The 51036-nt window shown below is 71.9% G+C and carries 53 protein-coding genes, 2 pseudogenes and 1 riboswitch; of the genes and pseudogenes, 28 read left to right on the top strand and 27 right to left on the bottom strand.

Annotated features, from left to right (window positions below):
• Positions 1-232: 232 nt before the first annotated feature.
• Both ACWD01_RS32560 and ACWD01_RS32555 read right to left on the bottom strand, forming a co-directional pair.
• Positions 233-856 (bottom strand): response regulator, encoded by a 624-nt coding sequence (locus tag ACWD01_RS32560; RefSeq protein ID WP_451166907.1) that lies wholly within the window; start codon positions 854-856, stop codon positions 233-235.
• Positions 853-2010: a sensor histidine kinase gene (locus tag ACWD01_RS32555; protein WP_451166919.1), complete on the bottom strand. Its 1158-nt coding sequence runs from the start codon at positions 2008-2010 to the stop codon at positions 853-855. Before ACWD01_RS32555 ends, ACWD01_RS32560 begins: the two co-directional genes overlap by 4 nt.
• Before the next feature lie 319 nt (positions 2011-2329).
• Between ACWD01_RS32555 and ACWD01_RS32550 the strand changes: the two genes are divergently transcribed.
• On the top strand, positions 2330-2869 hold the full coding sequence (locus ACWD01_RS32550) for a GlcG/HbpS family heme-binding protein (RefSeq protein ID WP_451166906.1): 540 nt from the start codon (positions 2330-2332) through the stop codon (positions 2867-2869).
• A 199-nt stretch (positions 2870-3068) separates the two neighbouring features.
• Here the strand turns inward: ACWD01_RS32550 and ACWD01_RS32545 are convergent, their stop codons facing one another.
• Positions 3069-3644: a TerD family protein gene (locus ACWD01_RS32545; RefSeq protein ID WP_451166904.1), complete on the bottom strand. Its 576-nt coding sequence runs from the start codon at positions 3642-3644 to the stop codon at positions 3069-3071.
• 139 nt (positions 3645-3783) lie between these two features.
• Here ACWD01_RS32545 and arfB point away from each other — a divergent pair, with 139 nt between their 5' ends.
• Positions 3784-4218, top strand: coding sequence for an alternative ribosome rescue aminoacyl-tRNA hydrolase ArfB (arfB, locus tag ACWD01_RS32540; RefSeq protein ID WP_451166917.1), 435 nt, complete (start codon positions 3784-3786; stop codon positions 4216-4218).
• Positions 4219-4301: 83 nt separating this feature from the next.
• On the opposite strand, the gene ACWD01_RS32535 is transcribed toward arfB, so the two are convergent.
• A complete protein-coding gene (locus ACWD01_RS32535; protein WP_451166902.1) occupies positions 4302-4802 on the bottom strand; it encodes a flavin reductase family protein in 501 nt (166 codons plus the stop codon).
• Positions 4803-5185: 383 nt separating this feature from the next.
• Here ACWD01_RS32535 and cdgB point away from each other — a divergent pair, with 383 nt between their 5' ends.
• Both cdgB and ACWD01_RS32525 read left to right on the top strand, forming a co-directional pair.
• Positions 5186-6823 (top strand): diguanylate cyclase CdgB, encoded by a 1638-nt coding sequence (gene cdgB / locus ACWD01_RS32530; protein WP_451166900.1) that lies wholly within the window; start codon positions 5186-5188, stop codon positions 6821-6823.
• Between the two features lie 164 nt (positions 6824-6987).
• On the top strand, positions 6988-7962 hold the full coding sequence (locus tag ACWD01_RS32525; RefSeq protein WP_451166899.1) for a carbohydrate-binding protein: 975 nt from the start codon (positions 6988-6990) through the stop codon (positions 7960-7962).
• Positions 7963-8061: 99 nt separating this feature from the next.
• On the opposite strand, the gene ACWD01_RS32520 is transcribed toward ACWD01_RS32525, so the two are convergent.
• The 4 genes from ACWD01_RS32520 to ACWD01_RS32505 form a co-directional block, all read right to left on the bottom strand.
• Positions 8062-8997 carry a 1-phosphofructokinase family hexose kinase gene (locus tag ACWD01_RS32520; protein WP_451166898.1) on the bottom strand — a complete coding sequence of 312 codons (936 nt, stop codon included), beginning with the start codon at positions 8995-8997 and terminating at the stop codon, positions 8062-8064.
• Positions 8998-9115: 118 nt separating this feature from the next.
• Positions 9116-10315, bottom strand: coding sequence for an N-acetylglucosamine-6-phosphate deacetylase (gene nagA / locus ACWD01_RS32515; RefSeq protein WP_451166897.1), 1200 nt, complete (start codon positions 10313-10315; stop codon positions 9116-9118).
• Positions 10315-11247 carry an ROK family protein gene (locus ACWD01_RS32510; RefSeq protein ID WP_451166895.1) on the bottom strand — a complete coding sequence of 311 codons (933 nt, stop codon included), beginning with the start codon at positions 11245-11247 and terminating at the stop codon, positions 10315-10317. Before ACWD01_RS32510 ends, nagA begins: the two co-directional genes overlap by 1 nt.
• A 145-nt stretch (positions 11248-11392) precedes the next feature.
• Positions 11393-12286, bottom strand: a complete 894-nt coding sequence (locus tag ACWD01_RS32505; RefSeq protein WP_451166893.1) for an SIS domain-containing protein — start codon at positions 12284-12286, stop codon at positions 11393-11395.
• A 242-nt stretch (positions 12287-12528) separates the two neighbouring features.
• Here ACWD01_RS32505 and ACWD01_RS32500 point away from each other — a divergent pair, with 242 nt between their 5' ends.
• The 3 genes from ACWD01_RS32500 (at position 12529) to otsB (ending at position 15014) form a co-directional block, all read left to right on the top strand.
• On the top strand, positions 12529-13803 hold the full coding sequence (locus tag ACWD01_RS32500) for an ABC transporter substrate-binding protein (protein ID WP_451166891.1): 1275 nt from the start codon (positions 12529-12531) through the stop codon (positions 13801-13803).
• Positions 13804-13864: 61 nt separating this feature from the next.
• Positions 13865-14146 carry a DUF3263 domain-containing protein gene (locus ACWD01_RS32495; RefSeq protein ID WP_451166889.1) on the top strand — a complete coding sequence of 94 codons (282 nt, stop codon included), beginning with the start codon at positions 13865-13867 and terminating at the stop codon, positions 14144-14146.
• Positions 14147-14156: 10 nt separating this feature from the next.
• The gene (gene otsB / locus ACWD01_RS32490) at positions 14157-15014 is read left to right on the top strand and encodes a trehalose-phosphatase (RefSeq protein ID WP_451166888.1); all 858 of its coding nucleotides are present in this window, start codon (positions 14157-14159) and stop codon (positions 15012-15014) included.
• Between the two features lie 520 nt (positions 15015-15534).
• Here the strand turns inward: otsB and ACWD01_RS32485 are convergent.
• The 3 genes from ACWD01_RS32485 to ACWD01_RS32475 all read right to left on the bottom strand — a co-directional run bounded on the left by ACWD01_RS32485 (position 15535) and on the right by ACWD01_RS32475 (position 18386).
• Positions 15535-16992, bottom strand: coding sequence for an alpha,alpha-trehalose-phosphate synthase (UDP-forming) (locus tag ACWD01_RS32485; RefSeq protein ID WP_451166886.1), 1458 nt, complete (start codon positions 16990-16992; stop codon positions 15535-15537).
• Between the two features lie 108 nt (positions 16993-17100).
• Entirely contained in the window at positions 17101-17379 is a 279-nt protein-coding gene (locus ACWD01_RS32480) for a hypothetical protein (protein ID WP_451166884.1), read from the bottom strand.
• Between the two features lie 38 nt (positions 17380-17417).
• Complete coding sequence (locus ACWD01_RS32475) at positions 17418-18386, bottom strand: glucosyl-3-phosphoglycerate synthase (RefSeq protein WP_451166882.1); 969 nt, start codon at positions 18384-18386, stop codon at positions 17418-17420.
• A 182-nt stretch (positions 18387-18568) separates the two neighbouring features.
• Positions 18569-18697, top strand: a riboswitch (SAM riboswitch).
• Positions 18698-18714: 17 nt separating this feature from the next.
• Between ACWD01_RS32475 and thrC the strand changes: the two genes are divergently transcribed.
• From thrC to ACWD01_RS32430, 9 genes are all read left to right on the top strand, one after another.
• Entirely contained in the window at positions 18715-20019 is a 1305-nt protein-coding gene (gene thrC / locus ACWD01_RS32470; RefSeq protein ID WP_451166881.1) for a threonine synthase, read from the top strand.
• A gap of 32 nt (positions 20020-20051) precedes the next feature.
• Positions 20052-20327, top strand: a complete 276-nt coding sequence (locus ACWD01_RS32465) for a MoaD/ThiS family protein (RefSeq protein ID WP_046258800.1) — start codon at positions 20052-20054, stop codon at positions 20325-20327.
• A 409-nt stretch (positions 20328-20736) separates the two neighbouring features.
• Entirely contained in the window at positions 20737-20940 is a 204-nt protein-coding gene (locus ACWD01_RS32460; protein ID WP_005315736.1) for a cold-shock protein, read from the top strand.
• Positions 20941-21342: 402 nt separating this feature from the next.
• Positions 21343-22965, top strand: coding sequence for a chaperonin GroEL (gene groL / locus ACWD01_RS32455; protein ID WP_356898910.1), 1623 nt, complete (start codon positions 21343-21345; stop codon positions 22963-22965).
• Between the two features lie 288 nt (positions 22966-23253).
• Positions 23254-24711: an alanine/glycine:cation symporter family protein gene (locus ACWD01_RS32450; protein WP_451166879.1), complete on the top strand. Its 1458-nt coding sequence runs from the start codon at positions 23254-23256 to the stop codon at positions 24709-24711.
• Positions 24712-25011: 300 nt separating this feature from the next.
• Positions 25012-25125 carry a keywimysin-related RiPP gene (locus tag ACWD01_RS32445; RefSeq protein ID WP_451166877.1) on the top strand — a complete coding sequence of 38 codons (114 nt, stop codon included), beginning with the start codon at positions 25012-25014 and terminating at the stop codon, positions 25123-25125.
• 19 nt (positions 25126-25144) lie between these two features.
• On the top strand, positions 25145-26959 hold the full coding sequence (locus ACWD01_RS32440) for an asparagine synthase-related protein (RefSeq protein ID WP_451166876.1): 1815 nt from the start codon (positions 25145-25147) through the stop codon (positions 26957-26959).
• Positions 26960-26986: 27 nt separating this feature from the next.
• The gene (locus ACWD01_RS32435; RefSeq protein WP_451166874.1) at positions 26987-27244 is read left to right on the top strand and encodes a lasso peptide biosynthesis PqqD family chaperone; all 258 of its coding nucleotides are present in this window, start codon (positions 26987-26989) and stop codon (positions 27242-27244) included.
• Entirely contained in the window at positions 27241-27675 is a 435-nt protein-coding gene (locus tag ACWD01_RS32430; RefSeq protein WP_451166872.1) for a lasso peptide biosynthesis B2 protein, read from the top strand. Before ACWD01_RS32435 ends, ACWD01_RS32430 begins: the two co-directional genes overlap by 4 nt.
• An 18-nt stretch (positions 27676-27693) precedes the next feature.
• Here the strand turns inward: ACWD01_RS32430 and ACWD01_RS32425 are convergent, their stop codons facing one another.
• From ACWD01_RS32425 to ACWD01_RS32410, 4 genes and pseudogenes are all read right to left on the bottom strand, one after another.
• Entirely contained in the window at positions 27694-28935 is a 1242-nt protein-coding gene (locus ACWD01_RS32425) for an MFS transporter (RefSeq protein WP_451166870.1), read from the bottom strand.
• A 218-nt stretch (positions 28936-29153) separates the two neighbouring features.
• Positions 29154-29431, bottom strand: a pseudogene (locus ACWD01_RS32420) (hypothetical protein); the annotation flags it as partial.
• 235 nt (positions 29432-29666) lie between these two features.
• On the bottom strand, positions 29667-29933 hold the full coding sequence (locus tag ACWD01_RS32415; protein WP_451166868.1) for a DUF397 domain-containing protein: 267 nt from the start codon (positions 29931-29933) through the stop codon (positions 29667-29669).
• The gene (locus ACWD01_RS32410) at positions 29917-30756 is read right to left on the bottom strand and encodes a helix-turn-helix domain-containing protein (protein ID WP_451166866.1); all 840 of its coding nucleotides are present in this window, start codon (positions 30754-30756) and stop codon (positions 29917-29919) included. Before ACWD01_RS32410 ends, ACWD01_RS32415 begins: the two co-directional genes overlap by 17 nt.
• A gap of 117 nt (positions 30757-30873) precedes the next feature.
• Between ACWD01_RS32410 and ACWD01_RS32405 the strand changes: the two genes are divergently transcribed.
• From ACWD01_RS32405 to ACWD01_RS32395, 3 genes are all read left to right on the top strand, one after another.
• Entirely contained in the window at positions 30874-31092 is a 219-nt protein-coding gene (locus ACWD01_RS32405; protein WP_451166865.1) for a hypothetical protein, read from the top strand.
• A 2-nt stretch (positions 31093-31094) separates the two neighbouring features.
• Positions 31095-31301: a hypothetical protein gene (locus tag ACWD01_RS32400; RefSeq protein WP_451166915.1), complete on the top strand. Its 207-nt coding sequence runs from the start codon at positions 31095-31097 to the stop codon at positions 31299-31301.
• A gap of 216 nt (positions 31302-31517) precedes the next feature.
• Positions 31518-32393, top strand: coding sequence for a hypothetical protein (locus tag ACWD01_RS32395; protein WP_451166863.1), 876 nt, complete (start codon positions 31518-31520; stop codon positions 32391-32393).
• A 186-nt stretch (positions 32394-32579) separates the two neighbouring features.
• Here the strand turns inward: ACWD01_RS32395 and ACWD01_RS32390 are convergent, their stop codons facing one another.
• Both ACWD01_RS32390 and ACWD01_RS32385 read right to left on the bottom strand, forming a co-directional pair.
• Entirely contained in the window at positions 32580-33020 is a 441-nt protein-coding gene (locus ACWD01_RS32390; RefSeq protein ID WP_451166861.1) for an SRPBCC family protein, read from the bottom strand.
• 171 nt (positions 33021-33191) lie between these two features.
• A pseudogene (locus tag ACWD01_RS32385) lies at positions 33192-33529 on the bottom strand (transposase); the annotation flags it as partial.
• Between the two features lie 90 nt (positions 33530-33619).
• On the opposite strand from ACWD01_RS32385, the gene ACWD01_RS32380 reads away from it, so the two are divergent.
• Complete coding sequence (locus tag ACWD01_RS32380) at positions 33620-33769, top strand: hypothetical protein (RefSeq protein ID WP_451166860.1); 150 nt, start codon at positions 33620-33622, stop codon at positions 33767-33769.
• Positions 33770-33817: 48 nt separating this feature from the next.
• On the opposite strand, the gene ACWD01_RS32375 is transcribed toward ACWD01_RS32380, so the two are convergent.
• The 5 genes from ACWD01_RS32375 to ACWD01_RS32355 all read right to left on the bottom strand — a co-directional run bounded on the left by ACWD01_RS32375 (position 33818) and on the right by ACWD01_RS32355 (position 39544).
• The gene (locus ACWD01_RS32375) at positions 33818-35404 is read right to left on the bottom strand and encodes a serine hydrolase (protein ID WP_451166859.1); all 1587 of its coding nucleotides are present in this window, start codon (positions 35402-35404) and stop codon (positions 33818-33820) included.
• Positions 35405-35412: 8 nt separating this feature from the next.
• Positions 35413-36705, bottom strand: coding sequence for an MFS transporter (locus ACWD01_RS32370; protein WP_451166913.1), 1293 nt, complete (start codon positions 36703-36705; stop codon positions 35413-35415).
• 71 nt (positions 36706-36776) lie between these two features.
• Entirely contained in the window at positions 36777-37394 is a 618-nt protein-coding gene (locus tag ACWD01_RS32365; protein ID WP_451166857.1) for a helix-turn-helix domain-containing protein, read from the bottom strand.
• Between the two features lie 192 nt (positions 37395-37586).
• Positions 37587-38570: an N-acetylmuramic acid 6-phosphate etherase gene (gene murQ, locus ACWD01_RS32360; protein ID WP_451166855.1), complete on the bottom strand. Its 984-nt coding sequence runs from the start codon at positions 38568-38570 to the stop codon at positions 37587-37589.
• Between the two features lie 59 nt (positions 38571-38629).
• Positions 38630-39544 (bottom strand): MurR/RpiR family transcriptional regulator, encoded by a 915-nt coding sequence (locus ACWD01_RS32355; RefSeq protein ID WP_356898927.1) that lies wholly within the window; start codon positions 39542-39544, stop codon positions 38630-38632.
• A gap of 56 nt (positions 39545-39600) precedes the next feature.
• Between ACWD01_RS32355 and ACWD01_RS32350 the strand changes: the two genes are divergently transcribed.
• The 5 genes from ACWD01_RS32350 to ACWD01_RS32330 all read left to right on the top strand — a co-directional run bounded on the left by ACWD01_RS32350 (position 39601) and on the right by ACWD01_RS32330 (position 45073).
• Positions 39601-39957 (top strand): hypothetical protein, encoded by a 357-nt coding sequence (locus ACWD01_RS32350; protein ID WP_451166853.1) that lies wholly within the window; start codon positions 39601-39603, stop codon positions 39955-39957.
• Positions 39954-40220: a DUF4031 domain-containing protein gene (locus ACWD01_RS32345; RefSeq protein WP_451166851.1), complete on the top strand. Its 267-nt coding sequence runs from the start codon at positions 39954-39956 to the stop codon at positions 40218-40220. The genes ACWD01_RS32350 and ACWD01_RS32345 overlap by 4 nt, the downstream gene beginning before the upstream one ends.
• 428 nt (positions 40221-40648) lie before the next feature.
• Positions 40649-41722 (top strand): hypothetical protein, encoded by a 1074-nt coding sequence (locus ACWD01_RS32340; protein WP_451166849.1) that lies wholly within the window; start codon positions 40649-40651, stop codon positions 41720-41722.
• Positions 41723-42294: 572 nt separating this feature from the next.
• Positions 42295-43308 (top strand): hypothetical protein, encoded by a 1014-nt coding sequence (locus ACWD01_RS32335; protein WP_451166847.1) that lies wholly within the window; start codon positions 42295-42297, stop codon positions 43306-43308.
• Between the two features lies 1 nt (position 43309).
• Complete coding sequence (locus ACWD01_RS32330) at positions 43310-45073, top strand: prolyl oligopeptidase family serine peptidase (protein WP_451166846.1); 1764 nt, start codon at positions 43310-43312, stop codon at positions 45071-45073.
• Between the two features lie 116 nt (positions 45074-45189).
• Here the strand turns inward: ACWD01_RS32330 and ACWD01_RS32325 are convergent, their stop codons facing one another.
• From ACWD01_RS32325 to ACWD01_RS32315, 3 genes are read right to left on the bottom strand one after another with little or no spacing between them, the layout of a single operon-like run.
• Entirely contained in the window at positions 45190-45873 is a 684-nt protein-coding gene (locus ACWD01_RS32325; protein ID WP_451166844.1) for an RraA family protein, read from the bottom strand.
• Between the two features lie 14 nt (positions 45874-45887).
• Complete coding sequence (locus ACWD01_RS32320) at positions 45888-46199, bottom strand: AzlD domain-containing protein (RefSeq protein WP_451166842.1); 312 nt, start codon at positions 46197-46199, stop codon at positions 45888-45890.
• Positions 46199-46822, bottom strand: coding sequence for an AzlC family ABC transporter permease (locus ACWD01_RS32315; protein WP_451166841.1), 624 nt, complete (start codon positions 46820-46822; stop codon positions 46199-46201). The genes ACWD01_RS32320 and ACWD01_RS32315 overlap by 1 nt, the downstream gene beginning before the upstream one ends.
• 143 nt (positions 46823-46965) lie before the next feature.
• On the opposite strand from ACWD01_RS32315, the gene ACWD01_RS32310 reads away from it, so the two are divergent.
• Positions 46966-47529 (top strand): CGNR zinc finger domain-containing protein, encoded by a 564-nt coding sequence (locus tag ACWD01_RS32310; protein ID WP_451166839.1) that lies wholly within the window; start codon positions 46966-46968, stop codon positions 47527-47529.
• Between the two features lie 17 nt (positions 47530-47546).
• Here the strand turns inward: ACWD01_RS32310 and ACWD01_RS32305 are convergent, their stop codons facing one another.
• Positions 47547-48755: a Cmx/CmrA family chloramphenicol efflux MFS transporter gene (locus ACWD01_RS32305; protein WP_451166911.1), complete on the bottom strand. Its 1209-nt coding sequence runs from the start codon at positions 48753-48755 to the stop codon at positions 47547-47549.
• Positions 48756-48853: 98 nt separating this feature from the next.
• Positions 48854-49546 carry an HD domain-containing protein gene (locus ACWD01_RS32300; RefSeq protein ID WP_451166909.1) on the bottom strand — a complete coding sequence of 231 codons (693 nt, stop codon included), beginning with the start codon at positions 49544-49546 and terminating at the stop codon, positions 48854-48856.
• 123 nt (positions 49547-49669) lie between these two features.
• Here ACWD01_RS32300 and ACWD01_RS32295 point away from each other — a divergent pair, with 123 nt between their 5' ends.
• Both ACWD01_RS32295 and ACWD01_RS32290 read left to right on the top strand, forming a co-directional pair.
• On the top strand, positions 49670-50371 hold the full coding sequence (locus tag ACWD01_RS32295) for a copper homeostasis protein CutC (protein WP_451166837.1): 702 nt from the start codon (positions 49670-49672) through the stop codon (positions 50369-50371).
• Between the two features lie 200 nt (positions 50372-50571).
• Complete coding sequence (locus ACWD01_RS32290; RefSeq protein ID WP_451166835.1) at positions 50572-50898, top strand: GYD domain-containing protein; 327 nt, start codon at positions 50572-50574, stop codon at positions 50896-50898.
• Positions 50899-51036: the final 138 nt, after the last annotated feature.

The raw sequence follows: 51036 nt of genomic DNA, 5'->3' as shown, positions 1-51036 counted from the left end.
CCTTGTTTTTTGGGGTTTTCTGGAGTTCTGAGGTGTGCGCTCCGCACCGCCCCCAACCCGCGGGGCGGCCCCCCCCCCCCCCCCGCGCCGGCGATTGAGGCCACCGCGCGGAGCGCGGTACCGGACCCGCCCTGGGCCCGCCCACCCGGCGGCACGGGCCCAGGGCGGGTCCGCCCGGGGCGTACGCCAGGACGGCGGCGAACCGGGACACCCCGCCGCCCCCGCCGCCGCGTCACGGCAGCAGTCGCTGCTCCTTCGCGACGGCGACCGCGCCCGCTCGGGTGTCGACGCCGAGTTTGGCGTAGATACGGCCGAGGTGCGTCTTCACGGTCGCCTCGCTGATGAACAGGGCGCGGGCGATCTCGCGGTTGCCGAGGCCGTGGGCGAGCTGGCCGAGGATGTCGCGTTCCCGGTCGGTCAGCGACGGGCCGGCCGCTCCGCGCATCCGGTCCATGACGCGGCTCGCGACGGGCGCGGAGAGCGCGGTCCGGCCCTGCGCGGCCGCCCGGATCGCGGCGAACAGTTCCTCCGGCCGCTCGGCCTTGAGGAGGTAGCCGGTCGCCCCCGCCTCGATGGCGCGGGTGACGTCGGCGTCGGTGTCGTACGTGGTCAGCACCAGCACGTGGACGTCGGGCGAGGCGATACGGCGGGTGGCCTCGACGCCGTCGATGCCCGCGCCGAGCTGGAGGTCCATCAGGACGACGTCCGGCTTCAGCTTGGCGGCCATGGCGACGGCCTCCTCGCCGCTGCCGGCCTCGCCGACGACCTCGATGTCGGCCTCGCTGCCGATCAGGGCGAGCAGCCCGGCGCGTACGACGGCGTGGTCGTCGCAGAGCAGGATGCGTACGGCGGTCATGGGCGGACCTCCAACGGAATCGCGGCGGACAGCACGGTGCCTTCGCCGGGTGCGGACTCGATGGTGAGGGTGCCGCCGAGCTGGTCCGTACGGGCCCGGATCGCGGGCAGGCCGTGTCCGCGCTGGCCGTTGGGCGGTGCCGCGCCGGGCCGGGCGCCGGGGCGGGCGGCCGCCGGGTCGAAGCCGCGGCCGTCGTCCGCGACGTCGAGGACGACCTGGTCGTCGAGGACGGTGAGCGTGAGCGTCGCGGTGCTCGCGTCCGCGTGCTCCCGCACGTTCGCCAGTGCGCCCTGCGCGATCCGCAGCAGCGCCGACTGGGCGGGCTGGGGTAGCGGCACGTCGGGTCCGTCGAGGTGGAAACAGACCGTGAGGGTGCCGGTCGTCTCCCGCGCCGCCAGGGTGCGCAGCGCCTGCGGCAGGCTCCCGCCCTCCGCGAGGTCCGCCGGGGCGAGGTCGTGGACGAACCGGCGGGCCTCGGCGAGGCTGCGCTCGGCGATCGACTCGGCGGTGCGGACATGGCCGCGCGCGTTGGACGGGTCGGTGTCCCAGGTGCGGTCGGCGGCCTGGAGCAGCATCTGCTGGCTGGACAGGCTCTGCGCCAGGGTGTCGTGGATCTCCATGGACAGCCGCTGCCGTTCCGCGAGGGTGCCCTCCCGCCGTTCGGTGGCGGCGAGTTCGCGGCGGGTGCGGACCAGGTCGTCGATGAGCGCCCGCCGGCGTTCCGCGAGCCGTTCGGCGTGGATGAAGACGGCTGTCGCCACGGCGGCGACGGAGGGCGGGGCGAGGATCAGGTTCGGGTCGAGGCCGCCGTCCGCGAGCCGCAGTTGTGCGGCGACGACGAACAGCGTGAGCAGGGCGACCAGGGCGATGGCCGCGCGGGTCGGCAGGGCGCGCAGCCCGGTGTAGAGGAGGGGGACGGCGCACCAGGCGAAGCTCGGCGCGAGCACCACGAGGACGACCCAGACGGCCACGACGGTGAACAGCCACAGCAGCCGGCGGGGTGTGGCGCGCGGGCCGAACACCGGGCCGACCGTGTAGAGGACCGCGAGGGCCACCGAGAGGCCGATGATCCACGGGGAGCGGAACTCCCAGGGGTGGCGCAGCAGATAGCGGGCGAGGGAGGCGCCGAGCAGCAGGAAGAACGCCGTGTGCATCACCCGGGCCAGCCAGCGGGCGTCGGGGTCCCGCTCGTCGGCGCCCCGATCGTCGGGGTTCCGCTCGTCGGCGTCCTGATCGTCCCGGACGTGCTCCCGCCGCACCACCGTCTCCTCGCTCGTCCTGCCTGGCCCGTCCGTTCATCGTGGCCCGGCGGGACCAGGCGGGCATCAACCGATCGGCCGACCCCTGTGTCGTCCATCATGCGCGGCAGCGGCAGCCGGAGCGTGGACCGGGCGGGGCGCCGCGCGGCCGGAGGATTGATGGCGGAACGACCACCGCGGCGGATCAGCCGCCCTCGTGAAGGAGCCACCCCAGATGAAGAAGACCATGATCGGTGCCGTCACCGCCGCCGTCGTCGCCGCCGGTACGTTCGGCGCGGTGTCCGCGAACGCCTCCGCCCCGGCCGCCGAGTCCAGGGCCGCCGTCACCGCCGACCTCTCGGACCGCAGCCTCCAGCAGTCCACGCATCTGACGATCGACGCCGCGACCAGGGCCGCGCAGGCCGCCCTCGACGCCGCGGAGAAGGAGAACCAGCGCGTCACCGTCGCCGTCGTCGACCGCAACGGCAACACGATCGTCACCCTGCGCGGCGACGGCGCGGGCCCGCAGTCGTACGAGTCGGCGGAGAAGAAGGCGTACACGGCCGTGTCGTGGAACGCGCCCACCTCCGAGCTGACGAAGCGTCTGGAGCAGGCCCCGAACCTGAAGGACATCCCGGGCACGCTGTTCCTCGGCGGCGGCGCGCCGGTGCAGGTCAAGGGCGCGCCGGTCGCGGGCATCGGGGTGGCGGGCGCGCCGAGCGGCGACCTGGACGAGAAGTTCGCGCGGGCGGGCGTGGCGGCACTCGGCCGCTGAGCCGGCGCGGCGCGCTGAGGGCCGGGTCGTGGGGGCCGGGTCGTGAGGGCGCCCGGGGGCCGCGTCCCGGGCCGGCCCCGGCCACGGCACCGGGAACGAGGCTGGCCCGCCTCCCGGGCCGGGCCCCCGGGAACGCGGCCGTCCCCCGGAACGCGGCAGGGCCCCGGCCGGAGCCGGGGCCCTGCTGGGTGAGGCTGCGTCAGAGGTTGACGCCGAAGTCGCGGGCGATGCCCTCGAGTCCGGAGGCGTAGCCCTGGCCCACCGCGCGGAACTTCCACTCCGCGCCGTTGCGGTAGAGCTCGCCGAAGACCATGGCGGTCTCGGTGGCGGCGTCCTCGCTGAGGTCGTAGCGGGCGAGCTCGGTGCCGCCGGCCTGGTTGACGATGCGGATGTAGGCGTTCCGCACCTGGCCGAAGTTCTGGCTGCGGGTGACGGCGTCGTAGATCGAGACCGGGAAGACGATCTTGTCGACGTCGGCCGGCAGACCCGCCAGGTTGACGTTGATCTGCTCGTCGTCGCCGCCGCCCTCGCCGGTGCGGTTGTCACCGGTGTGGACGATGGTCTGGTCCGGCGTCGCCTTGTTGTTGAAGAAGACGAAGTGGGCGTCGGAGGCGACCTGGCCCGCCGGGTTCACACCGATCGCGGACGCGTCGAGGTCGAAGTCCGTGCCGGTGGTGGTGCGGACGTCCCAGCCGAGGCCGACCGTGACGGCGGTCAGGCCCGGTGCCTCCTTGGTGAGCGAGACGTTGCCGCCCTTGGACAGGCTTACTGCCATTGGGAAGTCCCCTTCAATTCGATTCTGCGGGCTTACGGGTCCTCCCGAAGCTACCGTCACAGGTCATAACGCGGGGAGGGGACCGTCAGGTTCCTTCCGGACCCAAAAGAGGATGACGTACCGCGCCGCACACGGGACCATGGACGTCATGTCCGGGCCCTACATCATCCGCGGTTCCGTCTCCCTGCCGGAGGCGGAGCTCATCTGGCGTTTCTCCCGGTCGTCGGGGCCCGGCGGACAGCACGTCAACACCAGCGACTCCCAGGTGGAGCTCCGCTTCGACCTGGCGAAGACCGAGGCGCTGCCGCCGGTCTGGAAGGAACGCGCGCTGGAGCGGCTCGCGGGCCGGCTGGTGGGTGGCGTGATCGCCGTACGCGCCTCGGAGCACCGCTCTCAGTGGCGCAACCGGGAGACCGCGGCGGTTCGTCTGGCCTCGCTGCTGGCCGAGGCGACCGCCCCGCCGCCGCGCCCCCGCCGGCCGACGAAGATCCCGCGGGGCATCAACGAGCGCCGGCTGCGGGAGAAGAAGCACCGCGCGGAGCGGAAGCGCGGCCGCTCGGGCCGCGACTGGTAGCGCGCCCCGCGACCGAGGCCGCCGAACCCGGCCGCCCCACCCACGCCCCGTAGACGCCCCACCAGCGGACCCCCGAGCGCCCCTCACCCCAACTGCCGGTACCGCCCCCGGAAGTAGGTGAGCGGTCCCGCCACCTGGTCGGCCAGGCCCGCCTTCAGGACATGGCCGATCACCAGCGTGTGGTCCCCCGCCTCCACCCGCTGCTCCGTACGGCACTCCAGCGTCGCCAGCGCGCCCACCACCAGCGGCGCCCCGCACACCTCGCCCCGCTCGTGGGCCAGGTCGTCGAAGAGCAGTCGGTCGCTGAACCGCCCCTTCATCGCGAAGCGCCCGGCGATCTGCCGCTGGTTCTCCGAGAGCACGGACACGCCCCACAGCGGCTGCTCGGCGAGCAGGTCGTCCATCCGAGAGCCGTTGCGCAGGCTGACGAGCACCAGCGGCGGGTCGAGTGAGACGGACATGAAGGCCGTGGCCGTCATCCCCACGTCCTCACCGCGCGGCCCGTGGTCGGCGTCGTGCGCGGTCACCAGCACCACGCCGGCGGCCAGTCGGGACATGGCGGCACGGAATTCCTCGTTGCTCACCCCCTCAGGATGGGGGATGGCGGACGCGGTCGGTGCGGAGGTCGTGTGCAACACACAACGAACGCTACTGGCGGCCGCTTCGCCGCCGCATCGGCCCCTGGGACCAGCCGGGTCCTAGGTCTGCGGCCCCACGAGCACGCGTAACCATGGGTACGGACCAATGGTTTTGTGTTCAATAATTGACGCCGGGGTAGCAGGCTGCCAGGTGCCCGACCTTATCTGACCGTTCATCACCTGATGTGACTTGAGTCACAGAGGACAGTATTTGTTGACCCTGTGTACCGAGCGGGCTGCTCGCTGTGATTCAGTGGCCGGGATACCGCTACAAGTACGCCAATCAGACGCCCTGGAGTTTGCTGTCGAGGTCTCGGGGAGAGCGAGCGATGGAGACCGAGTCGGAGCCCTATGTCCGTCTTGCGACCCTGCGGCAGCTGCACCGGGTCGTCGCGGAGCTCAACACGGCCCGCAGCCTGGCCGACACCCTGCAGACCGTCGCCGACGGAATCGTCGTCGGCCTGGGTTACGAACTCGCCTGCGTCAACCTCGTCCGCCCCGACGGTGACCTCGTCGTCGCCGCATTCGCCGGCAGCGCCGCCGCGGAGGCGCTGATCACCGGGCGGGTCGGCTCCCGCCCCTCCTGGGACCGCCGCCTGTCCATGGGCGAGGCGTGGGGCGACCTGCGCTTCATCCCGCACACCGAGGGCTGGGTGCTCATCGAGGACGACGTGCCCCAGTGGCACACCGACGGCCCCGAGCCCCGCTTCGAGGACGAGTGGCACCCGCAGGACCGTCTCTACGCCCCTATGTACGCCTCCGGCGGCGGGCGCGAACTGCTCGGCGTGATATCCGTCGACCGCCCGCGCAACGGCCGCCGCCCCGGCCCCTGGGGCCAGGAGGCGCTGCAGATGTACGCCTCGCAGGCCGCGATCGCCATCAGCAACGCACGACTTCGCGCCAATATGCAGCGCGCCCTCGTCCGCCTCGAGCGCGAGCAGCAGGCGCTGCGGGCCAGCGAGGAGTCCTTCCGCCAGGCGTTCGAGTACGCGCCCAGCGGCATGGCCATCGCCGAGATGGGCGGCGACCAGCACGGCCGGCTGCTGCGCACCAACGACGCGCTCTGCCGGCTGCTCGGCCGCCCCGCCTCCGCGATGCGCCGCTACTCCTTCGCCGACCTCGTCCACCCCGAGGACGTGGGCACGCTGCTGCGCACCTCCGCCGAGGGCGGGCGCGCGGAGATCAGACTCGGCCGCAGGGACGGCTCCTACGTCTGGGTGTCGCTGCGGAACTCGGTCGTCGCCGACACGGCCGACGGACCCCGCTTCCTGCTCACCCACGTCGAGGACATCGAGGACCGCAAGCGCCACGAGCTCCAGCTCGCGCACCGCGCCTCGCACGACGCCCTCACCGGCCTGCCCAACAGCGCCGAGCTGCGCGCCCGGCTCAGCTCCCGGCTGTGCGATCGCCCGCACGCGGCGTACGCGACCGACATCGAGGCGCTCGACGCCGCGTACGACACCGACCACGCCTTCCACAGCGACGGCTTCGACTTCGACGCGGTCGGGGCCCGGCCGTACGACCACCATGTGCACACCGTGGCGCCGGACGACGAGATCGACGACGGCGCCAAGGGGCTCGCGGTCCTCTTCTGCGACCTGGACGGCTTCAAGTCGATCAACGACCGGTTCGGTCACCAGACCGGGGACGCCGTCCTCGTCGAGGTCGCGCGCCGGCTCGCCACCGGGGTGCGGGACGGTGACACGGTCGCCAGGCTCGGCGGCGACGAGTTCGTGGTTCTGGCGGACGGCCTCGGCGCGGCGGACGCCGCGGACCTGGCCGTACGGCTGCGGAACGCGATCATCCTGCCGATCAGGGTCGGCGGCCGCGGGGTCCGGGTGGGCGCCAGCTTCGGCATCGGGTGGGCGAGCTGCGGGATGTCCGTCGAGGAGGTCCTGCAGTCGGCGGACCAGCGGATGTACATCGAGAAGCGGTCCCGCTCGAAGGTCCACCGCCGGGCGGGATGACCGTCCCGTTCTGTGGTGATGTATCACACCTCGGCCGTGCCCGGCCTGGTGACCGGGCGGTCGTCGGACCCGATGAGGCCCATGCCACCCAACGGGGTGTATGGAACCGGGTAGGCTCGCCACGCGTCAGCGTTGTGCTGGCGAGATGGTGAGGAGTGACTGGGATGACGGCCGCGAACAACGGCGCGAGCACGCCCGAGGACGAAGACCCGTTCGGTTACCTGTACGCCGACGGGCAGCAGGCGGGCGCCACGCCTCCCCGCCAGGGTGGCTACGGCTACCCGGGTCCGGCCGCGCAGCCCGGGGTTCCCCGCACCTCGTACAACCAGGTCCGCACGGTCGGCGAGCGCCAGTACGGCCAGAACGTCCCGCAGCAGCAGGCGTACGGCCAGCAGTCGACGGCCGCGTACGCCGCGCCCGAGACCTACCCGGGCGCCGCCGCCCAGACACGTCAGGTGCCGGTGCCGCCCCCGGGCGGCCACGGTCACGGTGGCCACGGCGGTGGCCGGGGCGGCGGCCCCAACACCAAGGGCCTGCTGATCGGCGCGATCGCGGTCGTCGCGGTCGTCGTGATCGGCATCGCCGCGGCGCTGATGTCCGGCGGCGACGAGAAGGAAAAGGCCGGCGGCACCGGCGCGGACGGCACCAATCCGCCGGTGGCGGAGTCGGTCAAGCCCAGCGACGACGCCTCGGACAAGCCGGAGGAGCCCGTCGAGCTGCCCAAGCAGGACGCGGCGACGCTGCGGCTGGAGGGGGCTGCGGCCGCGGCCGACGCCGTGCCGGGCGCCAAGGGCACCAACGGCGCCTATGTGATGTTCCAGGGCGTCGGCGGCTCCGCCTCCTGGTCGGTGGACGTGCCGAAGGCCGGTGCGTACACGATGTACATCACGTACAGCGTGCCCGGCAAGGACGCCAAGACCAGCCTGACGATCAACGGCGGGGAGCCCCGCGAGATCAACATGGCGAACTTCGCGAAGGCGGAGGAGGGCGACTGGGAGAAGGGCTGGACCAACACCTACGCCTACGTGAACCTCGAGAAGGGCAAGAACGACCTCAAGATCTCCTGCGAGCAGGGGAACCAGTGCGAGGCGTATCTCGACCAGGTCTGGCTCGAGGCCGGCCAGAACAAGAAGAGCTGAGGCCCACCGGCCCCTGAACGACCCCTCATCTGAAACCCGTCCCCGTCCCGGCCGCGCCCCGCGGCCGGGACGCGGCGTTTCACCGGGACTTCGGGCGGGTCACTTCCCCGGCGCCGGCGCCGGGTGCTCGACCACCGTGACCCGCGGCAGCAGTTCCTCGTAGGCCGCCGCGTCGAACTCGCCCGCCGCCGGGGCCAGGACCGTCGCCGCCGAGAGGGCCACCGCCCGGGCCAGCCGCTCGGGCCAGGGGAGGCCCGCGACGAGTCCGGAGAGCAGGCCGGCGACCGCCGAGTCGCCCGCGCCCGTCGGGTTGCCCTTGACCTGCTCGGGCGGGGTGGCCTGCCAGGTGCCGTCCGGGGTGGCGGCGAGCAGCCCGTCGGGGCCGAGGGAGGCGGCGACGGTGTGGGCGCCGCGGCGGCGGGCGTCGCGGGTGGCGCGCAGTGGCTCGCGGGAGCCGGTGAGCCGGGCGAGTTCGTCGGCGTTCGGCTTGATCAGGTCGGGGCGGGCGGCGACGCCGCGGCGCAGCGGTTCGCCGCTGGTGTCGAGGAGGACCGGGACCTCGGCGGCACGCGCCCGGCGCACGAGCTCGGCGTACGCGCCGACGTGGATGCCGGGCGGCAGGCTGCCGCACAGCGCGACGGCCTCCGCGTCCCGCAGGAGCGCGTCGTACGAGGAGAGGAAGGCGGCCCACTCGGCGGGGGTGACGGTGGGGCCCGGTTCGTTGAGCTGGGTGGTGTCGCCGGCCGCGTCGTCCGCGACGGCGAGGGTGCGGCGGGTGTTGCCGGCGACCTCGACGAGTGCGTCGTGCGGCGCCAGCGGGGCGAGCATCCGGCGCAGTACGGCCCCGGTGGGCCCGCCCGCGAATCCGGTGACGACGCTCTCGTGGCCGAGCGCGGCGAGCACGCGGGCGACGTTGACGCCCTTGCCGCCGGGGCGCTCCGTGACCTCGCGGACGCGGTGGACGGCGTGCGGGGTGAGGGCGGCGACCTGGTACGTGATGTCGAGCGCGGCGTTGAGCGTGACCGTGAGGATCACCCCTGCACACCCCCGAAGAACGCCGCTGCCGTGTCTGGTACGGGTCCTGATCATGCCAAACGGCAGGCGGTCGGCCCAAGACCCGGTGACCGACCGCCTGCCGTTAGGTGTCGCGTGATCAGCCCACTTGGGGGTCGATGACCCATTCGCCGCGGCGCATGACGCCCTTGAGCGCGAAGCCGGCGTCGAGCACGACGAGGTCCGCGTCCTTGCCGGTCTCCAGTGAGCCGACCTTGTCGTAGACGCCGAGCAGCTTGGCCGGGTTGGCCGAGATGGCGGCGACGACGTCCTCGACCGGGAGGCGGTCGACGGTGACGGCGCGCCGGAAGGCGGTGTCCAGGGTGAGCGTGGAGCCGGCGATCGAGTGGCCCTCGACGAGCCGGGCGACGCCTTCCTTGACCTCGACCTCCAGGGGCCCGAGCTGGTAGCGGCCGTCGCCGAATCCGGCGGCGTCCATGGCGTCCGTGATGAACGCGACCCGGCCGGCGCCCGCGCTGCGGAAGGCCAGCTCCAGGGCGGCGGGGTGCAGATGCGTCCCGTCGTTGATCAGCTCGACCGTGACCCGCTCGTCCTCGAGCAGCGCGGCGATCGGCCCGGGGGCCCGGTGCCCGAGCGCGGGCATCGCGTTGAACAGGTGGGTGGCGACCGTGGCGCCCGCCTCGATGGCCTCGCGGGTCTGCTCGTACGTGGCGTCCGTGTGGCCGATCGCGGCGATCACGCCGTGTTCGGCCAGCAGCCGTACGGAGTCGATGCCGCCGGGCAGTTCGGTGGCGAGGGTGACCATCCGGGCGGCGCCGCGGGCGGCGTCGATCAGCTTGCGGACCTCCGCCGGGTCGGGGTCGCGCAGCAGGTCCTCGCTGTGGGCGCCCTTGCGGCACGGGGAGATGAACGGGCCCTCGAAGTGGATGCCCGCGAGGTCGCCCTGCTCGACCAGTTCGGACAGGAAGCCGGCCCGGTGGGCGAGGAAGTCCATGTCGCCGGTGACGGTGGAGGCGACGAGGGTCGTCGTGCCGTGCCGCCGGTGCGTCAGCACGCCCCGCAGGACGTCCTCCGCGGTGCCCGAGGTGAAGGACGCCCCGCCGCCGCCGTGGTTGTGGATGTCGACGAAGCCCGGGACGACCCAGTGGCCGGACAGGTCGTGCACGGACGCGTCGGCGGACGCCTCCGTGACGATCTTCGTGCCCTCGACGACGACCCGTCCGCCTTCGACGGTCCCCGTCGGCAGCACCACGCGGGCACCGGCCAGGACGGTGCTCTTCGGGTGGCGCGGGCTTCTGGTGTGAACCGTGCTCGTGGCGCGAGCGGCGCTGGCGGCCATCAGGCGGTTACCTCCGTGGCGAGTAGATCCCAGGCGAGCAGCCCTGCGCCCAGGCATCCGGCGGTGTCCCCGAGGGCCGCCGGGACGATCGTGGGCAGCTTCTGGAACGTGACGCGTTCCGCCACCGCCGCCCGAAGGGGTGTGAACAAGGTTTCCCCGGCCTCGGCCAGGCCGCCACCGATGATCAGCGTGCGGGGGTCCAGGAGGGTGAGCGCCATGACGAGGCCGTCGGCGAGCGCGTCGACGGCCTCCTGCCACACCGCGGCCGCCTTCTTGTCGCCGGCCGCGACGGCCTTGGCGCAGTCGGCGGCGTCGGCGTCCGGGTCGCCGCTCGCGGCGGCCCAGGCGCGGGTGACCGCGGCGGCGGAGGCGAGCGTCTCGAGGCAGCCGCGCTGCCCGCAGCCGCAGGCGGGGCCGCCGGGGCGGACGACGACGTGGCCGATCTCGCCGGCGCAGCCGTGGGCGCCGGCCTCGATGGCGCCGTCGATGCCGATCGCGCCGGCGATGCCGGTGCCGAGCGGCACGAACAGGAACCGGTCGGCGCCGCGGCCCGCCCCGATCCGGCCCTCGGCGAGGCCGCCGGTGCGGACATCGTGCCCGAGGGCCACGGGGACGGAGCCGAGCCTCTGGCTCACCAGCTTCCGCAGCGGGACGTCGCGCCAGCCGAGATTGGCGGCGTAGACGGCGATGCCCTGCTCGGCGTCGACGATGCCGGGCACGGCGACGCCCGCGGCCTCGGCGGACGTGCCGAAGTGCCGCTGCCCGTGGGCGCGCAGGTCCTCGGCGAAGCCGAGGATCGACTCGACGACGGCGTCCGCCCCGCGCTCCCGCCCGGTCGCGCGCCGCGCCTCGTACAACAGCGCGCCGTCCGCCCCGACCAGGGCAGCCTTCATACCGGTGCCGCCCACATCGAGGGCGATGACGTGTCTCACGTGAACAGTCTGGCGGGTGAACCCGGAATAGGTCTAGTCCACTGCCCGAGATTGTTGCCACGCCATACAAACCGGCGGCCTCGGCCGAACCCCCGTATCAGGGCCGAACGGGTGTCCAGGCGGGCCCGTCGGAGCGGCCCGGCGGTCAGCCGAGGATCACGCTGCGCGAGAGGTGGCGGGGGTGGTCCGGGTCCAGGGCCTGCGACTCGGCCAGGGCCACCGCGAGGCGCTGGGCGCGCACCAGGTCCGCCAGCGGGTCGGCGTCCTGCCGGGCCACGAGCGTGCCGCCGGCGCGGGCGACGTCGCCCGCCAGGCCCTCCGGGAGCGCGCCGAGGACCCAGGTGACGCGCCCCGGGCGGGTGACGGCGATGGGGCCGTGGCGGTACTCCATCGCCGGGTACGCCTCCGTCCACGCGCCCGCCGCCTCCCGCATCTTCAGCCCGGCCTCGAGCGCCAGCCCGTAGGTCCAGCCCTGTCCGAGGAAGGTCCACTGCTCGGCGGTGACCACGGCCTCCGGCAGCGGCTCGGTCAGCGCGAGCTCCGCGTCCACCGCCGCCTGCGCGACCGGCTTGACGCCCGGCAGCTCCCCGAGCCCCGCCCGCAGAAACGCGAGGGCCGTCGTGGCGAAGCGCGTCTGGACGACGGACTCCTCGTCCGCCCAGTCCAGCACCGCCGCCGCGTCGGCGGCCCGCACGACCGGCGCCGCGGGGTCGGCGGTCAGCGCGAGCGTGGGCACCCGGCCGCCGAGCCGGGCGAGCAGGTCGAGGACCTCGGTCGTCGTGCCGGAGCGGGTGATGACGACCACACGGTCGTACGCGCGGCCCGCCGGGAACTCCGACGCGGCGAACGCGTCGGTCTCGCCCAGCCCCGCCCCCTCCCGCAGCGCCGCGTACGCGAGCGCCATGAACCACGACGTCCCGCAGCCGGTCACGGCGACCCGCTCACCCGGCCCGGGCAGGCCCTCGAACGCCGCGGCGGCCTCGGCCGCCCGGCGCCAGCAGGCGGGCTGCGTGGCTATCTCTGCTGCGGTACGCGACATGCGGTGAGGCTCCTCGGGGGCGGGCGGCCATGACCCGACGTGCATAGCAGCCGTCGTGTCGCGGCGGCAACGGTGCCCGGCGGCGGTCCCGTACCGCAGGCGCGGGCGTTGTGAAAGTGAGACCGCAGTGGTGTAGACCTTATGGGCCGGATGGGGGAGGATCGCTCCTCATCTCACAGGACGTCGCGGGGGACGACTGCGAACAAACGGACAAAACGAGCAGCAGAGGGTGGGGAAGAGCTGTGCAGCGGCGCTTCTTGGGTCTGACCGCGGCAGTCGCCGCACTCGGAATGACGGTGTCGCTGGCGGGCTGCGGCACGTCCGGCGGTTCCGGTGACGGCGTCACCCTCAAGCTGGTCGCCGCGGACTACGACGTCGCCGGCGGCGAGAGCAGCAAGAAGTACTGGGCCGACCTGACGGCCGCGTTCGAGGCCGACAACCCCGGCATCGACGTCGACGTCCAGATCGAGTCGTGGAACGACGTGGACCGCAAGGTCGCCGAGATGGTCAAGGCCGGCAAGGCCCCCGACATCGCCCAGATCGGCGCGTACGCCGACTACGCGGCGGCCGGCAAGCTGTACTCCGCCGACCAGATGCTCTCCATACCCGTCCAGTCCAACTTCCTTCCCCCGCTCACCGACGCGGGCGAGATGAAGCGCACCCTGTACGGCCTGCCGTTCGTCGCCTCCACCCGGCTGCTCTTCTACAACAAGGAGCTCTTCAAGGAGGCCGGGATCACCGGCGCCCCCAAGACCTGGGACGAGCTGAAGAGCGACGCGGAGCTGCTCAAGCTGAACACCGGCGCCCAGTACCCCTTCGCCCTCCCGCTCGGCCCCGAGGAGGCCCAGGCGGAGACGATGATGTGGCTGCTCAGCGGCGGTGGCGGCTACACCGACGAGCTCGGCAGATACGCGATCGACTCCCCGCAGAACATCGAGACCTTCGAGTGGCTGAAGGAGAACCTGGTCGACGCGGAGCTCACCGGCCCGGTCGCCCCCGCGAAGCTCAACCGCAAGGACGCCTTCGCCGCCTTCACCCGCGGCGAGGTCGGCATGGTCAACGGCCACCCCTCGCTGCTCCAGGCCGCCGAGAAGGCCGGCGTCGACGTCGGCACGGTGGCGCTGCCCGGCCGGGAGGGCCCGGCCGAGGCGTCGATGGGCGTCGCCGACTGGATCATGGGCTTCGAGCAGAACGGCCACCGCAAGGAGATCGGCACGTTCCTGGACTACCTCTTCACCGACCGGAACGTCCTGGACTTCGCCGGCCAGAACGATCTGCTGCCGGTGACGGTCTCCGCCCAGGAGGCGATGCGGAACGACGCGGAGCACGCGGACCTCAAGGAGTTCCTGGAGGTGCTGCCCGGCTCCGTGCTGCCGCCGGTGGGCAAGACCTCGTGGGCCGCGGCCAGCGAGGACATCAAGAAGAACATCGGCGAGGCGGTGGGACCGGGCGGCAGCCCCGCCCGCACACTGACCCGGATCTCCCAGGACGCCAGGGCGGCCGAGGCCGCGGAGTAGCGCCGCCGGCGTTGTCCACAGGGGCGGTCGAACGTCAGAAGGCGCCGATATGTTGGATCGTATGACCGAGGACCAGGGACCCGACGACCCGGCGACGGACGACCAGTCGGCCACCGGCCGGGAGCTGTCCGCGCGCGACCGCGCCGTTCTGGCCATGGAACGGCGGTCCTGGCGCGGACCCGGTGCCAAGGAACGGGCCATCAGGGAGCAGCTCGACATCTCCCCGGTCCGCTACTACCAGCTGCTCAACGCCCTCCTCGACGACCCGCGCGCCCTCGCCCACGATCCGGTCACGGTCAACCGGCTGCGCCGTGTGAGGGACGCGAGGAGAGGTCGGCGCTAGGGTCGGAGGCATGGGCAGCTCCCCGTACGCAGAAGCAGCAGACTCCCTGCCGACGCCGTCCACCCCCGCCGGCCGGGACGGCCTCGCGGCACTCCTCGAACGGCCCGGCAGAGCCGTGATCGCCTTCGACTTCGACGGCACGCTCGCCGAGATCGTCCCCGACCCCGAGCAGGCGCGCGCCCATGAGCGCGCCGTCCCCGCGCTCGCCGCGCTCGCGCCGAAGGTCGCCTCCGTCGCGGTGATCACCGGCCGCCCGGCCGGGGTCGCCGTCCGCTACGGCGGCTTCGCCGGCGTCCCGGGCCTGGAACACCTCGTCGTCCTCGGCCACTACGGCGCGGAACGGTGGGACGCCGTCACCGGCTCCGTCCGCGCACCGGCCCCCGACCCGGGCGTCGCGGCGGCCCGCGCCGAACTCCCCGGCTTCCTCGACGGCATCGGCGCCTGGCAGGGCACCTGGATCGAGGAGAAGGGCCGCGCCGTCGCGGTCCACACCCGCCGCGCCACCGACCCCCAGGCCGCCTTCGACGCGCTGCGCGACCCCCTGGCGGCCCTCGCCTCCCGCCACGGCCTGGTCCTGGAACCGGGCCGCCTGGTCCTCGAACTGCGCCCGCCGGGCATGGACAAGGGGGTCGCCCTGTCCGAGTACGTCCGCGAGACCGGCGCGGAAACGGTGCTGTACGCGGGGGACGACCTGGGCGACCTCGCCGCGTACGCCGCCGTCGAAAAGTTCCGCTCCGACGGAATGGCCGGCCTGCTGGTCTGCAGCGGCAGCGAGGTCACCGAACTCGCGGAACGCGCCGACCTGTTGCTCCCGGGCCCCGCCCAACTGGCCGACTTCCTGGCGGCCCTGGCACAGCGCCTCCAGTGACCTGAGCCGGACAGCTCCCGAGGGCTTCCGGCTCGGGTCACCAGCCGTTGCGGTCGCGATACCTGCGCAGTCGTGGAGCGCGTACGGCGGGCAGCCCCGACCAGGGTGTCCACGAAGGCGCGGTGGTGCGGCACCAGCGGCCACCAGGGGTACGGCAGGTTGTAGTCGTCGCGCAGGACATCCTTCGGGAGCGCCCCGGTCGCGGGCAGTGGCGAGGTCTCGCACGGGTGGGCGAGGTACGCCCAGACCCCGCTGTCCAGCGGCACCACGGCGCCCTCGTCGCCGGGTGGCCGCCAGGGTGCGCCGGTGAGCGGGTGGCGGGGAACGAGGAGGACGTCGGGGCGGGGCCGGGGCGTGCGGATCCCCGGGCCGGCCAGCTCCACCGACCGGGCCCCGGGCCCGGTGGGGAGGCACTGGCCGACGGCGTGGCCGAGCAACTCGGCGACGGGGCCATCGGGGAGGCTCACCGGGCGGGATCCGGTGACCGCCACGAGGTGGGCCAGCGCGACCCCGGACTCGGCTAGCCGTCCTCGCGCAGCGCGTTCAGCTGGTCGAGGAACCACTGCCGCGGCGGCAGCGCGGTCGCTGCCGCCGCCAGGCGCTTGGAGCGTTCGGCGCGGTCGTCGGCGGACATCGTCAGGGCCTCGTGGAGTGCGGCCGCGGTGCCGCTGACGTCGTACGGGTTGACGGTCAGGGCGTCGTCGCCGAGTTCCTCGTGGGCGCCGGCCTCGCGGGACAGGACCAGGGCGCAGCCGAGGTCGGTGACGACGGGGACCTCTTTGGCGACCAGGTTCATCCCGTCCCTGATCGGGTTGACCAGGACGACGTCGGCCATCCGGTAGGCGGCCAGTGAGCGGGCGAAGTCGTCCTTCACATGGACGACGACCGGCGTCCAGCCGTCCGTGCCGTACTGGGCGTTGATCCCGTCGGCGACGCGGGAGACCTCGGCCGTGTACTCGCGGTAGACCGCGAGGTCCTGGCGGGAGGGGTAGGCGAGCGCGATGTGCACGACGCGTTCGCGCCACTCGGGGCGCTGCTCCAGCAGCTCCCGGAAGGCCAGCAGCCCGCGCACGATGTTCTTGGACAGTTCGGTGCGGTCGACGCGGACGATCGTCCGCCGGCCCTCGCCCGCCTGCTCCCGCAGCGCGGCCAGGCGCTCCTCGACGTCGGGCCGCGCGGCGCGCTCACGCAGGAAGTCGGCGTCGGCCCCGAGCCCGTGCACCCCGAGCCGGGTCCGGTGGCGGCCGCGGCCTTCCATGTGGAACTCGAAGGCCGGCTCGTTGTCCTTCGGCCACACCGACGTCCCGTCGTACGGGGCCAGTACGGTGGTGGCGCAGCTCTGGAAGGCACGCATCCAGCGCTTGGTCAGGAAGCCGAGCCGGTCCGCGCCGAGCATCCCGAGCATCAGCTCCTCTGCGATGTCGCCCGGGAGCATCGCGAAGTACTCGGGGGGAGCCCACGGGGTGTGCGAGAAGTGCCCGATCCGCAGGTCCGGGCGGAGTTCGCGGAGCATCCCCGGCACCAGCGCCAGGTGGTAGTCCTGCACCAGCACCGCCGCGTCGTCGGCCGCCTCCACGGCGAGCGCCTCGGCGAACGCCCGGTTGTAGAGCCGGTACGCGCCCCACTGCCGCCGGAACTCCTGGCCGAAAGCGGGCTCCAGGGGCGTCTGGTAGAGCATGTGGTGGACGAACCAGAGCACCGAGTTGGCGATGCCGTTGTACGCGTCGTGGTGGACGGCCGCGGGGATGTCCAGCATCCGTACGCCGGGCTCGCCGACCCCGCGCCGCACGGCCTCGCGGTCACCGTCGCCGAGGGCCGCGCACACCCACAGCGACCTGGCGTTCGAGCCGATGGCCGACAGGCCGGAGACGAGTCCTCCACCGCCGCGGCGGGCGTCGAGCTCTCCGTCCTCGTTCAGCGCGTACGAGACTGGGCCGCGGTTGGACGCGACGAGGATCTGGGCTGCGTCGGAGACCATGTGCCGAACCCTAGCCCGTACCGCTGCCGCTAAAACATGCGTACGTCCGGTTCCGGGCAGGGGCCGCGGCGGCTCCGGGACAGCCGGCGCACCCCCCGCGCGGTCCCGTCACGGGTCCCGGCGGCCGCGGGTGGCGGCGAGGGCGACGAGGCCCGCGGCCGTGAGACTCAGGGCGATGCCGCCCAGGAGCCAGAGCTGTTCCGTCGTGGCGCCGGTGCGGGCCATCTCCACTTGTCTCGCCGCCGTCGCGGGGGTCGCCGGGCCGAGGGTCGCGGCGGTCGTGACGGCCAGTACGCCGAGCAGCCGGGTCAGCCGGTCGTGCGCGGCCAGGGGCGTGGGCCTGCGGTGCCTGCCGCGCGCCGGAGCAAGAAATCCGATGAGTCCCATATGTCGGAAATGTAGGCAAAATGACCGGCAGGTCTCGCTTATGCCGCGCGACGCGCCGCGTACTCACTGATCTCGAGCATCGGCGGCCGCTCCTCCGTGTCCACCTGGTAGGTCCGCGGGGCGAAGCCGTTCTCGACCCGGTCGAACTGGGTGATCGACGGACGTACCAAGTGCGGCCGGGAGAGCCGCAGTTGCGCCGTGCGGTAGATCGTCGCGGCCATCCTGCCGAGCGCCTGCCCGTCCTGGTGGCGGTGCTTGCGGGTGCCGACGTCGACCTGGGCCAGCGCGTCGAGGCCGACCAGGTTCAGCGAGTCGACCAGCAGGCCCAGCTCCACGCCGTAGCCGACCGGGAACGGGAGGCGCTCCAGCAGCGAGCGCCGCGCCGCGTACTCGCCGCCGAGCGGCTGGACGAAGCCGGCCAGCTGCGGCCAGTGCAGATTGAGCAGCGGCCGGGCCACGAGCTCGGTCACCCGTCCGCCCTGGGCGGGCGCGCCGTCGGGGCCGGGCCCGGCGCCACCGCCGAGCGGGCGGTCGTACATCGCCTTGACGAACTGGACCTCCGGCTCGGTCAGCAGCGGCCCGACGATGCCGGAGACGAAGTCCGGCGAGAAGTCGCGCAGATCCGAGTCGCAGAAGCAGACGATGTCGCCGCCGGTCACCAGGAGCGACCGCCACAGCACCTCGCCCTTGCCGGCCACGGCGGGCAGGCCGGGCAGGATCGCGTCGCGGTGGACCACCCGGGCCCCCGCGGCCGCGGCGACCTCGGACGTGCGGTCGGTGGACGCGGAGTCGACGACGACCAGCTCGTCGACGAGCGGGACGTTCTCCATCAGCTCGCGGCGGATGATCGTGACGATGTCGCCGACCGTCGCTTCCTCGTTCAGCGCGGGAAGCACGACGCTGACCGTCGTACCCCGCCTGACTTTGGCGGATATCAGCCGGTCGAGGGAGCGGTCGGACGCGGACCAGGAGCGTCGGCTCAGCCAGCGGGCCACCTCATCGAGCACTTCGGGTCTCCCTCGGCAGTCGGCAAACAGGCGGTGAACAGTGGTCTGTGATCCATCTCGCGGTTCGGACGACTATCTCAACCGTCCGGGGCTTCGGTTACAGTCTTGAACAACGCGAACGACCCTCGCATCTCGGGGGGTCCACGCACACAAACGCCCGGACCGCACGTCCGGAGCCATACCGCTCATCCAGAGGGGCAGAGGGAACGGCCCGTTGAAGCCCCGGCAACCCTCCCGCCGACCGCGAGGTCAACGGTGGGGAAGGTGCCAATTCCGTCTTGTGGCGAAATGCGTCACAAGGAAGATGAGGAGAAAGGGCCTCGCCATCATGGCTGCGCAGACCGTCGCAAGCACCAGCACCTCCGCCCCCGCGTCCACCTCCGTGGACCTCGGCCCCGCCGCCGCCCTCGCGTGCCGGGAATGCGGACAGCGTTTCGAACTCGGCCCCATCTTCGCGTGTGCGGAGTGTTTCGGGCCGCTCGAAGTCGCATACGACCTGCCGAGCGGCAGCCCCGAAGAGCTGCGGAAGCGGATCGAGGCCGGCCCGGCCAACATCTGGCGCTACGCCCCGCTGCTGCCCGTCCCCGCCGACGTGGCCGACAAGCCCAACCTGAACCCGGGCTGGACCCAGCTCGTCAAGGCCGACAACCTCGCCCGTGAACTGGGCGTCACCGGCGGTCTGTTCATCAAGGACGACTCCGGCAACCCGACGCACTCCTTCAAGGACCGCGTCGTCGCCCAGGCCCTCGAGGCCGCCCGCGCCTTCGGCTTCACCACCCTGTCCTGCTCCTCCACCGGCAACCTCGCGGGCGCGGTCGGCGCCGCCGCCGCGCGGGCCGGTCTGCGCTCCTGCGTGTTCATCCCGCACGACCTGGAGCAGGGCAAGGTCGTCATGGCCGCGGTGTACGGCGGCGAACTCGTCGGCATCGAGGGCAACTACGACGACGTCAACCGCTTCTGCTCCGAGCTCATCGGCGACCCGCTGGGCGAGGGCTGGGGCTTCGTCAACGTCAACCTCCGCCCGTACTACGCGGAGGGCTCCAAGACCCTGGCGTACGAGATCTGCGAGCAGCTCGGCTGGCGGCTGCCGGACCAGCTCGTCGTGCCGATCGCGTCGGGCTCGCAGCTCACGAAGATCGACAAGGGGCTGCAGGAGCTGATCAAGCTCGGTCTGGTCGAGGACAGGCCGTACAAGATCTTCGGCGCCCAGGCGGAGGGCTGCTCGCCGGTCTCCGCCGCCTTCAAGGCCGGGCACGACGTGGTGCGTCCCCAGAAGCCGGACACCATCGCCAAGTCGCTGGCCATCGGCAACCCGGCCGACGGCCCGTACGTGCTGGACATCGCCCGCCGCACCGGCGGCGCGGTGGAGGACGTGACCGACGAGCAGATCGTCGACGCGATCAAGCTGCTGGCCCGTACCGAGGGCATCTTCGCCGAGACGGCGGGCGGCGTGACCGTGGGTGTGGCCAAGAAGCTGATCGAGGCGGGCGTCCTCGACCCGACTCTCACCACCGTCGTGCTCAACACCGGCGACGGCCTCAAGACCCTCGACGCGGTCGCGGAGACCTCCCAGGCGACCGCCGTCATCCGCCCGAGCCTGGACGCGTTCCGCGACGCCGGCCTGGACCGCTGAGACCCGCCCGAGACCCAAGGAAGGCTGCACACATGAGCGTCAACGTCCGCATCCCCACCATCCTCCGTACGTACACGGGCGGCCAGGCCGAGGTCGCCGCGGAGGGCGCGACCCTCGCCGAGGTCATCGCGGACCTCGAGAAGAACCACACCGGCATCGCGGCCCGCGTCCTGGACGACCAGGGCAAGCTGCGCCGGTTCGTCAACGTGTACGTGAACGACGACGACGTCCGGTTCGAGCAGGGTCTGGAGACGGCCACGCCGGAGGGTGCGGGCGTGTCGATCATCCCCGCGGTCGCCGGCGGCTGATCTCTCCCCAGGGAATTACCCGCAGTTACCTGATTGCCCTCTCCGCCCCAGAAGCGGAGGGGGCAATTCTGCATGGTTGAGCGCGGTAGAGTCTGGGAAGCCCCCTCCGCCGGCTGCTCGTGAATGCTCCGAGTTCCGCAAGAATGCGGCCAAAGTACGTGATCGAATTGCCACTTAGGCGCCTTTTGCCGGGCCCGACTTGCCCCGGAATTCCATGGAATCAGATGGATCGGCCGTTCGGTCCTGCCCAGATTTCTCGTCCGATTGACCTGTTGCAGAGGGCAGTTGGGCAGATACATTCAGCCGCGGTCGACGCGTTCCGGCGCACACCCCTCCTGCTGGGGTGGAGATATGACCCGGGTCCGCGAAGTGCGGTCCTGCGCAAGGGCCAGTAATAGGGGAGTTAGGCATGGCTCAGGGCACCGTCAAGTGGTTCAACGCGGAGAAGGGGTACGGCTTCATCGCGGTCGACGGTGGTGCGGATGTTTTCGTCCACTACAGCGCGATCCAGATGGACGGTTACCGCACCCTTGAAGAAGGTCAGCGAGTCGAATTCGAGATCTCGCAGGGCCAGAAGGGTCCGCAGGCTGACATGGTCAAGCTCGCCGTCTGATCCAACTGATCCAGGCGCGTTCGGCCACCGACGCACTCACGCATGAGGGGCTCGCCTCCCGGTCACCGGGATGCGGGCCCCTCACGCGTGTCCGGACGCCTGCGCGTCGACGCCGCGCTGTCCACAGGCGCTTGTGCCCACCCTCCCCCAGAACTTCGCCTGGGAGGTGCCCCCACCGACCACCGCCCCTCAAGGAGCCTTCTTCGAAGGCGCTTGCACTCTCGGGGGTCGAGTGCTAATCATTGCGTTAGCACTCTCCTAGTGAGAGTGACAGAACTTGGATCGAGTCGGTGAGGTCCGCGGGCCGGGTGGGGCAAGGAACCACATGGCGCGCAGGCCGTCCGTCGCGGGCGCCGGATGCGATCCGAAGCAATCCACCCCAGTCCGGGAGGACCACTTCACATGGCCAAGATCATCGCGTTCGACGAGGAGGCACGGCGCGGTCTCGAGCGCGGGATGAACCAGCTCGCCGACGCCGTCAAGGTCACCCTTGGCCCCAAGGGTCGCAACGTCGTCCTCGAGAAGAAGTGGGGCGCCCCCACGATCACCAACGATGGTGTTTCCATCGCCAAGGAGATCGAGCTCGAGGACCCGTACGAGAAGATCGGCGCTGAGCTGGTCAAGGAAGTCGCCAAGAAGACGGACGACGTCGCCGGTGACGGTACGACCACCGCGACCGTCCTCGCCCAGGCGCTCGTCCGCGAGGGCCTGCGCAACGTGGCGGCCGGCGCCAACCCGATGGCCCTGAAGCGCGGCATCGAGCGTGCCGTCGAGGCCGTCTCCGGCGCCCTGCTCGAGCAGGCCAAGGATGTGGAGACCAAGGAGCAGATCGCCTCCACCGCCTCCATCTCCGCCGCCGACGTCCAGATCGGCGAGCTCATCGCCGAGGCCATGGACAAGGTCGGCAAGGAAGGCGTCATCACCGTCGAGGAGTCCCAGACCTTCGGTCTGGAGCTCGAGCTCACCGAGGGTATGCGCTTCGACAAGGGCTACATCTCGGCGTACTTCGCCACCGACATGGAGCGTATGGAGGCGTCCCTGGACGACCCGTACATCCTGATCGTCAACTCCAAGGTCGGCAACGTGAAGGACCTCCTTCCGCTGCTGGAGAAGGTCATGCAGTCCGGCAAGCCGCTGCTGATCATCGCCGAGGACGTCGAGGGCGAGGCCCTGTCGACCCTGGTCGTCAACAAGATCCGCGGCACCTTCAAGTCCGTCGCGGTCAAGGCTCCGGGCTTCGGCGACCGCCGCAAGGCCATGCTGAACGACATCGCCATCCTCACGGGCGGCACGGTCATCTCCGAGGAGGTCGGCCTCAAGCTCGAGAACGCCGGCCTGGACCTGCTGGGCCGCGCCCGCAAGGTCGTCATCACCAAGGACGAGACCACGATCGTCGACGGTGCCGGTGAGAGCGACCAGGTCCAGGGTCGCGTCAACCAGATCCGTGCCGAGATCGAGAACAGCGACTCGGACTACGACCGCGAGAAGCTCCAGGAGCGTCTGGCGAAGCTGGCCGGCGGCGTGGCCGTCATCAAGGCCGGCGCCGCGACCGAGGTCGAGCTCAAGGAGCGCAAGCACCGCATCGAGGACGCCGTTCGCAACGCGAAGGCGGCCGTCGAGGAGGGCATCGTCGCCGGTGGTGGCGTGGCTCTGCTCCAGGCTTCCTCGGTCTTCGAGAAGCTCGAGCTCCAGGGTGACGAGGCGACCGGTGCCAACGCCGTGAAGCTCGCGCTGGAGGCCCCGCTCAAGCAGATCGCCGTCAACGGTGGTCTCGAGGGTGGCGTCATCGTCGAGAAGGTGCGCAACCTGCCCGTCGGCCACGGCCTGAACGCCGCGACCGGTGAGTACGTCGACATGATCGCCGAGGGCATCATCGACCCCGCGAAGGTGACCCGTTCCGCTCTGCAGAACGCGGCCTCCATCGCGGCGCTGTTCCTCACCACCGAGGCCGTCATCGCCGACAAGCCGGAGAAGGCCTCCGCGGCCGCTCCGGGCGGCATGCCGGGCGGTGACATGGACTTCTGATCGGCCCCTGGTCGATCAACCGTCCTTGACCGAGGGCGGCACCCCACTGAACGGGGTGCCGCCCTCGGGCATTTTCTCCCCGGGGCGTTTCATGCGGAGAAACCGGTACACAGTGTGAGATGCGGCACGACCGGAATGTCTTTTCAGCGGGACGAGGCCCTGGTTAGCTCTCCCAGAGCTTTGAACGGAAGAAGTGCTTCCGCGGCCTGGGGCAGCAGCCGTACGTGACCCGTACGCAGGCGGCCCGAGCCGAGCCCCGACTCACAAAGACCCGGGACGCACCACATCATGAGCACGCTCAACACCTGGATCGTCGACATCAATGATGTCTTCTGGACCTATCTGCTGATTCCCCTGGTGGCCGTGGCCGGCCTCTGGTTCACCTTCCGCTCCAGGGCGGTCCAGCTCCGGATGCTCCCGGACATGTTCCGTGTCTTCAGGGACAAGCCCGCCGACGGCGTCTCCCCCTTCGGGGCGTTCACCATCTCCGCCGCCGCCCGTATCGGCACCGGCAACATCGCCGGCGTGGCCACCGCCATCACCATGGGCGGGCCCGGCGCGGTCTTCTGGATGTGGATGATGGCCCTCGTCGGTGGCGCCTCCGCGTTCGTCGAGTCCGTCCTCGCCCAGCTCTACAAGGCGCGCGGCAGCGAGCCCGGCACCTACCGCGGCGGCCCGGCGTACTACATGGAGCGCGCGCTCGGGAAGCGCTGGCTCGGTGTGCTGTTCGCCGTGCTCATCACCCTGACCTTCGGCTTCGTCCTCACCGCCGTGCAGTCCAACACCATCACCGTGGCCGTCAAGGGCTCCCTGGACGGCGGCGCGGACTCCGGCTGGTTCGCCCCGGTGCTCGGCGTCGTGCTGGCCGTGCTGCTCGCGATGGCCGTGTTCTTCGGCGTGAAGCGCCTCGCCGCGGTCACCAAGGTCCTGATCCCGGTGATGGCGACCGTCTACCTGCTGCTCGGCCTCGTGGTCGTCCTCTTCAACATCACCGCCGTCCCCGGGATGATCGCCGACATCGTCGGCGGCGCGTTCGGCTTCCGCGAGGTCGCGGGCGGCGCGGTCGGCACGGCGATCCTGCAGGGCGTGCGGCGCGGCATGTTCTCCAACGAGGCCGGCATGGGCTCCGCGCCCAACGCCGCCGCCTCCGCGGAGACCACCCACCCGGTCAAGCAGGGCCTGGTGCAGACCGTCGGCGTCTACTTCGACACCCTGGTCGTCTGCAGCATGACCGCCTTCATCATCCTCAGCGCCAACCCGACCCTGGGCGAGCGCGGCGGCGCGGACGTCACCCAGTCCGCGCTCAACCTGGCGCTGGGCGACTGGGCCGGTCACATCCTGACGCTGGTGGTCTTCATGGTCGCCTTCAGCTCCATGATCGGTAACTACTACTACGGCGAGTCCAACATCCGGTTCATCACCGGCAGCAGGTCCGCGATGACCGGCTACCGGGCGGTCGTCCTGGCCTGCGCCGTGCTCGGCGCGATGGGCTCGGTCAGCATCGTGTGGAGCCTCGCCGACATCACCATGGGCGCCATGGTCTTCGTCAACCTGATCGCGATCCTGCCGCTGTCGGTGATCGCCTTCCGGCTGATGGACGACTACACGGCCCAGCGCCGCGCCGGACTGGACCCCGTCTTCACCCGGGACCGCATCCCCGGCCTGAAGGGCGTGGAGTGCTGGGAGCCGGCCGGCACGGACACCGACGGCGAGCAGCCGCTCGCGGCGGCGCACGGCGGGCGGTGACACGGACTTCCTGCCTCTGATCCTTCCCGGATCGGACCTGTCCGCAGGACCGAGGGCGGTACCCCACTGAACGGGGTGCCGCCCTCGGGCGTTCCCCGGCGCGTCCCCCGGTCTCCCCGGTCCGGACGCGGCGGGGAACGACGTGACCCCACCTGTCATGCGCATTGCGGCAAAACCTGCCACGCGCGTTCCCACCATCGGCACCAAGCGGTCAGCGCCCTCGCCCGGCCGGCCCCGGGGCGGCAAGCATGGCTGCCGAGCGGTCGACCGGCCGCCCCCTGTGAGAGAGAGGACTGAACCATGGCGAAGAAGGCTTACGAGACCCCGGAGTTCGTTTCCGCCGGCTCCTTCCGCGACGTCACCGGCTTCGTGGTGATCCTGGGCAACGACGGCACCGGCCGCGGCTGGTTCTGACGGACGCCCGGAGGAACCCATGATGACGAGCCACGGCGCACCGCACTTCTTTGCGCTTCCTGACCGCGAGGACGCGGGCGCCGTGGCCCGTCGCCTCCAGACGGAGGCCCCCGGCCTGCGGGTGCTGCACCACCCCTCGGGCCGCCCCTGGATCATCGGCCACTGGGCGGACGAGGACATCGCCGTCGCCCGGGCCGGCACGGACGCCGTCGCACTGATCGGCATGCTGCCGAAACGGACGGACGAACTCGCCCGCCGGACCGGGAGGCTACAGGGCAGCACCGGACGGCTCCAGGCCCTGTCCGCGGCGATCCCCGGCAGCTTCCACGTGGTCGGCAGCGTCTCCGGCGCCCTCTACGTACAGGGCACGGCCTACGGCATGCGGCGCGTGCACCACACCGTCGTCGACGGCTGCCCCGTCGCCGGCGACCGCGCCGTGGCGCTGGCCGACCTGGCCGGCGCCGAGATCGACCTCACCGCCCTGGCGATGCGGCTGCCCGAACCACTGGCCGTCCAGCTCCCCCCACGCTCCATGTGGCGCCGCGTCACCGACGTGGAGCCCGGTGACTGCCTGCTCGTCCCCGCCGGCCGCGCCGCCCCCCGGCACGTCCGATGGCACACCCCGCCCGCCCCGGTACGCCCGGCGGCCGACGGCGCGGCGGCCGTACGCGAGGCGCTGGCCGCCGCCGTCGCCGTACGGACCCAGCGGGACGGTCTGCTGAGCGCGGACCTGTCCGGCGGACTGGACTCCACCACGCTCTGCTCCTTCGCCGCCGGACAGCTCGGCCCGGGCGAACTGATCGTCGGCGGCATCCCCGGCGACGAGACGATCAGCGACGACGCCCACTACGCCCGCCTCGCCGCCGCGCACTGGCCGCACGTCGAGCACGTGGAGCTGACGCCGGAGCAGACACCGCTGTTCTACCGGGGCATCCTCGACGACGGCTGCCGCACCGACATCCCCGCCGGCGTCGCCATGAGCCGCGACCGCGCCACCGCGGTGATCTCCCTGATGGCGCAGCGCGGCTCCCGGCTGCACATGACCGGCCACGGCGGCGACCATCTCTTCTTCCAGACCGGCGCCTACTGCCACGACCTGATCGCCCGCCGCCCGCTGCTCGCCTGGCAGCGGGTCCGCGGCTACCGCACGCTCTACGGCTGGCGCTGGCGCCCCGTGCTGCGCCAGCTCGCCGACCGGCGCTCCTACCGCCGGGCGGTGGCCGGGATCGACCTGAACGCCCCCGGTGACCTCGGCTTCTGCACCCCGCAGCTCGCCTGGGTCGCCCCGCCGGTGGTCCAGCCCTGGCTCACGCCCGAGTGCCGCGAACTGGTCACCGCCGGGCTGCGCGAGGCCGCGGAGCGGGCCGAACCGTACGCGCCGACACTGGGCCGCCACCGCGAGCTGTCCGCCCTCTACACCGGCACCCAGGAGTGCGCGGCGATCGCCGAGGCCGGGCGCCGGGCCGGCGTCCCCGTCACGATGCCGTACTTCGACGACGCGGTCGTCGACGCCGCCCTGTCCGTACGCCCCGAGGACCGGACCGACCCCTGGCAGTTCAAACCCGTCCTCAAGGAGGCGGTACGCGGCGTCCTCCCCGAGGAGTGCCGGGCCCGCGCCACCAAGTTCGAAGGCACCGTCGACGCGGTCGGCGGCCTCTACCGGCACCGCGACGAGATCCGGTCGCTGTGGGAGGACAGCACCCTCGCCAAGGCCGGACTCATCGACGCCGAGGCCCTGTCCCGGCTGACCGGGACGCCCGGCACGCCCGCCCTCAAGGACGGCGCCGTGGACTCCACCATCATCTGCGAAGCATGGCTGCGCGCGGTCGCCTGACCTGCCCGGCCGGAAGGAAGGAATGCGATGAACCTGCGCAACCGCCCGTATCTCACCGTCACCCGGACCGAATACGGTGCGGTCCTGCTGGACACCAAGACCGGCCAGTACTGGCAGATGAACCCCAGCGCCGCCACCGCCGCCCAGGCCCTGCTGGACGGCGGCGACGCCGAGGACGCCGTCCGCCGCGTCACCGACCACTTCGACGTGGACACGGCGCGCGCGGCCGACGACGTACGGGCCCTGATCGAGGCCATGCGCTCCGCAGGGGTGGTCCAGGAATGAGCATCACCGTCGCCCTGGACCGCGACCGCACCAGACGGCCGCTGCGACTGCGGCTGCTCACCAGGCTGGCCATCTGCACGGCCCGGCTGCTGGCCCTGCTCAAACCCCACCTGCTGACCCGCGTCCTCACCCGGCTCAGCCGGGGCGCCGCGCCCGCGAGCAGTGCGCAGGCCCATTCCGCCCGCAGCTCCGTCCTCGCGGCCAGCCTCAGCCTCAACGGCCTGCGCTCCTGCCTGCCGCGCTCGGTCTCCATCGCCCTGCTCTGCCGCCTCCAGGGCGTCTGGCCGACCTGGTGCGTCGGCGTCCGGGCGGCGCCGCCGTTCGCCGCGCACGCCTGGATCGAGGCGGACGGCGAACTGATCGGCGAACGGGGCCGCCCGGAGAGCTTCGCCCGCCTGATCGCCGTGCCGCCGCACCCCGCCTCCCGCTGACCGGCGAACAGGCCCCCGCTACTGCGCCTCGCGACCGGCCGGCACGGGGGCCGGTCGGGGCGAGCGGCTCAGTGCGGCGGCCACCAGCAGGTACGGCAGCGCCAGCAGGGCGAAGACGCCGCCGTGCGAGACGAACGGGGACAGTGCCGCGTACGCGCCGAAGCCCAGCAGGGAGGCGATGTTGGTGCCCAGGCCGGTCAGCGAGGTGATCGTCGCCCGGCTCCGGCCGGTGATCGCCGACTGGAGCCGTACGTCCGCCAGTACGTCCGCGAGCTGGAACGCACCGAACGCGGCGCCCAGCAGCACGAATCCGGCCGGCACCCCGGACAGCGCGCCCACGGCGAGCGCGGCGGCGGCCGCCGCGACCAGCGCGCCGACCGTGCGGTCCGTGAGCCGTTCGCCCCGGCCCACCAGCAGCGAGCCGAGCGTCACCCCGACCCACACCACCAGCACCAGCAGCGGCACGGTCTCGGTCGCGACGCCCGTGGACGCGGCCAGCAGCGGCACGTACTCGTCCAGTACGCCCCACACCGAGGTGATCACCACCGCGAGCACCATCGCCCGGCGGACCGGCCGACTGCCGCGCACCTCGGTGAGGCCGTCCTTCAACGTCGCGAGGTAGCCAAGGCGTTCGGCGTGCTCGTGGGGGACGGCGGCGCGGTGCTCGGGGAGCGTCGCGCCGACCGCCGCGCACAGCAGGCACGCGGCGATGCTGCCCGCCCACACCAGGGTGTCGCCGCCAAAGGCGAGCGCGGGCGCGGCGGCGGCGGTCGCCGCCGCGGTCGCGGCCATGCCGACGGCCGCCGCCCGGCCCATGACCCGCCCGTACCGGGCGGCCGCGCCGAGCCGTTCCAGCTCGTCGTGGACGAGCGCCTCCATGGAGCCCGAGCGCAGCGAACCGCCGATCGCCCAGAGCGTGAACCCGGCGGCGTAGGCGGCGTACGAGGGGGTCAGCGCCCACAGCGCGAAGCCGCACGCGGTCAGCACCGGGCCGACGACCATCACGGCCCGGCGGGACACCACGTCGGCCCACACACCGGACGGCACCTCGACCAGCAGGCCGACGACGCACCAGATGGCGAACAGGGACGAGATCTCTGCGGTGTTCAGACCGTGCTCGGCGAAGAGCAGGGCGTAGAGGGGGTAGAGGAGGACGAAGTCCTCAAGTCCCGCGTAGGCGTAGAGCCTTCGCTCAAGTCTGCGGACGCGGGGATCGAGCGGGCCGTTGGCCCCGGGCGGGCACGACGAAGCGGTGAGCATGCGTGTGGTCCTTGCGTGGAACGGACGGGGGACGCCGGGTGCTCACCCGCGCGGCGGCCCGCGACAGCCCGTTCCTGGACCTGAGGCGGTGGATCAATGTCGTCGTCGGCTCATGCAGCCGAGTTTACGCCTGGGCGTACTCCTTGAGCTTCTCCGTTTCGAGGGTGATGTCGACGGGGGAGGGGAGGCGGACGGTCTCGCCGTAGGAGTAGGTCTTTGATCGCCTCCAGCCCGCGCCGCAGGTGCCCGGCCCGGATCAGGTGGTTGAGCGTCTTGGAGACGGCCCACTGGCCGTACGGGGTGAACTTCGCCGGCGTCTTCACGGAGATGTCGCTGTTGTCGTCCAGCCGGTCGATGTACGCGGCGACGGCCGCCTCACGCTTGGGCAGGTGTGCGAAGTCGTCAGCCGTGCGGGCGGTTGGCCCGGCACGGTTCGTTTGCCGTAGCCGGGGTTGGCGAGGGGATGAGGGGCAGCACTAAGCTGGCAGTCAGCCATGGATCGAGCTCGATTCGATCTTGTGGTCAGACCCCCGCAGGTGTTCCAGCACCGGGCGGGGGTTGTTCGTTTATCGGAACGCTAGAGCGTGGTGACCGTACGTGGCAAGTCGGTCGCCCCGAGTCAACCTGCGCGTCAAGTCGCCAGGGTGGGCGGGTGGGTTACATGAGACCCGACCGAACCAATCCTTGTTAAGAGCGCTCGAATCCCGGCTCTTGAGCTTCGGGAGGGCTGCTCAGTTGCGCTTGAGCTCGGTGACGAACGCGGACCAGGGGCCGGGCCGGAACGCGAGCTTCGGACCGTCGGGGTCCTTGGAGTCGCGGACGGGGACGACGTCGGGGTGACCGTCGGCGACTTCGAGGCACTGGTTGTCGCTGGCGTCGCTGTATGTGGACTTGCGCCAGGCGGTGGCGACCTCGACGCAGTTGCCGCCGTCGCCGCCGCTGTAGCTGGACTTGTGCCAAATGGCCGTGGTCAGGTCGTACTCAGGGCTGCTCTTCATGTGCGTAATCCTCCGCCACTGACTCGATCAGGGCCAGGGAGTCTTCCGGCGACAGTGCAGTGGCCCTCAGGAGATCGTAGGTGAGTTGGTGGCGGGCGACCGTGGCCGGATCGTCCTCCAACTGGCCTGCTCCGGGGCCCTCTGTGTACGTGAGAGGGGGTGCGTCGGCGAAGGTCATCAGCTTGATGGAGCCGTTCATCGAGGCGTGCGCGCCCGCAGCGAACGGGAGCACCTGCACGATGATCCGGTGGCGCCTCGCCAGGGCCGCCACATGCCGCAGCGCCTCCGCCATCACGGCTGCGTTGCCGACCTCCCGTCGTAGCACCGCCTCGTCAAGCACCGCCCACAACAATGGCTTTGTTGGATCGGCCAGCAGGCGCGCCCGGTCGAGCCTCGCCTCCACCAGCTCGTCGATGACCTCCTCGGGAGCCGTCGGGTGGTATGCGCGGAAGACCTCGCGGGCGTACGCCTCGGTCTGGAGCAGGCCGGGGATCAGCAGCGGCGCGTACTCCTTGATGGTCTCCGCCGTCGCCTCCGCCTCCGCCGCCTCGGCGAAGTGGTCGGGGTAGCGGGACTTCTTGGAGACCTCGCAGTTGCGCGTGAAGAAGTCGTCCGTGCCCAGCGCCTCGTCCAGGCGGGCCGCGTGCTCCGGGAGGATGCGGCGGGTGCCGGCTTCCATCTGGCCGATGTACGAGCCGCTCACGAACAGCGGCCCGCCCAGCTCGTCCTGGGTGAGACCGGCCCTTATGCGGGCGTGGCGGAGCTCCGCGCCGAGCAGGGCGCGTGGTGAGGTCGACGGGTCGAGGTCCTTGGGTCCGGGCATGGTGCAACTCCCTGATCGACAGGTCGCGTTGTTGGGCCGCCGTCTCTTCCCAGGCTAGCCGCGTCCGGACACGCTGGGTGAGGAATCGGAACACTGTGTACTGGAGGTGCGGAGAACATGACGGTGGTGCGATCGGCCGAGCGGCTGCGGACGGCCGAGGAGGTGGTGGACCGGCTCAGGGCCGGGCTCGGGGTGGTGTCGGTGACGTTGCCGTCGTTGCGCGTGGACGTCGTCTCGCTGGCGAGCGAGGCTCCGTACCCGTTGATCGACCTGGGCCGCTGCAATCTGGACACGGCGCTCCGGCTGGCGGCGGTGCTCCAGGAGCTGGAGAAGTGAGCGTGCCTCCCCTCGGCCGGTACGCCGTCGACGTACGGGACGGGCGGGTCGGGATCGTCATGGGGCAGGTCGGTACGTGCGTACAGCTCCGGCCGCCGGGCGGGGGCAGGGAGTGGGACTGCCCGCCCGGGGATGTGCGGTCCGCGACGCCGGGGGAGGTGCTGCGGGCGCGGGTGCGGGAGGTGAACGCGGCGGCCCGGCTGCCCTGAGGCATATGCCTTTGTGTGCACGGCAGTTGATGTTCCTGAAATGATCTGCGGACCACTTCGGGAGGGGACGCGGGCGTGACATTCGGGGGACAGAATCCGTACCGGCGGGACGGGCGGCCGCAGCCGCCGCGTCCGGGAGTGCCGCCGCAGCCGGGGCCGCACCCGGGACCGTACCCGGGTCCGCCTCCCGGTCCGTATCCGGGGCCGCCGCCGTACGTGCCGTACGGGCCGCGCCCGACGCTGTGGCAGCGGTTCCGTGCGGACGAGTGGCCCCCGCTGCGGGAGCTGCTGAACGAGCTGCGGCGGGTGCCGGGTTGCCTCCTGGCGCTCGGCATGTGCTGTGTGTGGCCCGCGCTGGCGGTCCTCGTCGGCTATCCGCTGGCCAGGTCGGCCCGGCGGCAGGCGCGGCGCAAGTTCCCCGCGCACAGCATCCGCCGGTACCACGACCCGGAGGTGTGGCGGGCGCAGAAGACCCGGGCGTGGGCCGCGCTCGCCGCGTCGTTCCTGATCCTGGTCGCCTACGGTACGGAGGCGGACTGGGACGAGGTGCAGGAGCAGTACTTCTTCCGGCTGGCGATCACGCCGTGGCTGCTGCTCCTGACCACCCCGCTCGTGCTGATCGTCCTGTTCCGGCTCGCGCCGCCCGCCGCGCGGCCGGGGATGCGGGCGCGTCTGCGGCCGGCGGTCCGTTCGGTGCTCTGGTACTTCGGGGCGTTCACGGCCGTGCCGCTGCTGTTCGCGGGCGTGATGCTGCTCGCCCAGAGCTACGCGAACAGCCCCGTCAGCCCGCTGATCACGCTCGCGCTGCTGATGCCGGTGCTGTGGGTGGTGTTCTTCGTCGTCTTCGCGTCGACGACGGCCGTGCGTACCGCGTTCAACACGGCCGAAGTCCACGCGGGGCTCCCGGCGCTGCTCACCGGCGTCCTGGTGTGGGAGCTGTCGGCCATCAACCTGGCCACGACTGGGATGCCGCCGGGCCCGCCGCTCGTCCAGATCTGCGCGGTCATCGGCGGCCCGGCGTCGGTGACGGCCATCGCGTGGTGGGAGCTCACCCGCCTGCGGACGCGGTACGGGGTGACGCTGCGCGGCTGAGCCGGCCGGTGCGTCAGCGGGGGCCGTCGTGCACGTTGTGCTGTTGCAGCTCGACCGCGGAGCGTGCGGCGGTCACGAAGTCCCGGTCGCCAGGGCGTGGCGGAGACCCACGGTGCCCGGCGCCCCCTCGTCGCTCCCGCAACCCCGGTGCCGGGCCCTCATGATGCCGCCGCATCCAGGCGGGGCTCACGCCTCGAGCAACGTCTTCAGCCTCTCCTCATTTTTCGGCAACTCCTTCCGCAGCTGCGGACGGAGTACGAGCGGCGCAATCACCTTGCCGATCCCGTGCGTCTCGAAGTCGACGGAGAACGTCATGCGCGACCGCTCCCCGTTGCCGAGCGGCTCGATCGTGCCCGTCACATCCCCTCGGATGGGGCCGTCGACACCGTGGAAGTGCCACCGCCTCGGAGGATCCAGCTCGGTCACCTCCATGGTCATCGGGATCTCTCGACGGCCGACCCGCCGGACCGTTTGGATCTTCGAGCCCACGGCCAGAGGGGCGTCGCCCAACGTCTGGGCCGATACGGCGCTCGCCTGCCACTCGGGCAGATGCGAGGGATCGGTCACGAACGCGAAGACGTCTTCGGGGCGCCGGGCGATATCGATGCTTTCCTTGATCGCAGTCATGTCGTCCCCTTTGGCTAGATTCAAGACCATCGTCCCACCGGTCCCCTTGGCATGCCAGGTAGCCGGCAGGCCGAGCACAGGACCTCCGCGTGCCGCATCGGCGGCGACCCCTCGGCCGTCGTTGCGCTTCGATGAGTGCGAGCAGGTGGCCTGGTAGAGAGCGCGCTACGTGCCCAGGGCCTCATCAGAGCGGTGGCGCACCGGTCGGCTGCCTCTGCTCGGCATCTTCGGGGCGCGAGTGAGGGCGCCGGCCGCGTGTTGATGAGCGCGACAGCTTGTGGAGTCGACGCTGATCATGCTCCATCGATCCGGCCCTCAGCGTCGGCATCGGCCTGGACGGCCCGCAGGAGCCTCTCCCAGGTGCCGTCCGCCGACCAGCGGCGATGCCGTTCGTAGACCGTTTTCCACTTCCCGAAACGGGACGGCAGATCCCGCCACGGAAGCCCGGTCCTCTGCCCGAACCGAGTCCCGTTGACGACCTCGCGGTGGCACTGCCACCGGCCTCCTCGGTCCCTGCGGCGAACGCAGCGCACCGCAGGAACGGCTCCGCTCGGAACCCGTGCCAGAGTTGGTTGGCTGCGGTGGGGCCACAGGATCGGGTGATCACGTTCGTGTCGGTCATGGCCAGACAGGTGTCGGTGGAGACGTTCTTGAGGGTGGTGCCGGAGGACGTCTTGGAGTTGACGCGCCGGCTCTGGAGCGAGGAGCCGTCGCAGGACTTGACGGACACGATGAAGGGGTCAGGGTGAAGGCGCCGATCCGCCTGGGGTCGCCCGGGTTCATCGACTTGGGCCGTGCTACTCGCGGGTGAAGGTGCCGAGTCCGTTTCCGTCGAGGCTCTCGACGCGGACCTCGGACGCCTTGCCGTCCGGGGCGACGGTGAACATCGCGCCCGAGCGGCCGACCGCGTTCTCGCCCACCGTCGTGAAGCTGTAGGTGTTCCCGTCGTAGTGGGTGAGGGGCAGCCGCAGGGGTTTCGGGCCGAGTTCCATGGTCAGCTCGCCGTCCCTGGCGGTGATCCTGAGAGGTCCGTAGTAGTCGTTGCGGTAGGTGCCCGTGTAGGTGTCGGTCGGCCGCGCGCCGGCGGCGTCGGACGGAGGCTTGGCGTAGTCGGTGGGGGAGCGGGCCTCCTGCTCCTGCTGCTCGTAGACCTGGGCGATCCTGGCGAGCCAGTCGGCGGTGGGCTTCCCGTACTGGGCGGTGTCGTAGAAGTTGAAGGCGATCGAGTCGGCGAGGCCCACCGGCTCGCCGTTGGTGAGGACCACGATGCCGAGCTGTTCGGCGGGCAGCATGGTGACGTTGGTGTTGGCGCCGAGACCGAACGCGCCGGAGTGGTTGAGGCGGAGCCGGCCCTGGTCGTCGTAGCCGACGTTCCAGCCGAGGCCGTAGAAACCGGTGCGGTCCGCCGGGGAGGCGGGGGGCTGGGAGACTGACGCGGGGACGTGGGTGCGGTTGAGCGGGTCGGCCGGGATGATCTGGTCGTCGCCCAGCTTGCCGTCGGCGAGCTGCAGGCGCATCCAGGCGGCCATGTCCTCGGCGGTGGAGCTGACACCGCCCGCGGGGGACTGCGCATCGGCGTCCCGCACGTACTTGGCCTTCCAGGTGTCGCCCTCCTTGACGTGCGTAACGGCCTTGTTCTCCGCCTTCTCGTAGTCGTCGAAGCGGGAGCTGGTGGAGTTCATCCCGGCCGGTGTGTAGAGGGTGTCCTGTGCCAGTTTCTCCCAGCTGGTGCCGCTCGCCTCGGCCACGGCCACGCCGGCCGCGGTGACACCGAAGTTGGTGTACGCGTACGAGGCGCGGAACGGAGACAGGGGCAGGTGGCGCAGGTGGGAGAGGATGTAGTCGCGGTCGTAGCCGAGGTCCTCGAGCAGGTCGCCGCCGTGGTCGGGCAGGCCGCTGCGGTGCGAGAAGAGGTCGGCGACGGTGACGTGCTCCGTCACCCACGGGTCCTTCAGCGCGAAGCCGGGGACGTGCTTCGCCACGGGGTCGTCCCAGGCGATCTTCTTGTCGCCCACGGCTCCGGCGACCACGGTCGACGCCAGCGGCTTGGACAGCGACGCCACTTGGAACACCGTGTCCGGCGACACGGCACCTGGCTTGCCGGTCTCCCGCTCGCCGAAGCCCTCCGTGTGCACCACCCGGTCCTTGTGGACGACGGCGACGGCGACACCCGGGACGCCGGTCTTCTTCATGCCGTCGCGGACGATGCCGTCCAGCTTCGCGACCGCGTCGTTCACCTGCTTGTCGGTCAGCTGGGGCGGGGGCGGTGGTGGGGGTTCGGCCGCACCGGCCGCGGTGACACCGGTGGCCACGAGAAGGGAGACCAGACCCGCCACCGTGAATGCTCTGCGTCGGCGGTGTCCCACACGTCGCTGGAGAGCCATGCTTTCATTCAACGCCCGGGCAGCGACTCTGTCGCGGCGGGCCGCCCGTCCACCGCCGGCGCGGCTGCCCGTACGGGCTTCACCCGGCGGGTCCACAGCAGCGCGCCCAGCAGCAGCGCGGTGGCGGCCATCAGCCACGGCAGCGGGCCGATCGGCAGGGAGCCGGCGGCCAGGCCGGCCATCGCGCCGAAGAACTGGAGCGCCAGGGACTTCACCGACAGGGCGGTCGCGCGGTGTGAGCCGTCGACGCGGTGGTGGAGCAGGTCGTTCTGGTTCGGGCCGGAGGCGCCGAGACCGAGGTAGACCAGGCCGTAGCCGACGGCGGCGAGGACCAGAGGCGCGGTGCCGCTGTCCCAGGCGGCCGTCGCGCCGAGCAGCACCAGCCCGGACGCGCTCACGCCGAGCGCGGTCATCGAGGCGCGTTCACTGCTGCCCGTCAGCCGGGCCAACAGGGGCGCGCAGTGGCTGCCGAGCGCGGTGCACAGGAAACCGGCGCAGGCGAGCGAGGCGTAGAGCACGGCGCCGGACTCCGGAGCGCCGGTGAACCGGGCGGCCCGTCCGGGGGTGAGGAGTTCGACGGACGCGAGCGCCGCGCCGGCGGCCGCGGACGTCAGCATGACCCGGCGTACCAGCGACTCGGTGACGCCGAGCCGCAGTCCGCCCAGCATCGTCGCCGGGACGCCCCGCAGCACCCCGCGCAGCGTGGCGGGCGGCCGGGGCGGCTCCGGCAGGGCGGTCAGCACGTACGCCACGAATCCGACGCCGACGGCGGCGCCGAGCAGGCCCGGGACCGACAGGGGCAGTACGAGCCCGCCGGTGGCGTCGGTCAGCCGGGCCCCGGGGTCGGTGCCGAGGCTCAGCAGGAGCGGCAGGGCGCCGCCGACGAGGGTGCCGACGGCGAGCGCGGCGGCGGAGGCGGTGCTGCCGCGGGCGAGTCCGGTGCGCAGTTCGGTGGCGGGGCCGGAGTGGGCCTGGACGGTGTCGACGTACCAGGCCTCCGCGGGGCCGCTGGAGAGCGCGCGGCCCGTGCCCAGCAGGAACATCGCGACGGCCAGGGCCCAGACGGTGGTGCCGAGGGCCATCACGGTCAGCGCGGAGAGGTTGAGCAGGCCCGAGGCGGCGAGGACGGCGCGGCGGCCGATGACGTCGGACAGGCCGCCGGTCGGCAGCTCCATGACGGACACGGTGACCGAGTGGACGGCGAACAGCCCCGCGACGACGGCCAGGCTCATGCCGCGCTCGCCCAGCAGCAGCACCTGGGACGGTATGTAGAGGCCGACGGGCAGCCAGAAGAGGAACATGACGGTGGCGAAGCGGCGCCGGGCGGTACGCGGGTCCAGCGGCCGGTCCGGCGTCCGGTCCAGCGGCCGCTTCACGAGCGGTCCTCCGCCCGGACGGCGAGGCCGGCGGCGAAGAGCACGACCTGCTCGGCACGAGGATCGTCCTCGTCGCGTGCGGCCAGCTCGGTCACGGCACGGGCGAACGTGTCGAACAGCTCCGTGACCGACTCGGGCGTCAGCCGCGCCACCAGGTCGGTCATTCCGGAGGGCTCGCGCCATTCGTCGCCGAGGCGGCCGGCCGCGAGGTCCTCCCGGTGCTGGGCGAGGGACCGCTCCAGATGGTCGAGTTGGGCGCGGCGGACCACGTCGACGAATGCCTGCGCTTCGGCGGAGCCGGCCATCGCGTCGTTGCTCCAGCTGGTGACCTCGTGCACCGCCTTCCAGCGCCGCTCCCGGTCGTCGCGGTGCTCGGCCTCGGCGATGAAGTCGTACTTCGCCAGCACGCGCAGGTGGTAGCTGGTCGACGCCGACGACTCGCCCGTCCTGACGGCCAGTTCACTCGCGGTGGCGGGACCGTCCATGCGGAGCAGCCCCAGCATGCGGATGCGCAGGGGGTGCGTCAGCGCCTTGAGCGCGGCGGCGTCCTTACCGGGGTCGAGGTCGCGGCTGCGGTAGCCGGAGGGCTTGGGGGAGGGGGTCTCGTCGGGCATGAGGGGAGCGTAGAAGGACCGGCGCGGTTTGCCAAAGGATTTTTGCAAAAAGAATTCGGTAGTCCGGTCGTTCCGCTCCCGCCGCGTGCCGCGGTGGCGGCGGACAAGGGACCTGCGACGGAGCCGGGCCGCCCCGCGTCTCAGGAGGACGAGTCCGGGACCGCGGCATCGGGCCGGGAGGCGCCTCGCGGTTCAAGTGGCGGCGGGGCGGGACCCGGGCCTGTCGGGGGCCGAGTCGCCGGTGGGCGCGGCCCGGACGTCCTCCAGCGCGGCGCGGAGGTTGCCGTTGGTGTGGGAGAGGAGGGCGGCGGCCGTCGGGGCGTCCACGGTGCCGAGGATGACCAGGATCGCGTTCTTCACCTCGCCGTCCGTCGCGTCGAGGGCCGACTCGATCTCCTCGTCCGACGCGCCCGTCGCCAGTGCCACGATCCGGCGGGACCTGGCGTGGAGCTTGTCGTTGGAGGCGCGGACGTCGACCATCAGGTTTCCGTAGGTCTTGCCGAGGCGGATCATCGTGATCGTCGAGATCATGTTGAGCACCAGCTTCTGTGCCGTGCCCGCCTTCAACCGGGTGGAGCCGGTGAGGAGTTCGGGTCCGGTGACGACCTCGATCCCGTGGTCCGCGGCGGCGGCGAGCGCGCTGTCCGCGTTGCAGGACAGGCCGATGGTGAGCGCGCCCAGGCCGCGGGCGTGTTCCACCGCGCCGACCGCGTACGGCGTGCGGCCGGACGCGGAGATGCCGACCACCGTGTCGTCCGCGGTCAGCTCCAGGCCGTCCAGGTCCGCGGCGGCCAGCTCCTTGCTGTCCTCCGCGCCCTCCACGGCCCTGAGCATGGCGGTCGGGCCGCCCGCGATCAGGCCGACGATCTCCGACGGGTCGGTGTTGAAGGTGGGCGGGCACTCGCTGGCGTCCAGGACGCCGAGTCGGCCCGCCGTGCCGGCCCCCGCGTAGACCAGCCGGCCGCCGCGGGCCATGCGCTCGGCGGTGGCGTCGATCGCAGCGGCGATGACGGGCAGTTGCGCGGCGACGGCGGCCGGGACGGATGCGTCCTCGCCGTTCATGGTGCGGGCGATCTCGAGCGTCGGCAGCCGGTCGATGTCGGCGAGCTCGGGCCGGAACGCCTCGGTGGTCAAGGCGGCCAGCTGGGCGCGGAGTTCACCGTACGTGGAGGTCATGAAGAGCGGCTCGGCTTTCTCGGTCGGCGTCGGCGTCAGCCTCGGCGGCGGCGTGCGCGTCAGCGGGTCCGCGGGTTGTGGCGGTGGGCGAGGGCCTCGTACGAGGCGGCGAGGGCAGGGGCCGCCGACTCGTACGTACGCTGCGCCACGCCTATGAACAGGCAGTCGACGACGAGGAGTTGGCTCGTCCGCGACGACATCGCCGCCGGCCGCAGCTCGCTCTCGCGGGCGGTCGAGGTGGTCAGGACATGGTCGGCGTACTGCGAGACCGGCCCGTCCGGGCGGCCGGTGATCGCGACGGTCGTCGCGCCGCGGTCGAAGGCGACCCGCAGCGGCTCGATCACGTCCCCCGTGGAGCCCGAGTGCGTGATCGCGATGGCCACGTCGCCGGAGCGGAGCTGCACCGCGTTGGTGATCGCGAGGTGCGGGTCCGCGTGCGCGTGGGCGATCAGGCCGATGCGGAGCAGCTTCTGCGCGAGGTCCATGCCGACGAGCGACGACGCGCCGACGCCGTAGATGTCGATGCGGCGGGCCGTCGCCGCGGCGGTCACGGCCGCGCCGAGCTGGACGGTGTCCAGGCCGGCCGCGGTGTCGGCGAGGGTCTGCTGTTCGTCGTAGGCGAGCTTGGCTACGACGTCCGCGATCGGGTCGTCGACGGCTATGTCGGTGGTGAGGGCGGGGGCCCGCCCGGACTCCTGGTGCGCGGCGAGACCGGCGAGCGCGAGGCGCAGGTCGCGGTAGCCGGGGTAGCCGAGCAGTCGGGCCGTACGGACCACGGTGGCCTCGCTGGTGCCGGTGAGCTCCGCGAGGCCGGTGACCGTGAGGGCCGCGCAGCCGGCCGGGTCGTCGGCGACGGCTTCGGCGACCCGCTGCATGGATCGGGTCATGGACGGCGCGAGGGTGCGCACCTTGGCCGCGAGGGCGGCAGGAGCGGGAGCGTCGCCCATGAAAATTTCCTTCACTGGATTGGTCACCCTTGAAAGGTATTTTCGCGTTTCGGCTGCCGTCAAGACCCGGAGACAATGGGTGCATGGACGACTCGAACCCACTGGAGCAGGCGCTGCACACGGCCCGCGCCCTGGTCCTCGCCGATCTGGCCGCCCGCGACGTCGCGGAGGCGACGGTCGTCTCCATGGTCGAGGACTCGATCACGCATCGGCGCTGGTGGGTCGAGCAGTGGCCGGACGGGGTCGAGTACGTCGCCGGTCTGGTCGCCCAGGACGTCCAGGACGCCCTGCTGGAGCGGCACGGCCGCTGGCCGCTCTGCCCGGTCTGCGACGCTGGAGACCCGCACGCCCTCGAGGTCGAGCCGGAACTCGGCCCCGACCCGCACTGGGTGTGCGCCAAGGCGGGCGTGGTGGTCGCCCCCATAGGCGGGCTGCGGTGACGGTCTACATCGACCCGCCGACCTGGCCCGGCCACGGGCGGATGTGGTCCCACCTGGTCAGCGACGTGTCGTTCGAGGAGCTCCACAGCTTCGCCGTACGCATCGGCTGCCCGCCGCGTGCCTTCGAACGCGACCACTACGACATCCCGTCGCACCGCTACGCGGACGCCGTGGCGGCGGGCGCGGTGGAGATCGGATCCAAGGAACTGGTGCGCCGGCTGACGGCCGCGGGGCTGCGCAGGCCGAAGGGGCGGCCCGCGTAGGTCCGCGTCACGGCTCTTCTCCGTAACGGCTCCCTCCCGCGGCCCCCGTGCTCCGCGCCGCGGTTCGTGTCGAGGCCGCCCGGGTGTTCCGCGGCGGTGGACGCCGGCTGCCGCCGGAGCGGGAGGTTGATTTGGGCCGGATCTCCGACATGTAGCAATTTGGCGGCCGGGATCATGGCCGGAAACTTCGGCGCTCCGGTCGTTTCGTGTTGGTAAAAGATGCGTACTTGACAGTTCTCGGTCATCTGAAATCGCGTGATGGTGGCGGTGCGGCTGCGGAGTTTATCCTTCCGGTTCCTGCTTTCCGCCGTTCAAACCTCACCCTAATTCCGGCCGTACTTCGATGCCGTGTTGCGCGCCCCGCGGGGGGTGATGTTGGCTATGTCCCGGGCCGAGCGAATAATGACCGATGAGAGGACAGGCTGGTTATGGCGGCGATCAAGATTAATCCGGCTCGGTACAGTCAGTTCGGGCCGGCGGAAGGCAGCGTCTTCTGTCTGATCACGAACCGCGAGCTCGAGAACGAGCTCGAGATCGTCAAGGAAGCTCCGTACGCGGAATACCGGACGATCTTCATCGGCAAGGGCGACGACTTCGAGGCGATGCTTGCTGAAGGAACGATTCCGCAGCAGTCGCACTCCTTGGTCATCTCGCCGTACCGGTTCTTTGAGTCACCCTCGGAAGAAGCTCTCGGTCAGAATCGCAAGCTGATGGGGATGGCCTGCAACTCGACGCCCGCCGATCTGGAAATCATTCGGCATTTCATCGGCGTCATCGAAAATACTTCCGCGCAGGAGCAGGGGGAGTTCAGTGACCGCTTCTTCGAGCTCGCCGAGTCCACCGACCGCCTGATCTACGTCGACGAGCGCCACGGCACCCGCGCCGAGCTCGACCACCTCGCGGACGGTCTGATCTGGAACCAGCAGGCCGGCCCGCTCGAGTGGGGCGAGCAGCAGATCGTTCCCTCGGGGGAGATCAGCGTGCTGCCGATGCAGATCGTCGAATTCGACGAGAAGCTGCACCTGCCGCTCGAAGGAAGCATCGCGTTCCGCGGATTCCCCATTCTGCACAGCGGCACGCCGTCGTTCATCCGCAAGGACCAGGCCCGCCTTTCCGGCAAACTCGCCGGCCTGGAACACGAAGCGGTGGTCTGCGACGTCACCAAGGGGACGATCTCCTCGCTGCGCCCCTTCCGAAAGGAAGGCGCCGAGGTCGCCAAGGTCTTCGAGGCAATGTTCGAAATCGACTCGCGCTATACGCTGGTCTGGGAGATCGGACATGCCCTCAACACCAGCCTGGACATTCTTCCGGGCAACCATGCCATGAACGAGGTGTACGGCGGCGAACGCGGCTGCCTCCACTGGGGATTGGGCCTGACTCCCTTCACCCAGTACCACCTCGACATCATCTCGCCCGACACCACCGTGTACACCGAAAGCGGTGACGTGGTCCTGGGCGACAAAGGCGGCGCTCCCAGTGTTCGCATGGCCGCTGTTGCCTGACCGGCCATGAGCGAATCGCGCGAGCGCGAAATCCATTACGGAAAGGAGGTGTCAGCCATGAAGAAGACCATCAAGGTTCGCAAGAACAGCAACTACCTGGGCACGCTGCTGGGCTGAGGCCGGCCGGGCCGGTGGTGAGGCCCGTCCGCCCGCCTGTCGGATCGAGCAACAGTTGGGGGGTGTACGCCGTGAAGAAGACCATCAAGGTCCGCAAGAACAGCAACTACCTGGGCACGCTGCTGGGCTGAGCCGGGTCCCGGGCCGCTGCCGCGGGCCCGCCCGCTCGCCTGACGGATCGAGCAACAGTTGGGGGGTGTTCGCCATGAAGAAGACCATCAAGGTTCGCAAGAACAGCAACTACCTGGGCACGCTGCTGGGCTGAGCCGGGTAGCAGGCAGCCACGCGCGAAAGGCTCGAGAAGCATCGCGCCGGGTGTGCCGTAAGCGAGGCGGGCCGAGGTGATAGCTCGGCCCGCCTCGCTGACACACCGGCACAAACGATCTGGGAGTGTCACAGTGATTATCGTCCGTCCTGAGGCCTGTCGCCAGTACCCGGTGGGCCGGAACCGATTCATGCTCGTCCTGGAACAGCGGTTCTCGGACTCCTTCCGGATCGAGCCACCGAGCCGCTACGCAGCATGGGACACGGTCACGGCCGGGGCGGGCCAGTCCCTGACCGACGTACTGCGTTCCGGCGTCCCCGAGGACAGTGACGTCCTGATCGTGGCCCAGGACGACCGGCTGCTGACCGCCCCCGGCCTCGAGGTGGGCCCGCGCCGTACCGTCGCCGCTCTCCGCGCCGGTACCGGCCCCCTCGCCCTCGACCAACTGGGCAGCCTTCTGGCGTCACTGGAGAAGACCGACCCCGAATCCCTCGGCCGGACCGGCGCCGCGCTCGCGGACGCCGTGGCCGCGGCCGGCGGACTCGTCCTCGAAGAGGCGCTGACCGAGTCCGTGGCCAAGATGACCTTCGCCGCACCGGAGTGGTCCCGGACCGACACCGGCTTCTTCCGGCCCGGCGCCGTGCAGAGCGCGCCCACCGGCCTGCTGAGGCTGGACTTCACGGACCCCGGCACCACCGTCACCGGGCAGATCGCCGTCAAGGGCTGGTCCGTCGTACGCACCCGCACGCCCGGCACGGCCTCCTGCCGGGAACTGTTCGAGAAGCTGTCCGGACTCTCGCACTACCCGCTCGTGCTCACCGTCGAGGACGGCGCGGTGACCGGCATGAAGGCGACGGAGACAGGGTCCGCGACCGCGGCGGCCGCCCTGACGCAGCTCTTCACCACGGACCCGGGCCACCGCGCGGTCACCGGAGTCGAGTTGGGCATCAACCCGGCCGCCCCGCGGCTGCCCTTCAACTCCGAGTCCAACGCCGTCGGTACGGGCAGGGCCGCGGCCTCCGTCCACCTGGTGCTCGGCTCGCTGCCGCTCAACGAGTTCCAGATCGTCCTCGACTGCGCCACCAGCTCCCTCACCGCCCTCGACGGCGCCGCGCCCCTGGCGGGAGCGGGCACCACGGCCGCCGGTTCGGGCCCCCGCCGCCGGATGAACCGCGTCACCGCGGCCAGTTGCGGTTGCCACTGACATGAGCGCCCCGGACACACCGCTGTGGGAACAGCGTTTCCGAGCCCCGCGCCACACGCTCCCCGCCTGGGCCAAAAGCTCCCCGGAGCGCTGCGTGTTCGTCAGCGACCGCTCCGGCAACGCCCAGGTCTACTGCTGGGACCGCACGGCCGGCACGCTGCGGCAGGTCACCGACCGCCCCTCCGGCGCCCGGCACTGCGCCATCGAGGCGTCCGGCGAGGCCGTGTGGTGGTTCGCCGACACCGACGGCGACGAACGCGGCCAGTGGATGCGGCAGCCGTTCGGCGGCGGACCCGACGAGCCCGCCGTACACGATCTGGAACCGTACTGGCCCGCGGGGCTCGCCCTCGGCCTGTGCGGACACAACCTGCTCGGCCACAGCACCGAGCACGGCACCGACGTCTCCCTCGTGCTGCCCGGCGGCGCGTCCCGCCGCCTCTACCGGCACGAAGAGCCCGCGTACGCCGTCGATCTGTCCCGCGACCTCACCCTCGCCGTCATCGCGCACAGCGAGCGCGGCGACCTGTGGGATCCGGGCGTGCGCGTCCTGACCACGGACGGCCGTGCCGTCGCCGACCTCGAGGGCGAGGCCGTCGGCTTCTCCCCGGTCCCCGGGGACAACCGGCTGCTGGTCCTCCAGCCGCGCGAGGACCGCTGGGAGCCCGCCGTCTACGAGCCGCGCACCGGCGAGCGCGTCGGCCTGGACCTCGGACTGCCCGGCGAGACCTCCGTCGAATGGTCGCAGGACGCCACCTCTCTGCTGGTCGTCCACGACCACCAGGCCCGCTCCGAGGCGTTCAGCTACGACCTGGCCGCCCGCGAGCTGACCCGGCTGAAGATCCCCGACGGCACCATCGAGCACGCCCGCACCCGGCCCGGCGGCGACGTGTGGTTCCAGTGGTCGGACTCCGCGCACCCGCCCGTCTTCCTGGCCCTCGACAGCGACCCGCGGTTCCCCGCGGCCGACCGTCCGCCGCGGACCGCTCTCGTCCGCGACATCTGGGTCGACGGCCCCGGCGGACGCGTCCACGCCCTGCTGAGCCTGCCCCGGACCGGTACCGAGCCGCACCCCGCGGTGTTCCTGCTGCACGGCGGGCCCGACGAACACGACCGGGACGCCTTCGACCCCGAGGCCGCGGCCTGGACGGACGAGGGGTTCGCCGTCGTACGCGTCAACTACCGCGGCTCCACCGGCTACGGGCGGGCGTGGACGGAGGCCCTGCGGCGCCGCGTCGGCCACACCGAACTCGAGGACGTCACCGCCGTACGGCAGTGGGCCGTCGACCACCGGATCGTCGACCCCGGCCGGCTCGTACTCGCCGGCTGGTCCTGGGGCGGCTATCTGACCCTGCTCGGTCTCGGCACCCGGCCGGACGACTGGACCGTCGGCCTGGCCGGCGCCCCGGTCGCCGACTGCGCCGCCGCCCACCGGCAGGCCATGGACGACATCAAGGCGCTCGACCGCAGTCTCTTCGGCGGCACCCCGGAGGAAGTCCCCGAGGTCTACCGCGACGCCTCGCCCGCCACCTACGCCGACGCCGTCCGCGCACCGGTCTTCATCTGCGCCGGCGTCAACGACCCGCGCTGCCCCATCGACCAGGCCCGCGCCTACGCGGACCGGCTCGGCGCCCGCGGCCTGCCGGTCGAGTTCCACGCCGTGGACGCGGGCCACAGCCTGACGGCCGTGGAGGAACGCGTCACCGTCTTCCGCCGCCAGGTGGAGTTCGCCCGTACGCACATCGACGCCGCAAGGAGGCTCCCATGACCTGCCGGTGCACCCCGGGGGACACCACCCGCCGTGAGGACATCGTCGTCCACCGCCCGCGGGGGCGCCGCGACCTCCTGCTGCGCTGGCGCACCCCCGCCTGAGCCGCCCGGCTCCTACTCCAGCGCGCCGCCCACCCGGGCCATGTGCATACGGAAGGTGTACGACGGGTCCTCCCGCCGGCGTTCCTGGAACTCCGGCCAGGCGAGCTGCTCGCGCAGACTCACTCCGCGCAGCGCCTGCTCGGCCTGGCGCTGCTCGGCCACCACGATGGTCCGGGCGACATCCGCGACCTCCGAGTGAATCCCGGCGGGGACGACGACCAGGCCGTCCGAGTCGCCCACCGCGATGTCGCCCGCCTCGACCGGGAACGTCCGCTCCGCCTCGCCGCCGGTGTCCGGACGCACGGTGGGCGACGACGGGCACGGCCCCAGGCTGAACACCGGCAGCCTGATGACGGCCAGCTCGTCGGAGTCGCGGTGGCAGCCCCACACCACCAGGCCCGCCACGCCCGCCAGCCGCGCTTCGATCGCGACGAGATCGCCCACGCACGCCTCGTCCGTGCGCCCCTCGTTGTCGATGAACAGCACGTCCCCCTCGCGGGCCTCGTCCAGGCCCTCGAAGATCGAGGCGACCCCCTCGGTGTGGTGGATCCGGCGCAGCGGACCGGCCAGCCTCATCCCCGGCGCCACCGGCCGCAGGGGCAGCGGTGGCAGCGTGAGCCGGTGGCCCAGCCGGATGCCCGCGTCCCACAGCGCCGCCGTCGGCCAGGTCTGCCCGTCGGCCGGATCTACGCCCATGACTGCGATTCCTCTCATCCTGCGACCAGCCGGGTCACTGCCGCGGCCGCCGCGCCCAGGAACACCACGAGCAGCGTGGGCCAGTTCCGCCAGACGCCGAACGCGCCCACGAGCAGACCCACCACGCGGGCGTCGACCGTCAACGCCTCGCCGCTGCCGAAGATCTGAGTGGCGATCAGCGCCGCCAGCAGCGTCGGCGCCATCAGGGCCACCACGCGCTGCATGGCGTCCGGCAGTTCCTGCCCGCCGAGCAGCACCGGCCCGGTGGCCTTCAGCGCCATCGACACGGCGCCCACGAGGAGCACCGCCAGCCATACTCCGCTCATCACTTCTTCCTCAATCCCAGCAGACAGGCGACGGTGGAGGCGATCAACGGCACGCCGGGTGAGGCGAGCGGCGTCAGCGACAGCGCGATCGCGACCCCGAGGATCGCGCAGACGAGCGCGCGCCGGTCACCGATCTGCCCCTTGAGCAGCGCCAGGAAGAGGACGGGCGACACCACGTCCAGTCCGAAGCGCAGCGGGTCCCCGACGTACTGCGCGCCCAGCACGCCGACGGCCGTGCCGCCCACCCAGGCGCAGTAGACGACTACGCCCGCGCCCAGCAGCCGGCCGCGCGAGTAGCGGCCCTCGCCGAGATGCCCCACGGCCCAGGACTCGTCCACCACGAGCTGCGCGGCGAAGAAGCGCTTGACGGCGTTGCCCGTCATCGCCGGGGCGACGCTGATCCCGATCGGGAGATAGCGGGAGTTGAGCAGAACGGCGGCCACGATGGCCGCGGCGATGCCCCCGCCGGTGCCCACCACGGACGCGGCCGCGAACTGGGCCGATCCGGCGAAGGTGGTCAAGGACATGGCGATCGGCGCCATGATCCCCATGTCGGCGGCCCGGGCCACCACGCCGAACGAGACGGCGAAGCCGAAGACCGCGATCGCCAGCGGGATCGCCATGCGCGCTCCGCGCAGCCATTCTTCTCTGAAGCCGACCGGGGGATAATGCCCTTCAGGCGCGTCGGCGGGAGCGGGTAATGCCTCTTGGGAGTCCATCGACCCTCCATGTCGAGACGGTCCAATGCGACAGATAATACGGAGCCATGATGAGATTTACTAGTTACTCCGAGGATCCGGCAACATGGGCCGAGGACCTGGTCAACACGTACAACGTGGTCCGTGAAAAGGAAAAGATGCCGGATTCGGCCGCATTGGCGGAACTCCTCATCACCCACGGAATCCGTATCAAGGACGTGCCCACGCGTAAGGACCTCGACCGGGCCCGCGCCCTGCGGACGGCCCTGCGGGAAATCTTCGCGGCCCCCGACGAGGCGACCGCGGTCGCCCTGCTCAACGGCATCCTCGCCGAGCACCACGCGGTCCCGCACTACACCAATCACGACGGCGAGTGGCACCTGCACGTCACCGGCCCGCACGCCCCGCCCGTCGACCAGTACGCGGTGAACGCCGCCATGGGCCTCCTCGGCGTCATCACCACCACGGGCATGAGCCGGCTGCACATCTGCGACGGCAACCGCTGCGAAGAGGTGTTCGTGGACATCTCCCGCAACCAGTCACGCCGCTACTGCAGTCCGCAGATCTGCGGAAACCGCGCGAGTGCGGCGGCCCACCGCGCCCGCCGACGAGGCGCCCCCGCCGACCGGTGAGGGGCGGACGGGTGGAATCAGACGTGCTCGATGCGCAGGGCGCCCGCCCCGGCGTCCGTCGTCGTGCCCGCCACCACCCGTGACCTGCCGTGCAGCCGCATCGCGATCGCCACGAGGCCGATCGCGACGAGCATCATCGCCGCGCCCGCCCAGGCCGTCGACGCGTAGCCGAGGTCCGCGTCGATGACCACACCGCCGAGCCAGGGGCCGCCGGTGTTGCCCAGGTTGAACGAGGCGGTCGTCGTCGCGCCGGCGAGGGTCGGCGCCGCGCCCGCGACGTTGAACATCCGGGCGTTGAGCGCCGGGGCCGTGAAGAACGACGAGAAGCCGAGCAGGAACGACAGCGCCACCGCGACGGCGGCGTACGAGGAGAACAGCGCGAGCGCCGCCAGCAGCACGGTCGACGCGGCGATGCCGCCGAGCATCACACCGAACAGGTGCGCGTCCGCCACCCGGCCGCCGATCGTCGAACCGGTCAGCGCACCGATCCCGAACAGCGCCAGCACCGTCGGCACCCAGCCGGCGTCCAGCCCGGCCACGTCCGTGAGCAGCGGGCTGAAGTACGTGAAGAGGCAGAACACGCCGCCCGCCGCGAGCGCGGTGATCGCCACCGCCAGCCACACCTGGCCGTCGCGGTAGATCCTCAGCTCCTCGTTGAGGCGCGGCTTGCGCTCCGGGAGCGGGATGCGGGGGATACGGGCCACCACACCGACGAGCGCGACGCCGGACGCGGCGCCGACCGCCCAGAACGCGGAGCGCCACCCCAGGTGCTCGCCGAGGAACGCGCCCGCCGGTACGCCGAGGACGTTCGCGATCGACAGCCCACCGATCATGACCGCCATGGCCCGGGCCCGCTGGTTCACCGGCACCATGGCGATCGCGACGGCGGCGCCGACGGCCCAGAAGCCCGCGCACGCGAGCGCGCTGATCACCCGGGACGCGAAGAGCACCTCGTACGTCGGGGCCAGCGCGCCCGCGACCTGCCCGACGCCGAAGACCGAGATCAGGGTGACGAGGGTGGTCCGGCGCGGCAGGCGCAGCGTCGCCACGGCGAGCAGCGGCGCACCGACCACCATGCCCACCGCGAAGGCCGACGTCAGCAGCCCGGCCTGCGGAATCGAGACGTCCATGTCGCGCGCGATCGGCGGCAGCAGCCCGGACAGCATGAATTCACTGGTGCCGAGGGCGAACACGGACAGGCCGAGTATGTAGACGGCGAGGGGCATACGGGTGCGGGACGAGGCTGCGGGCATGACAGCTGCCAACAAGTGGTTGAAGCCCGAAATTCCCCGCCGGACACCCCCCGGCTCCCTCCCCGGGCCGCTCAGGACGCGGCGAGCAGCTCCAGCTCGACGGTGAGGTTGTGGCGCGCCCGCTGCTCCCACTCGCGCTGCCCGTGCGGCGTACGGAACAGCTTCGGCAGCCCGAGCAGGTGCCGCAGCACCCCCGCGCGGCCGTCGCGGAACGCCTCGTCCGGGACGAAGGCGTACTCGTCGCGGACGGCCGCCGCATAGGCCGCGTACGCCTGCGGGTCGGCGGCCAGCACCGCCAGGTCGGCGTCACACAGCACCTGGCCGTTGCGGTCGGCCGGGTCCGGGTCGTGGGTGACGGTGAGACGGACCAGGCGGGCGACCTCGGCCGTGGCCCGTTCGCCCACGCCGGCCTCGGGGAGCGCGCGCTCGGCGAGACGCGCGGACCGCTCCTCGTTCTCCGAGCGGTCGGGCAGATAGACCGCATCGTGGAACCAGGCGGCGAGGCGTACGAGCGCCGGGTCGTCGGCGTACTGCTCCAGCTCGTCGATGCGGTCGAGGACGGCGACGAGGTGATCGGTGGTGTGGTACCTGCGCTGCGGCTCGGCCCAGCGGGCGAGCAGATTCTCCCCGTACGCGGAGGGATCGGCCCCGCCGGTCCCTGCGGCCTGGCTGTCACGGGCGGTCTCGCGGGCGGCGAGCAGGGTCCGGAGCCAGCGGCTGCGGAGGTCCTCGTGGGCGGGGTGCTGCTGCGGAACGGCGGCCATGGTCCTCATTCTGCCCGCAGCCATCTTCCCGTCTCCTTCGGGCCGGTGGCTGCCGTGGGACGCCGCGGGCATTAGGCTGACCAGTGGACTAGACCTGTCGGAGCCCCTGGAGGAATGGGTCCCATGAGCAGCAACCGTGCACTCCTGGAGGTGATCGCCCTCGACGCCGAGGACGCGGTGGCCGCCCAGTCCGGAGGGGCCGACCGGCTGGAGTTGGTCACCGACATGGCGGCGGACGGGCTGACCCCGCCGGTCGCCGTCTTCGCGGCGATCCGCGCGGCCGTCGACATCCCGCTGCGGGTGATGCTTCGCCTCGCCGACGGCTTCTCGGCCGGCGGCCCGGCCGAGGCGGACGCGCTCGTACGCGCCGCGGAAGAACTGCGGGAGGCCGGCGCGGACGAGTTCGTCCTCGGCTTCCTCGACGACCACGGCCAGCCCGACCTCGTCACGGTCGAGCGGCTGCTGGCGGTACTGGACGGCTGCCGGTGGACGTTCCACCGCGCGATCGACCGGGCGGCGGACCGGGACGCGCTGCGCAAGCAGCTCGCGGACCTGCCCGGGCTCGACACGTATCTGACGGCGGGGTCCGCGGCCGGCGTGGACGACGGCCTGCCGACGCTCCTCACGGAGGCGGCGCGGGCGGGCGAACCGGGCTACGAGCCCCGGCTGCTGGTCGGCGGCGGGCTGCGCCTGGACCATGTGCCGCGCCTGCTGGCCGGCGGCGTGACGGCCTTCCACATCGGCGGAGCGGCCCGCCCGGAGGGCTGGTCGGGACCGGTGTCGGCGGCGTCGGTGCGGGGATGGCGGGACTCGCTGGACGCGTAGCGGGGTGCCGCCGTGCGGCGGCGAGGCCGGTGGAGGGCCTGGCGGCACGCCCCGTCCGGCCCGGCCGGGCGGGAGAGCACCGGGCGCGGACACTGGCTGTGGGAGCGGTCCCGTTGTCGTCCCTTCGGGGGAGCTGAGACCGTCTCGTGCGCGTTCCCGGCCCGTGGGGGCACCTCTTGATGGAACGAGGAGGAGACACGATGCCGCTCTATCTGTCGAGATTCAGCTACACGCCGGAGACCTGGGCCAGGCTGATCGGCCACCCCGAGGACCGCGCGCAGGCCGCCCGGACCTATATCGAGTCCGTCGGCGGGAAGCTCCACGGCTTCTGGTACGCCTTCGGCACGCATGACGGCTACAACCTGTGGGAGGCCCCGGACAACGTGTCCATGTCCGCGGTCGCGCTGGCGATCAGCGGAGGCGGTGCGCTCAGCTCGTTCGAGACGACCGTCCTTCTGTCCGTCGACGAAACCCTGGAAGCCCTGCGCAAAGCCGAGCGGATCCAGTACCGGGCTCCGGGCTCGTAGCCGCACGCGCCCGCTCACCCACGGCGAACCGCGAGCGGGCGGCCCTACGGCCGTGTCGACCTCAGCTCGCCCACCCCCGGCCCGCTCAGGTCGTCCAGTGCCGCGCGTCGGCCCGAGACGGCCAGGAGCAGGGAGAGC

The organism is Streptomyces sp. NPDC002835, from assembly GCF_053591995.1.
Note: the sequence above shows the minus strand (reverse complement) of the source record. Positions and strands in the feature narration are given on the sequence as shown.

Bases quoted from the DNA above. Each gene is read 5' to 3' on its own strand.
- ACWD01_RS32560 (WP_451166907.1), bottom strand. From the start codon at position 856: ATGACCGCCGTACGCATCCTGCTCTGCGACGACCACGCCGTCGTACGC.
- ACWD01_RS32555 (WP_451166919.1), bottom strand. From the start codon at position 2,010: ATGCACACGGCGTTCTTCCTGCTGCTCGGCGCCTCCCTCGCCCGCTAT.
- ACWD01_RS32550 (WP_451166906.1), top strand. From the start codon at position 2,330: ATGAAGAAGACCATGATCGGTGCCGTCACCGCCGCCGTCGTCGCCGCC.
- ACWD01_RS32545 (WP_451166904.1), bottom strand. From the start codon at position 3,644: ATGGCAGTAAGCCTGTCCAAGGGCGGCAACGTCTCGCTCACCAAGGAG.
- arfB (WP_451166917.1), top strand. From the start codon at position 3,784: ATGGACGTCATGTCCGGGCCCTACATCATCCGCGGTTCCGTCTCCCTG.
- cdgB (WP_451166900.1), top strand. From the start codon at position 5,186: ATGGAGACCGAGTCGGAGCCCTATGTCCGTCTTGCGACCCTGCGGCAG.
- ACWD01_RS32525 (WP_451166899.1), top strand. From the start codon at position 6,988: ATGACGGCCGCGAACAACGGCGCGAGCACGCCCGAGGACGAAGACCCG.
- nagA (WP_451166897.1), bottom strand. From the start codon at position 10,315: ATGGCCGCCAGCGCCGCTCGCGCCACGAGCACGGTTCACACCAGAAGC.
- ACWD01_RS32505 (WP_451166893.1), bottom strand. From the start codon at position 12,286: ATGTCGCGTACCGCAGCAGAGATAGCCACGCAGCCCGCCTGCTGGCGC.
- ACWD01_RS32495 (WP_451166889.1), top strand. From the start codon at position 13,865: ATGACCGAGGACCAGGGACCCGACGACCCGGCGACGGACGACCAGTCG.
- otsB (WP_451166888.1), top strand. From the start codon at position 14,157: ATGGGCAGCTCCCCGTACGCAGAAGCAGCAGACTCCCTGCCGACGCCG.
- ACWD01_RS32485 (WP_451166886.1), bottom strand. From the start codon at position 16,992: ATGGTCTCCGACGCAGCCCAGATCCTCGTCGCGTCCAACCGCGGCCCA.
- ACWD01_RS32480 (WP_451166884.1), bottom strand. From the start codon at position 17,379: ATGGGACTCATCGGATTTCTTGCTCCGGCGCGCGGCAGGCACCGCAGG.
- thrC (WP_451166881.1), top strand. From the start codon at position 18,715: ATGGCTGCGCAGACCGTCGCAAGCACCAGCACCTCCGCCCCCGCGTCC.
- ACWD01_RS32465 (WP_046258800.1), top strand. From the start codon at position 20,052: ATGAGCGTCAACGTCCGCATCCCCACCATCCTCCGTACGTACACGGGC.
- ACWD01_RS32460 (WP_005315736.1), top strand. From the start codon at position 20,737: ATGGCTCAGGGCACCGTCAAGTGGTTCAACGCGGAGAAGGGGTACGGC.
- groL (WP_356898910.1), top strand. From the start codon at position 21,343: ATGGCCAAGATCATCGCGTTCGACGAGGAGGCACGGCGCGGTCTCGAG.
- ACWD01_RS32450 (WP_451166879.1), top strand. From the start codon at position 23,254: ATGAGCACGCTCAACACCTGGATCGTCGACATCAATGATGTCTTCTGG.
- ACWD01_RS32445 (WP_451166877.1), top strand. From the start codon at position 25,012: ATGGCGAAGAAGGCTTACGAGACCCCGGAGTTCGTTTCCGCCGGCTCC.
- ACWD01_RS32440 (WP_451166876.1), top strand. From the start codon at position 25,145: ATGATGACGAGCCACGGCGCACCGCACTTCTTTGCGCTTCCTGACCGC.
- ACWD01_RS32435 (WP_451166874.1), top strand. From the start codon at position 26,987: ATGAACCTGCGCAACCGCCCGTATCTCACCGTCACCCGGACCGAATAC.
- ACWD01_RS32430 (WP_451166872.1), top strand. From the start codon at position 27,241: ATGAGCATCACCGTCGCCCTGGACCGCGACCGCACCAGACGGCCGCTG.
- ACWD01_RS32425 (WP_451166870.1), bottom strand. From the start codon at position 28,935: ATGCTCACCGCTTCGTCGTGCCCGCCCGGGGCCAACGGCCCGCTCGAT.
- ACWD01_RS32415 (WP_451166868.1), bottom strand. From the start codon at position 29,933: ATGAAGAGCAGCCCTGAGTACGACCTGACCACGGCCATTTGGCACAAG.
- ACWD01_RS32410 (WP_451166866.1), bottom strand. From the start codon at position 30,756: ATGCCCGGACCCAAGGACCTCGACCCGTCGACCTCACCACGCGCCCTG.
- ACWD01_RS32405 (WP_451166865.1), top strand. From the start codon at position 30,874: ATGACGGTGGTGCGATCGGCCGAGCGGCTGCGGACGGCCGAGGAGGTG.
- ACWD01_RS32390 (WP_451166861.1), bottom strand. From the start codon at position 33,020: ATGACTGCGATCAAGGAAAGCATCGATATCGCCCGGCGCCCCGAAGAC.
- ACWD01_RS32375 (WP_451166859.1), bottom strand. From the start codon at position 35,404: ATGGCTCTCCAGCGACGTGTGGGACACCGCCGACGCAGAGCATTCACG.
- ACWD01_RS32370 (WP_451166913.1), bottom strand. From the start codon at position 36,705: ATGTTCCTCTTCTGGCTGCCCGTCGGCCTCTACATACCGTCCCAGGTG.
- ACWD01_RS32365 (WP_451166857.1), bottom strand. From the start codon at position 37,394: ATGCCCGACGAGACCCCCTCCCCCAAGCCCTCCGGCTACCGCAGCCGC.
- murQ (WP_451166855.1), bottom strand. From the start codon at position 38,570: ATGACCTCCACGTACGGTGAACTCCGCGCCCAGCTGGCCGCCTTGACC.
- ACWD01_RS32350 (WP_451166853.1), top strand. From the start codon at position 39,601: ATGGACGACTCGAACCCACTGGAGCAGGCGCTGCACACGGCCCGCGCC.
- ACWD01_RS32340 (WP_451166849.1), top strand. From the start codon at position 40,649: ATGGCGGCGATCAAGATTAATCCGGCTCGGTACAGTCAGTTCGGGCCG.
- ACWD01_RS32335 (WP_451166847.1), top strand. From the start codon at position 42,295: ATGCTCGTCCTGGAACAGCGGTTCTCGGACTCCTTCCGGATCGAGCCA.
- ACWD01_RS32330 (WP_451166846.1), top strand. From the start codon at position 43,310: ATGAGCGCCCCGGACACACCGCTGTGGGAACAGCGTTTCCGAGCCCCG.
- ACWD01_RS32325 (WP_451166844.1), bottom strand. From the start codon at position 45,873: ATGGGCGTAGATCCGGCCGACGGGCAGACCTGGCCGACGGCGGCGCTG.
- ACWD01_RS32320 (WP_451166842.1), bottom strand. From the start codon at position 46,199: ATGAGCGGAGTATGGCTGGCGGTGCTCCTCGTGGGCGCCGTGTCGATG.
- ACWD01_RS32315 (WP_451166841.1), bottom strand. From the start codon at position 46,822: ATGGCGATCCCGCTGGCGATCGCGGTCTTCGGCTTCGCCGTCTCGTTC.
- ACWD01_RS32310 (WP_451166839.1), top strand. From the start codon at position 46,966: ATGATGAGATTTACTAGTTACTCCGAGGATCCGGCAACATGGGCCGAG.
- ACWD01_RS32305 (WP_451166911.1), bottom strand. From the start codon at position 48,755: ATGCCCCTCGCCGTCTACATACTCGGCCTGTCCGTGTTCGCCCTCGGC.
- ACWD01_RS32300 (WP_451166909.1), bottom strand. From the start codon at position 49,546: ATGGCCGCCGTTCCGCAGCAGCACCCCGCCCACGAGGACCTCCGCAGC.
- ACWD01_RS32295 (WP_451166837.1), top strand. From the start codon at position 49,670: ATGAGCAGCAACCGTGCACTCCTGGAGGTGATCGCCCTCGACGCCGAG.
- ACWD01_RS32290 (WP_451166835.1), top strand. From the start codon at position 50,572: ATGCCGCTCTATCTGTCGAGATTCAGCTACACGCCGGAGACCTGGGCC.